This window comes from Microbulbifer maximicatervae (SeqCode) (genome assembly GCF_056232625.1).
Genome location: NZ_CP174324.1, coordinates 867574 through 925244 on the forward strand (window position 1 = coordinate 867574; position 57671 = coordinate 925244).

General features: G+C 45.7%; 54 protein-coding genes and 2 pseudogenes (1 of these 56 running past the window's edge). 43 read left to right on the plus strand and 13 right to left on the minus strand.

Features of this window, described 5'->3' with window-relative positions; genetic code table 11:
* The 9 genes in view from sctC to sctL are tightly spaced (at most 45 nt apart) and all read left to right on the plus strand, a layout consistent with a single transcriptional unit that may run on beyond the window.
* A protein-coding gene (gene sctC, locus ACJJI6_RS03795) for a type III secretion system outer membrane ring subunit SctC (protein WP_475712525.1) crosses the window boundary here: on the plus strand, positions 1 to 583 show its 3' end. 1259 nt of this gene lie to the left of the window's left edge; the window shows 583 of its 1842 coding nt (coding positions 1260-1842); its start codon lies off the left edge, out of view; the stop codon is at positions 581 to 583.
* Between the two features lie 19 nt (positions 584 to 602).
* Positions 603 to 2033 (plus strand): type III secretion system inner membrane ring subunit SctD, encoded by a 1431-nt coding sequence (gene sctD / locus ACJJI6_RS03800; RefSeq protein WP_475712526.1) that lies wholly within the window; start codon positions 603 to 605, stop codon positions 2031 to 2033.
* 16 nt (positions 2034 to 2049) lie between these two features.
* Positions 2050 to 2262, plus strand: coding sequence for an EscE/YscE/SsaE family type III secretion system needle protein co-chaperone (locus ACJJI6_RS03805; protein ID WP_475713436.1), 213 nt, complete (start codon positions 2050 to 2052; stop codon positions 2260 to 2262).
* A gap of 45 nt (positions 2263 to 2307) precedes the next feature.
* Positions 2308 to 2556, plus strand: coding sequence for an EscF/YscF/HrpA family type III secretion system needle major subunit (locus tag ACJJI6_RS03810; protein ID WP_444917387.1), 249 nt, complete (start codon positions 2308 to 2310; stop codon positions 2554 to 2556).
* Between the two features lie 8 nt (positions 2557 to 2564).
* Positions 2565 to 2930 carry a hypothetical protein gene (locus ACJJI6_RS03815; RefSeq protein WP_444917386.1) on the plus strand — a complete coding sequence of 122 codons (366 nt, stop codon included), beginning with the start codon at positions 2565 to 2567 and terminating at the stop codon, positions 2928 to 2930.
* 10 nt (positions 2931 to 2940) lie between these two features.
* Entirely contained in the window at positions 2941 to 3264 is a 324-nt protein-coding gene (sctI, locus tag ACJJI6_RS03820) for a type III secretion system inner rod subunit SctI (RefSeq protein ID WP_444941504.1), read from the plus strand.
* The gene (gene sctJ / locus ACJJI6_RS03825) at positions 3264 to 3866 is read left to right on the plus strand and encodes a type III secretion system inner membrane ring lipoprotein SctJ (protein ID WP_444917384.1); all 603 of its coding nucleotides are present in this window, start codon (positions 3264 to 3266) and stop codon (positions 3864 to 3866) included. The genes sctI and sctJ overlap by 1 nt, the downstream gene beginning before the upstream one ends.
* Positions 3866 to 4600, plus strand: a complete 735-nt coding sequence (locus tag ACJJI6_RS03830; RefSeq protein WP_475712527.1) for a hypothetical protein — start codon at positions 3866 to 3868, stop codon at positions 4598 to 4600. The genes sctJ and ACJJI6_RS03830 overlap by 1 nt, the downstream gene beginning before the upstream one ends.
* Positions 4579 to 5199 (plus strand): type III secretion system stator protein SctL, encoded by a 621-nt coding sequence (gene sctL, locus ACJJI6_RS03835; RefSeq protein ID WP_475712528.1) that lies wholly within the window; start codon positions 4579 to 4581, stop codon positions 5197 to 5199. The genes ACJJI6_RS03830 and sctL overlap by 22 nt, the downstream gene beginning before the upstream one ends.
* 360 nt (positions 5200 to 5559) lie before the next feature.
* On the opposite strand, the gene ACJJI6_RS03840 is transcribed toward sctL, so the two are convergent.
* Genes ACJJI6_RS03840 through ACJJI6_RS03850 form a run of 3 tightly spaced genes read right to left on the minus strand, consistent with a single transcriptional unit; the run spans position 5560 to position 8779 of the window.
* On the minus strand, positions 5560 to 6390 hold the full coding sequence (locus tag ACJJI6_RS03840) for a sulfurtransferase (RefSeq protein WP_475712529.1): 831 nt from the start codon (positions 6388 to 6390) through the stop codon (positions 5560 to 5562).
* A 59-nt stretch (positions 6391 to 6449) separates the two neighbouring features.
* Positions 6450 to 8102, minus strand: a complete 1653-nt coding sequence (locus ACJJI6_RS03845; protein WP_475712530.1) for an alpha/beta fold hydrolase — start codon at positions 8100 to 8102, stop codon at positions 6450 to 6452.
* A gap of 59 nt (positions 8103 to 8161) precedes the next feature.
* Entirely contained in the window at positions 8162 to 8779 is a 618-nt protein-coding gene (locus ACJJI6_RS03850) for a trimeric intracellular cation channel family protein (RefSeq protein ID WP_413662328.1), read from the minus strand.
* A 215-nt stretch (positions 8780 to 8994) separates the two neighbouring features.
* On the opposite strand from ACJJI6_RS03850, the gene ACJJI6_RS03855 reads away from it, so the two are divergent.
* Entirely contained in the window at positions 8995 to 9894 is a 900-nt protein-coding gene (locus ACJJI6_RS03855; protein WP_282932535.1) for an EamA family transporter, read from the plus strand.
* 412 nt (positions 9895 to 10306) lie between these two features.
* Here the strand turns inward: ACJJI6_RS03855 and ACJJI6_RS03860 are convergent, their stop codons facing one another.
* Positions 10307 to 11491, minus strand: coding sequence for an acyl-CoA dehydrogenase (locus tag ACJJI6_RS03860; protein ID WP_282932536.1), 1185 nt, complete (start codon positions 11489 to 11491; stop codon positions 10307 to 10309).
* A 320-nt stretch (positions 11492 to 11811) separates the two neighbouring features.
* Here ACJJI6_RS03860 and ACJJI6_RS03865 point away from each other — a divergent pair, with 320 nt between their 5' ends.
* The 4 genes from ACJJI6_RS03865 (at position 11812) to ACJJI6_RS03880 (ending at position 21604) form a co-directional block, all read left to right on the plus strand.
* On the plus strand, positions 11812 to 13248 hold the full coding sequence (locus tag ACJJI6_RS03865; RefSeq protein ID WP_475712531.1) for an efflux transporter outer membrane subunit: 1437 nt from the start codon (positions 11812 to 11814) through the stop codon (positions 13246 to 13248).
* Positions 13248 to 14486 (plus strand): efflux RND transporter periplasmic adaptor subunit, encoded by a 1239-nt coding sequence (locus tag ACJJI6_RS03870; RefSeq protein WP_475712532.1) that lies wholly within the window; start codon positions 13248 to 13250, stop codon positions 14484 to 14486. The genes ACJJI6_RS03865 and ACJJI6_RS03870 overlap by 1 nt, the downstream gene beginning before the upstream one ends.
* Complete coding sequence (locus ACJJI6_RS03875) at positions 14479 to 17637, plus strand: efflux RND transporter permease subunit (RefSeq protein ID WP_475712533.1); 3159 nt, start codon at positions 14479 to 14481, stop codon at positions 17635 to 17637. The genes ACJJI6_RS03870 and ACJJI6_RS03875 overlap by 8 nt, the downstream gene beginning before the upstream one ends.
* Positions 17638 to 18052: 415 nt before the next feature.
* The gene (locus ACJJI6_RS03880) at positions 18053 to 21604 is read left to right on the plus strand and encodes an amino acid adenylation domain-containing protein (protein ID WP_475712534.1); all 3552 of its coding nucleotides are present in this window, start codon (positions 18053 to 18055) and stop codon (positions 21602 to 21604) included.
* A 108-nt stretch (positions 21605 to 21712) separates the two neighbouring features.
* Here ACJJI6_RS03880 and ACJJI6_RS03885 read toward each other — a convergent pair whose 3' ends face one another.
* On the minus strand, positions 21713 to 22945 hold the full coding sequence (locus ACJJI6_RS03885; protein ID WP_444933446.1) for an MFS transporter: 1233 nt from the start codon (positions 22943 to 22945) through the stop codon (positions 21713 to 21715).
* Positions 22946 to 23778: 833 nt separating this feature from the next.
* On the opposite strand from ACJJI6_RS03885, the gene ACJJI6_RS03890 reads away from it, so the two are divergent.
* The 10 genes from ACJJI6_RS03890 (at position 23779) to ACJJI6_RS03935 (ending at position 29519) form a co-directional block, all read left to right on the plus strand.
* The gene (locus ACJJI6_RS03890; RefSeq protein ID WP_475712535.1) at positions 23779 to 24291 is read left to right on the plus strand and encodes a hypothetical protein; all 513 of its coding nucleotides are present in this window, start codon (positions 23779 to 23781) and stop codon (positions 24289 to 24291) included.
* 29 nt (positions 24292 to 24320) lie between these two features.
* Positions 24321 to 24908 (plus strand): hypothetical protein, encoded by a 588-nt coding sequence (locus ACJJI6_RS03895; protein ID WP_475712536.1) that lies wholly within the window; start codon positions 24321 to 24323, stop codon positions 24906 to 24908.
* 155 nt (positions 24909 to 25063) lie between these two features.
* The gene (locus ACJJI6_RS03900) at positions 25064 to 25426 is read left to right on the plus strand and encodes a hypothetical protein (RefSeq protein ID WP_475712537.1); all 363 of its coding nucleotides are present in this window, start codon (positions 25064 to 25066) and stop codon (positions 25424 to 25426) included.
* A 17-nt stretch (positions 25427 to 25443) separates the two neighbouring features.
* Positions 25444 to 25788 carry a hypothetical protein gene (locus ACJJI6_RS03905; RefSeq protein WP_475712538.1) on the plus strand — a complete coding sequence of 115 codons (345 nt, stop codon included), beginning with the start codon at positions 25444 to 25446 and terminating at the stop codon, positions 25786 to 25788.
* Positions 25789 to 25882: 94 nt separating this feature from the next.
* Complete coding sequence (locus tag ACJJI6_RS03910) at positions 25883 to 26296, plus strand: immunity protein RhsI2 family protein (RefSeq protein ID WP_475712539.1); 414 nt, start codon at positions 25883 to 25885, stop codon at positions 26294 to 26296.
* Positions 26297 to 26444: 148 nt separating this feature from the next.
* Complete coding sequence (locus ACJJI6_RS03915) at positions 26445 to 26852, plus strand: hypothetical protein (protein ID WP_445356285.1); 408 nt, start codon at positions 26445 to 26447, stop codon at positions 26850 to 26852.
* A 120-nt stretch (positions 26853 to 26972) separates the two neighbouring features.
* Positions 26973 to 27398 (plus strand): hypothetical protein, encoded by a 426-nt coding sequence (locus ACJJI6_RS03920; RefSeq protein ID WP_444923456.1) that lies wholly within the window; start codon positions 26973 to 26975, stop codon positions 27396 to 27398.
* 93 nt (positions 27399 to 27491) lie between these two features.
* Positions 27492 to 27791 (plus strand): hypothetical protein, encoded by a 300-nt coding sequence (locus ACJJI6_RS03925; RefSeq protein ID WP_444926028.1) that lies wholly within the window; start codon positions 27492 to 27494, stop codon positions 27789 to 27791.
* Positions 27792 to 28761: 970 nt separating this feature from the next.
* Positions 28762 to 29055: a hypothetical protein gene (locus ACJJI6_RS03930; RefSeq protein WP_444917897.1), complete on the plus strand. Its 294-nt coding sequence runs from the start codon at positions 28762 to 28764 to the stop codon at positions 29053 to 29055.
* A gap of 176 nt (positions 29056 to 29231) precedes the next feature.
* Entirely contained in the window at positions 29232 to 29519 is a 288-nt protein-coding gene (locus tag ACJJI6_RS03935) for a hypothetical protein (protein ID WP_444911324.1), read from the plus strand.
* Between the two features lie 54 nt (positions 29520 to 29573).
* Here ACJJI6_RS03935 and ACJJI6_RS03940 read toward each other — a convergent pair.
* Positions 29574 to 30514: pseudogene (locus ACJJI6_RS03940) on the minus strand (IS110 family RNA-guided transposase).
* Positions 30515 to 31451: 937 nt separating this feature from the next.
* On the opposite strand from ACJJI6_RS03940, the gene ACJJI6_RS03945 reads away from it, so the two are divergent.
* The 9 genes and pseudogenes from ACJJI6_RS03945 (at position 31452) to ACJJI6_RS03985 (ending at position 39371) form a co-directional block, all read left to right on the plus strand.
* Positions 31452 to 31961, plus strand: coding sequence for a hypothetical protein (locus tag ACJJI6_RS03945; protein ID WP_475712540.1), 510 nt, complete (start codon positions 31452 to 31454; stop codon positions 31959 to 31961).
* Between the two features lie 92 nt (positions 31962 to 32053).
* Positions 32054 to 32737: a tetratricopeptide repeat protein gene (locus tag ACJJI6_RS03950; protein ID WP_445356288.1), complete on the plus strand. Its 684-nt coding sequence runs from the start codon at positions 32054 to 32056 to the stop codon at positions 32735 to 32737.
* A gap of 566 nt (positions 32738 to 33303) precedes the next feature.
* A complete protein-coding gene (gene ltrA, locus ACJJI6_RS03955) occupies positions 33304 to 34596 on the plus strand; it encodes a group II intron reverse transcriptase/maturase (RefSeq protein ID WP_445356309.1) in 1293 nt (430 codons plus the stop codon).
* Positions 34597 to 34634: 38 nt separating this feature from the next.
* Positions 34635 to 34985: a hypothetical protein gene (locus ACJJI6_RS03960; protein WP_445356289.1), complete on the plus strand. Its 351-nt coding sequence runs from the start codon at positions 34635 to 34637 to the stop codon at positions 34983 to 34985.
* A gap of 271 nt (positions 34986 to 35256) precedes the next feature.
* On the plus strand, positions 35257 to 35811 hold the full coding sequence (locus tag ACJJI6_RS03965) for a hypothetical protein (RefSeq protein ID WP_444897050.1): 555 nt from the start codon (positions 35257 to 35259) through the stop codon (positions 35809 to 35811).
* Positions 35812 to 35966: 155 nt separating this feature from the next.
* Positions 35967 to 37483: pseudogene (locus ACJJI6_RS03970) on the plus strand (IS1182 family transposase).
* Positions 37484 to 37638: 155 nt separating this feature from the next.
* Positions 37639 to 38016 carry a DUF7674 family protein gene (locus ACJJI6_RS03975; RefSeq protein WP_445356290.1) on the plus strand — a complete coding sequence of 126 codons (378 nt, stop codon included), beginning with the start codon at positions 37639 to 37641 and terminating at the stop codon, positions 38014 to 38016.
* Positions 37982 to 38347 (plus strand): hypothetical protein, encoded by a 366-nt coding sequence (locus ACJJI6_RS03980; RefSeq protein WP_445356291.1) that lies wholly within the window; start codon positions 37982 to 37984, stop codon positions 38345 to 38347. The genes ACJJI6_RS03975 and ACJJI6_RS03980 overlap by 35 nt, the downstream gene beginning before the upstream one ends.
* 352 nt (positions 38348 to 38699) lie before the next feature.
* Positions 38700 to 39371 carry an IS4 family transposase gene (locus ACJJI6_RS03985; protein WP_445356292.1) on the plus strand — a complete coding sequence of 224 codons (672 nt, stop codon included), beginning with the start codon at positions 38700 to 38702 and terminating at the stop codon, positions 39369 to 39371.
* A gap of 519 nt (positions 39372 to 39890) precedes the next feature.
* Here the strand turns inward: ACJJI6_RS03985 and ACJJI6_RS03990 are convergent.
* The 4 genes from ACJJI6_RS03990 to ACJJI6_RS04005 form a co-directional block, all read right to left on the minus strand.
* A complete protein-coding gene (locus tag ACJJI6_RS03990) occupies positions 39891 to 42134 on the minus strand; it encodes a xanthine dehydrogenase family protein molybdopterin-binding subunit (protein ID WP_475712541.1) in 2244 nt (747 codons plus the stop codon).
* Between the two features lie 2 nt (positions 42135 to 42136).
* On the minus strand, positions 42137 to 42595 hold the full coding sequence (locus tag ACJJI6_RS03995) for a (2Fe-2S)-binding protein (protein WP_475712542.1): 459 nt from the start codon (positions 42593 to 42595) through the stop codon (positions 42137 to 42139).
* A 158-nt stretch (positions 42596 to 42753) separates the two neighbouring features.
* Complete coding sequence (locus tag ACJJI6_RS04000) at positions 42754 to 43440, minus strand: nucleotidyltransferase family protein (protein ID WP_475712543.1); 687 nt, start codon at positions 43438 to 43440, stop codon at positions 42754 to 42756.
* Entirely contained in the window at positions 43437 to 44468 is a 1032-nt protein-coding gene (locus ACJJI6_RS04005) for an XdhC family protein (RefSeq protein ID WP_475712544.1), read from the minus strand. Before ACJJI6_RS04005 ends, ACJJI6_RS04000 begins: the two co-directional genes overlap by 4 nt.
* An 800-nt stretch (positions 44469 to 45268) precedes the next feature.
* Here ACJJI6_RS04005 and ACJJI6_RS04010 point away from each other — a divergent pair.
* Positions 45269 to 45706, plus strand: coding sequence for a hypothetical protein (locus tag ACJJI6_RS04010; RefSeq protein WP_475712545.1), 438 nt, complete (start codon positions 45269 to 45271; stop codon positions 45704 to 45706).
* A 509-nt stretch (positions 45707 to 46215) separates the two neighbouring features.
* Here ACJJI6_RS04010 and ACJJI6_RS04015 read toward each other — a convergent pair.
* A complete protein-coding gene (locus ACJJI6_RS04015; protein WP_475712546.1) occupies positions 46216 to 47268 on the minus strand; it encodes a DMT family transporter in 1053 nt (350 codons plus the stop codon).
* A 724-nt stretch (positions 47269 to 47992) separates the two neighbouring features.
* On the minus strand, positions 47993 to 48490 hold the full coding sequence (locus ACJJI6_RS04020; protein WP_475712547.1) for a DoxX family protein: 498 nt from the start codon (positions 48488 to 48490) through the stop codon (positions 47993 to 47995).
* A 1028-nt stretch (positions 48491 to 49518) separates the two neighbouring features.
* Between ACJJI6_RS04020 and ACJJI6_RS04025 the strand changes: the two genes are divergently transcribed.
* Entirely contained in the window at positions 49519 to 49794 is a 276-nt protein-coding gene (locus ACJJI6_RS04025) for a hypothetical protein (protein ID WP_475712548.1), read from the plus strand.
* A 563-nt stretch (positions 49795 to 50357) separates the two neighbouring features.
* A complete protein-coding gene (locus ACJJI6_RS04030) occupies positions 50358 to 50528 on the plus strand; it encodes an NADAR domain-containing protein (protein WP_475712549.1) in 171 nt (56 codons plus the stop codon).
* A 201-nt stretch (positions 50529 to 50729) separates the two neighbouring features.
* Here ACJJI6_RS04030 and ACJJI6_RS04035 read toward each other — a convergent pair whose 3' ends face one another.
* Positions 50730 to 51557, minus strand: coding sequence for a DUF2306 domain-containing protein (locus ACJJI6_RS04035; RefSeq protein ID WP_475712550.1), 828 nt, complete (start codon positions 51555 to 51557; stop codon positions 50730 to 50732).
* 188 nt (positions 51558 to 51745) lie between these two features.
* Between ACJJI6_RS04035 and ACJJI6_RS04040 the strand changes: the two genes are divergently transcribed.
* The 7 genes from ACJJI6_RS04040 (at position 51746) to ACJJI6_RS04070 (ending at position 57250) form a co-directional block, all read left to right on the plus strand.
* A complete protein-coding gene (locus tag ACJJI6_RS04040; protein ID WP_475712551.1) occupies positions 51746 to 53017 on the plus strand; it encodes a sensor histidine kinase in 1272 nt (423 codons plus the stop codon).
* Positions 53017 to 53691: a response regulator gene (locus ACJJI6_RS04045; RefSeq protein ID WP_444897063.1), complete on the plus strand. Its 675-nt coding sequence runs from the start codon at positions 53017 to 53019 to the stop codon at positions 53689 to 53691. The genes ACJJI6_RS04040 and ACJJI6_RS04045 overlap by 1 nt, the downstream gene beginning before the upstream one ends.
* On the plus strand, positions 53678 to 54127 hold the full coding sequence (locus ACJJI6_RS04050; protein WP_475712552.1) for a hypothetical protein: 450 nt from the start codon (positions 53678 to 53680) through the stop codon (positions 54125 to 54127). The genes ACJJI6_RS04045 and ACJJI6_RS04050 overlap by 14 nt, the downstream gene beginning before the upstream one ends.
* Positions 54128 to 54522: 395 nt before the next feature.
* Positions 54523 to 54834 (plus strand): hypothetical protein, encoded by a 312-nt coding sequence (locus tag ACJJI6_RS04055; RefSeq protein WP_475712553.1) that lies wholly within the window; start codon positions 54523 to 54525, stop codon positions 54832 to 54834.
* Between the two features lie 887 nt (positions 54835 to 55721).
* Positions 55722 to 56321: a dihydrofolate reductase family protein gene (locus tag ACJJI6_RS04060; RefSeq protein WP_444912895.1), complete on the plus strand. Its 600-nt coding sequence runs from the start codon at positions 55722 to 55724 to the stop codon at positions 56319 to 56321.
* Between the two features lie 100 nt (positions 56322 to 56421).
* On the plus strand, positions 56422 to 56847 hold the full coding sequence (locus ACJJI6_RS04065) for an N-acetyltransferase (protein WP_444933029.1): 426 nt from the start codon (positions 56422 to 56424) through the stop codon (positions 56845 to 56847).
* Between the two features lie 76 nt (positions 56848 to 56923).
* The gene (locus ACJJI6_RS04070; protein WP_475712554.1) at positions 56924 to 57250 is read left to right on the plus strand and encodes a hypothetical protein; all 327 of its coding nucleotides are present in this window, start codon (positions 56924 to 56926) and stop codon (positions 57248 to 57250) included.
* The last annotated feature ends 421 nt before the right edge of the window (positions 57251 to 57671 follow it).

Below are 57671 nucleotides of genomic sequence, written 5' to 3' on the forward strand. Positions count from 1 at the left end.
AAAAGTTGTTCCTCGTATTGTTGATGATTCGTCTGATTTGGGAGAGGTCTCGGTCATCAATCTTGATGTTCAGATTGAGGATGCAAATCGCCTGAATGATGGTGGGGTTGATTCTATCCCATCGATTAGGAATACCTTAATCAACACTCGTTCATCTGTCCCGAATGGTGGTTCCCTACTTATTGGTGGATATTATCGTGAAGCAACCACTAGTAATGTGGAGGGAGTACCAATGTTAGGGCGAATCCCAATTTTTGGAAGTTTCTTTCGGCGTGATGATGATAGCCAATCTCAACTGGTTAGACTGTTTATGTTAAGCCCAAGAATCTTGTCAGAATCACTATTTGAATCTCAGTTATCACATAGCGATAGCCATCTTAAAAACCAGTATATTCCAGGTAAATTCTCCGATGTTTCTAATTATAATCCGAACATTCATGAACTGGAATCGGTGGGGTTTTGTGAGCCTGCTCACAAGGCGAGACAGCGGCGTAATAATTTGATGGCTGCAAATATATCGACACGTATTCTGCCATGTAATGAAGATGCGGTTGATGCTTATCGTGTGGTAACTTCAAATTAATCGTCAATGGTATAATCCAATGAAACGATGGAAGCTTAAAGTATTAAATAGCGAACATTATGGTGCCGAAGTACCGCTTCATAGCAATATGGTGTTAGGCAGTGACGAAGAGCTGGCGGATTTGGTGCTTAGCTCTACTATAGTTTCCGCGCAGTACATAACCTTTGATTCGGATGAAGATGGTGTAAAAGTTGAACTTCTCGAGGAGGATATTTCACTTGAATCAGATGGTGAAATTATCTCTTCCGATGACTACTTGCCTACTCAAAAAGCTATTACTGCAGGTAGATTGTGCTTTGCATTGCGTTTAGAAACTGAAGAGTGGGTTGAAGAGCTGCAATGTTCCAGTCCTTCTATCTCTGTAAATCCAAAAGGGCAACCGGAACTCATTGATAGGGATGCGAAGGATACAAGCACAGATTCTAAAAGTAGATTAACCTCCATTGCAGCTATGCCTGCTACAAAATGGGTTGTAGTGGCTGTTGGAGTAGGAATAACATCTTTTTATAGTTACTTTATGTATAAAGCAAAGGATAGTATTCCTGCGGAGCCGGCTGTAGAGGAGGTGGTGAGTCATGGAGAACCCGAAAAGGTAAGCTCGCAGGTAGATTCAGAGAGGTTAGGGAATAGTAAGTTATCTGAACTTCTTTCGCAGGCGAAGTATCAAGATCTTAATGTGAGCGCCGATGAGAAATCTGAAAATATTTTGGTGTCTGGTTATGTCCAAGATGATATTTCTTTACATATTTTAAAGCAGCAGATTGAAGCAATCTCTACTGCTATTTCTATTAATGTTTATAGTGTAGAAAAGATGGAGCAGTCTGCGCGGTTAATTTTAGCAAACCTGGGGCTGGTGCCAGAGAAGATTGAGCGTGGTAGTAAGCCAGGTCATTTAGTAGCTGTTACGGATGGAGATTTTTCGAGGACTTGGGATAAGGCCGAAAAGGTATTGCTCTCTGATATTCCTGGGTTACTGATTTGGGAAGTATCTTCCAGTAAAGAGGTGAGTCCGCTTAAAAGGCTGACATCAATGATTGCAGAGTATAGTTTTTCTACGCAATTGTCTTTCAAGGAGAGGAAAGATAGGATTGAAATCATTGGGAGTCTTGCTTCACCGGAAAAGCGTCAATTAAATGAAATTATGTCTGAATTTAGGGAAAGGATTGGTGATACACCGCGCTTGATACACATTACTCCCAGAGTTCATAAAGTCCCTAAAACGCTTTCGGACTTCGGAATTGCGGCTGTTCGATCTGGGGGTACCCCCTATGTCACATTTAAAAACGGTAATCGTTATTTGGTTGGCGCTAGGTTGCCAAATGGTGTCAATTTGCAGACGCTCTCTGACGGTGAAATTACTTTAATACGCGGCCTTCAATCGTATACTTTACGTTATGAAGATTTGAAGCCGAGCAATGAGAGCCCTAAATTTAGCTTTTTAGTGAATTAGTTGAGCCTTTACGATGATGGACTCGAATTTACTCCCTTTCGTTAAAACATCGAAGAATAGCGTTCTAAATTATTTGGATGAACAGTATTTAAATTGTAAGAACGAGTTACGGTTGCCACAGGCACCATCTACTTTCCAGGCCCTTACCAAACGCATGGAGGCGCTGGAGAGCGCACAAGCGATTGTCAGGAAATTAGGGATAGATAAATTATCACAACAGGCCCTCTAAAAAGTTTAGAGGGCTCTTAAATTATACATAAACGAGGACGTATAAATGGCTTATACATCAATTGATAGTAGTTTCTCTATCGAATCAGCTTCGGCAGTGCTATCTCCTGCTGCCAGTGAAGTCAGTACGGAAATGAATGAGCAGTCTGCCATATTGGCTGCTAACCCTGATGATCCCGCGGCATTGGCCAATTTCAATGCGTCTGTAGCGAAGTGGTCGGTTGTTATGAATGTTGTATCAACAATCAACAAAGTGGTTAAAGATGCATCTATGTCGATCGTTCAAAAAATGTAAAGATAGTTATGGACTTAAATAAGGCGCTAGCAGAAATTGCAATTAGTGGTCTTGCAGAAGGCATGATAGACGAAGCAGAAAGCATAATCTCTATGCTTGAGGCTGAGTCTATCAGCAACGTCTCGAAAATAACATTGCGGGCGTTGTTGCTGGTTTATAGTGATAAACCCGAATCAGCAATTGAAGTACTTGAGCCTTGGTGCAATCAGAATATGGACCAGCTTGATACGCCACACGCATATTTGGCATTGGCTTTGTGGCGATCGGGCAGAATTAATGCTTCTAAGGAGTTGTGTTGTAAATTAATGGCATCCTCGATTGATTGCACAATAAAAAATATGGTGAAAGAAGTCTACTCTCAGACATTAGTTTAGAGGTTATATTATGGAAACAATATCAGGTGTACAGCCGGTTGCTTTTGATTCTCCGCTTTCAGGTCAGAGCGGGTTTCTCACTGGAGAAGACCAGTTTTCTGCTTCGGAGGCCACTCTGGGGGATAAATTTTTCCAGATTATTTCGGACACCAAGGAGGAGATTGGAGCAAAAACGACAGAAATTGAATCAGCACTAAGTGTTGATGAAATAGCGCCTGTAGACCTGCTTAGGTTACAGTTCGAAATCGCAGAGATCACCATTCAGCAAGAATTGATTAGTAAGGGGATCTCAAAAAGTACGCAAAATGTTGATACTTTACTCAAGGCGCAGTAATGTTTAATGCCCGATTTTTATTAGTTCTTTTTATTGTTGTTTTGACTGGATGTAAAGTAGAGCTATATACCGGCCTGGAAGAGCAGGAGGGTAATGAGATGCTCGCTCTGTTATTATCTGAGGGGGTGTCTGCTGGAAAAGAGCCGGGTAAGGGTGGAAGCATAACATTAGTGGTTGAAGAGTCTCAGCTTACAAGTGCAATTGAAATCTTGTCTAGACATTCTTATCCAAGAAAGAAATATGCAACATTAAATGAAATTTTCCCTCAGGGTGGATTGATACAATCGCCAATGGCAGATAGTGCTCGTTACACTTTTGCTATGTCACAAGATATCGCGTCTACTTTATCAAATATTGACGGAGTGTTAACAGCTAAGGTTCACTTGGTGCTGCCAGCAGAAGAAAGCAAGAAAGCGGCGAAGAGTGTTTCTAAGACGACTGTTGTTAAAGCGTCTGTATTCATAAAATATGATAGTAGAGCACCAATGAAATCCTATATTCCTCAGATAAAGGCGATGGTTTCAAATTCGGTGGACCAACTTGACTATGAAAATGTAGCAGTAGTTATTTTCCCTGGAATTTCTAATTACGCCGATAACTGATGAATAAGGTAATTAGAGATGAATGCAAGAGAAACTTGAGTGATCCGATCTTTTTGTGCTGGCTCAGGATGACACATTACCCTGCTAAATGGATTCACAAAAGTTATTTAGAGGGTTGTTTTGATGGGATCCCGGTTGAATTGCTTAATATGCCTTCTTCACAGAAGCTTATTAGGCGTCGACTCGAACTGGAGGGCTTGGATTGGTTTTTCTTTAGTGTTTCTCCTGCTAAACTCCTTTTTGCTCCTCCGCTGATCCAAAAGCGTATTATGTTAATGATAGGCTACTTGTGTCTTGATGTAAAAATGGATCGCGTTATACAAAAATCATGCAGGCAAGATTTATTTGCAGTGCTGCCACAGGTTACTTTGAAGAATATTGAGGGGCTTGGCCCCTTTCTGCTTAGCTCTCGCCCCTTCATTTTCGATGAAATACAAAAGAAAGCCGCTGAGTTTAAATTGGAAGCGTTTAGCTCTAAAGTTTTGATTGAGGTCGGGGAGCTTGTATTTTTTGAAACCCTGTCATATCTGGTTCGGCAGGCAAAAAGCAACCTCATAACAAAAGATATGCTGGATTTATGGAAAACTTACTATGAATTTCAGTATCCGGAATGTAAAGATAGCGGCTTGCCTCAAAAGTTGATAGTTGAAGCGGTCAACGATAGCCGAACATATGTTTTAATACGTAAGCTGGTAAAATATATGGAGCCAGAATGGGAAATTTTGTTGAGATAGTTCCTCAAGCTGTTGCCTTGTCTCCCGAGAGTAAGGTGGTGAAGTTAAATGAGTATAATACTTATCTTCAAGCGCAAGATATTCTCGCTCTTGCCGAGGCAGATGCAGCCGAAATTGTTGCCGGCTCTAAGGCATCAATTAAAGAAGGTTACGATCAGGGCTATGCGGATGGTGTTCAAGCGGGTTTGAGCGATCAAAGTGAAGCTCTGTTGACGACGCTCCAGCTCTGCCAGCAGTTCTTGAAAGGGCAGCAGCAAGAGGTGGTTAGCCTTGTTAAGGTAGTATTGCAGAAGTTAATTGGTGAAATTGAAACCGATACTCAGCTTTTGAAGCAGATAGAAAGAGCTGTGTCAATCCATTATAATGTTGATAGCGCCAAATTGTTTGTATCACCATGTCAGTATAGGCCGGCAAGTGAAAAAATTGCTGAGCTTTTAGCGGATTATCCTACCTTGAAAAATTTTGAGGTAGTTTCTGATGATAAAGTGGCTCCAGGTAGCTGCATTCTCGAAACCCCAATCGGTATTTTAAATTTATCCTTAGAGGCACAACTTTCTGCAATAGAGCGTTCGATCGGCGCTCATGTGGAGGGTGGGTAAAGTGGGCAGGGAAGGTTTGCTTTGTCAGTGGTTGTTTATATTTGTTGAGTTTGATTAATGTTCAGGCTAAAAATGGGGTGTTGTATGAGTGTAAATATCGATTACACTCAGCAAGTACATATGGCAATTTTGTCTTGATCTGAAAATTAATTTTTAGAATACTCCTGTCAAGTTTGGCCTGTGGTAGTTGTGTCTAATTAGGTGTTACCTAAGTGCATTTTATGGGTAATATTTAAATTCGAAGCTTATGTCTTTTTTAACCTCCTTACCTCATAGTCATATGGTTTGTGCAAACACACTATATCTACTTAAATGAATCCCTTGACAGTTGTGTGTGCTAAGGATTTCTGATTTTTTCTTTTACTGATGTGCACACCAATCACTCCAGCTCCCAGGATAAAGTAGTGAGTCGTGGCGACCAGCTAAATATTGAGCATAGAAATTAACGCAGGCAGTAACTCCGGAGCCGCAGTAGTTGAGAAGTGGTTTACCATCTGCCAAGTTGCCAAACTGTGATTTAAGTTCGGCAATGGATTTCACTTTGCCATTGTTTTTGTCTGTTATGTTTTGCCAGGGCTGATTGATGGCTGTGGGTATATGTCCGGTAATCGGGTCGATAGGCTCTTCAATTCCTTCAAAGCGCTGCCTGTCCCGGGCGTCTACTAACTGCCAGGGTGCTTTACCCAGGTTTTGTTTGATGTTCTCGTAATGAACCAAAAGATTTTCTTTTGGTTGTGCGCTGAAGTTTCCTTGCTTGGATAGAGTGGGCTCGCTTGTGTCCAATGCCTCCCCTGCATCGAGCCAGGCTTTTAGACCGCCATTCAGAATGCTGATTTTCTTGTGGCCAAAGAAGAAAAACAGGAACCAAGCACGAGCAGCGAAACCCAGGCGGTTGTCGTCGTAGACGATTACCTGTGTGTCACTATCGACTCCCAGATTGCGAGCGTAGTCCTGGAACTGTGCAGCACTCGGCATTGGGTGGCGGCCGCCGTAGCGTTGCACAGGGGCAGAGAGGTCACGGTGCAGGCAGGCGTAATGGGCATCGGGAATATGGCCAGCCCGATAGTCCCGCTCACCACTATCGTGATCCGCCAGGCTATAGCGGCAGTCCAATATTACGGGTTCGCCGGTCTTTTTGAGTCCTACCAAATCAGCAACTTCAATCAGGACAGGGTTGTTGTCGCTCTCCATCGGCCTCTCCTCAATCCTTGATACCGCTTTTGTCGTGTAACTTCAGCTGTTGTTTTTGGTTATTGGCCGCTTTCCGGAGCTGGGACTTCCGCTGCCTGGGGTTCGGCGGCCTGCTGTTCGGCTTCTTGCTGGGACTCAGACTCTTCTTCGGTGGAAATCTGGTCTGCCAGCTCCGCTTTGCGGCAAGTCATGGTAGTTTCGGTTTGATCTTCGGCAGGGTTGTCGAGAAAGCGCGCTACTGCCCGCTCTGCGCAGTTGCTTGCGGAAATAATATCGTGAGCCAGGTTGGGAAATAGCAGCCATTGGTGATTCGGTAGCTCTTTGCGTGCGATATCGACATCATCTGCAGCCAGTACCGGATCCAGGCCGCCGTGTAACACTATCACTGGAACTGGGGTGGAGATGGCTTTTGACTCAGTGAGAGGAGCAGAGGGGATTGCCCAGATGCGACACTGTAGCTGCAACAAATTTAAATCTGATCGCACGGCCCCGCCGAGAATGCCGGTGTCTGCTGCGTTGGCCCTGGCCTGATCAAAATCGACAAAGGGAGCCTCTTCATAACAGAAGTGGCTAACGCCGGCTGCATCCCCAAAGTAGGGGTCCAGTACGATCTCCATAAAGTGTGCGATGGCATCTTGGGCCGGCTGTAGCCCTTCATCGCCCTCATTTTCCAGGCCCTCGATCATCTTGGGCAGCTCACTGTAGAAGTTTTCGTTATACAGCGCCTGGAATAGAACTCTCAGCAAGCGCTGTCCAGTAAGCACAAAGGGATAGCTTTGCTTTGAGTAGCGGTGCTTGATCGGAATGGTGCGCGGCTCTTCGTCTAAGGTCTGGATCAGGTTTTCCAATCTGCGACGCAAATTGGGGTAGCGACTGTTACATTTCTCGTCTTCGATGCAATGCTTTAGGCCGCGTTCGTAGGCCGCCAGGGAGTCCTGAGGGAGCTGTTGCGTGTAGACAATATTGGGGAAGACCGCACTGTTAAGCACCAGGGTGCGCACTGATTCCGGGAAGTCGCGGGCCACTGTCAGGGCGTAGCGGGAGGAGTAGGACACCCCATAGAGGTCGAATTTATCGAGTTTGAGGGTTTTTCTCAGCTCTTCTACATCCCTGGCGATCACAGAACTGTTGTACTGGGCCAAGTCGGCACCTTTGCTCAGGCGACTGTAACAGCGCTCCATACTGAAGGAGAAAACACGGGCCTCTTCTTCCGGAGACAGGTTGCGCCGGAAAGCGGTATCGGCGTCTTCGATAAACTCGCTGCAAGTGAGGCGTGGCTGGGCCATACCGGTGCCCCTGGGATCTATAACAAAGAGATCCCGGCCATCTTCTACTGTCATGGCGGCATAGTTAAGCCACAGCCAATCACTGGCGTTCTCGGGCTCTAACCCCATGCTGGCTCCGGGACCACCGGCGCCGAGGTGGAGTAGGGGGATTTTCTTGGGGTCGGGGTTTGTGGCGCGGAAGCGCACTACCGGGAAGCGGATTTTGCGCTTTTCCGGGTGGGCATAATTCTCCGGCACCTCCATCATGAAACACTGGGTGAAAGGCCAGGTTTCATCGGTTTTGAACCAGCAGGGCTTTGCTACCAGGCGAGCGTATTGTTTTTGCTGGGATTGACCGGTTTGGGCAGAGTTTGTCGAGCGCTCACAGGCTCCAATCACCATGGAAATGAGAATAATGAGGAGTATGCGCAATCGGGCTTTTTGCACTTAGATTATTCCTGTGACTGCTATTAAGTAGTGGTTTATGGTTCCAGGCCTTTGAACGGTCAGTGCTTGCCGAAGCGTGCCACTGGCGCGGAGATATTCCAGCGCAATGCCGCGAGGCGAATCGCTAGGGTCACAAATACAGCAATAGCCACCACTAGCTCATGGGGTAGCCACCCTACATTGTCCAAGGCAACGAGTATGGCCGTACCGGTAAGGGCAGCGGTGGCATATATCTCTCGCCGGAGTAAAAGTGGAATGTCACCGGACAGCACATCCCGAATCACCCCGCCAAAAGTACCGGTCATTACGCCGAGCACGATTGCGATGGTCGCGGAATAGCCCAGTTCGAGTACTTTCTGGGTTCCGAGCACCACAAAAACGGCGAGTCCAATGGCATCTGCCACCATTAGCAGGCGCATAGGGACCTTTAGATAGCGTATCAGGTAAAAGCTCACCACACCGGTAATTGAGGCGATCCACAGGTAATAGGTGTGCTCAAGCCAGAATACAGGGACGTTGAGAATAATGTCCCGGGCGGTACCGCCACCAATAGAGGTGACGCAGGCGAGTACCACTGCACCAAATAAATCCATCTGTTTGTGGCCGGCGGCGAGTACGCCGCTGAAGGCAAAGACCGCGATACCGATCAATTCAAACCAGTGCAGCAGCTCATCCATATCATCGTTACATCCAGAGATTGGCGGGCAGGGGAGAATAGCACTTCTGTCTACGCAAAGGGAATTGAGCAGCGATCGACTGGTGAGAAGTGTGAGGCGCCGCAATAGATCGGTACCAGGGAGCTATTGAAACAATGACAAAGGGCTCATTAGGCGCAGAAGAGTAATGGAGGCTGCTACCCTTTGGTTACGTCCATTGTTCACTGGCTGTAGAGATGCCGTATAAAAGCATACTGTTGGCTTTGCTGGCAGTCTCAATTTTTGGACTGAATTACCCGATAACCAAGGTGGCGCTGGCCGACTTCCCGCCAATGTTATTGGCTTCAGTTCGCTTCACCCTCGTCGCTGTTCCTCTGGTTTTCTTTTGTCCATTCCCCAAGACCTCGATCCTCAATGTTGTTGCGCTCGGCTTCTTCTTAGAGTTTCTCTCTCTGGGGTTGATGTACTACGCCATGAAGGCCGATATTCAAGCGGGTGTAGCGTCACTGCTTATGCAGTCGCAGGTGCCATTCACCCTATTGCTATTCGCAATGCTGTTTGGCGATAAGATAAATATGCAGCAGTGCTTGGGTTTGGTAATAGCGGCTGTAGGGTTCTCTGTATTCTTCTACTATGCCGATAAAGGTGGGTCGACAACGATAGTGGGATTTATCCTTATTATGGGGGCGGGGCTGTCTTGGGCGATAGCGAATATCGTATTCCGCAGGATGCCAGGTGTTAACTTACTTCATTTAATGGTTTGGGCTTCATTGGTGCCGCCGGTACCTCTTTTGGTCTTGTCAATATTTTATGAGAGCCATACTCCCTGGGTTTTCTTTTTTCAGGCGCATACGGCCAGTTGGTTTTCAATTGTTTACCAAGTGTGCATGGTGACATTGGTTGGTTATATTTTATGGGGTGATTTAATTCGTCGCTATTCCTCTGCCTGCGTTTCACCATTTGGGTTGCTGGTTCCTATTGTGGGAATAATCGGCTCATCAATTATCCTTGGTGAATATCTTACATTTGTCGAGTGGGTAGCGACTTTTGTCGTGTTGCTGGGTATTGCTCTTTGTGTAGTAAAATTAAATGATCGAAATCCGGGGCAGGAGATTGTTGATGTGGAGGGAAGTTAGGGGAGGGGTAATAATTTTATTCAGTTTGTTGGGCTCTCTGTTTGGGCTTTCCGCGCTTCCCAAAACTTCCTTTTAATACCATTATTGAGAGTTTAATAATTGCTGAGGGCTGTCTTTACTTATTTCGCGGTTCGATGGTGCGTAAATGGTCACAGTGAGTTTTGGCCTGCTCTCAAATTATCTTTACTTTAAATCCAAACGTTTTTTTCGGTGTAGTACTTTGCTTAGAGTGGGTGATAATTTAATACTGCTCCACAGTCTATACGCCGCCTTTTTGCGTGACTATTCCGAACTTTAGTTTAATGGTTTTGTGCTACCAACCTGGGAGGCGAGGTAGAAGTAAGGAGATAAGAAGTGATGGGATAAGGGCGATGCCCACGGCAACTACCGTGAGCATCGAACTAGACGTGTTTTACACGAATGCTTGCAGGCCGGTCTGGGCGCGGCCGAGGATCAAGGCGTGTACGTCGTGGGTACCTTCGTAGGTATTTACAGCTTCCAGGTTCATCACGTGGCGAATTACGTGGAATTCGTCGGAGATGCCGTTGCCGCCGTGCATATCGCGAGCAATACGCGCGATATCCAGTGCCTTACCACAGTTGTTGCGCTTAACCAAGGAGATCATGGTGGGGTCGAACTGCTTGTTCTCATCCATGATACGACCAACGCGCAGGGAAGCTTGCAGGCCCAGGGTAATTTCGGTCTGCATGTCAGCCAGTTTCTTCTGGAACAGCTGGGTTTGAGCCAGAGGGCGGTTGAACTGGGTGCGGTCCAGGCCGTACTGGCGAGCGGCGTGCCAGCAGAACTCGCCGGCACCCATGGCGCCCCAGGAGATACCGTAGCGAGCGCGGTTCAGGCAGCCGAAGGGGCCGCGCAGTCCGCCAATTTCCGGGAATTTGTTTTCTTCCGGAACGAACACATTGTCCATCACGATCTCACCGGTAATGGAGGCGCGCAGTGAGAACTTGCCTTCGATCTTCGGTGCGGAGAGGCCTTCCATACCTTTGTCCAGCACGAAGCCGCGAATAATATCGTCGTCATCTTTCGCCCAAACAACGAAAACGTCGGCGATTGGGCTGTTGGTGATCCACATCTTGGAGCCGCTGATGCGGTAGCCGCCATCGACTTTCTTGGCGCGGGTTTTCATGCCGCCGGGATCGGAACCCGCATCGGGCTCGGTCAGGCCGAAACAGCCAACCCATTCGCCGGAAGCCAGCTTGGGCAGGTACTTCTGCTTCTGTTCTTCGCTGCCGTAAGCGTAAATCGGGTGCATAACCAGGCTGGACTGAACGCTCATGGCGGAGCGGTAGCCGGAGTCAACGCGTTCAACTTCGCGCGCCACCAGGCCGTAGGAAACGTAGTTGAGACCGGCACAGCCGTAGCCTTCGATGGTGGAACCGAGCAGGCCCAATTCACCCATCTCGTTCATGATTTCACGATCGAAGATTTCGTGGCGGTTACCCTCGAGAACTCTGGGCATCAGTTTGCTTTGGCAGTACTCACGTGCCGTGTCGCGCACCATGCGCTCTTCGTCGGTCAGCTGTTGGTCCAGCAGCAAAATATCGTCCCAATGGGCGAGTGGCTGATGTTTACTCATGGTTTGTCTCTTCTACTTCCGTTATTAATTCCACCGGAGCGTCCAAGGGGGCCGGCTGAAGAAGGCCGAGCACCTTTGTACAGAGGGGAGACTTTTTGGATAAGCTCCGCGTCAAACCCCGATGACTATTCAGTTTAGTGTGCCGCATCATACCGAAGTAGTCGGTTTTCGGCACTCCTGCGGGCAGCAATTTTTTGCCTGATTTTACGCATGCTTTGTAAACAAGAGTAAAACGCATTGCGAGCGATTTTGGGGGGCGGATAATGCACGCAATAAATCTCTATTTTTTACGATTAAACGTTTAATTTCGGTGATATTCCTTGTCCTTTTACCGTATTTTGGCAATTTGTGTTCCGCTGCTTGTCAGCTGTAGTTCGCAGCCAATTGAAACCATTCAACCCGATGAAAATTTGGGGTTACCAGAATCTTTTCGTGCATCGGGCACTGTCGCACCGAGTTTGCGCTGGTGGCGAGATTTGGAAGATCCGCAGTTGGACAATTTGGTACAGCTGGCACTGAAAGATAATCCGGATATTCAGGCTACCTATTGGCGATTGGAGCAGGCCGCAGCCACTGCGCGGGGAGCGCGATCGGGCCTTTGGCCAAGACTGACCGCCAGTATTGAAAATACTGAGCAGCGCTACTCTTCCGGCGAGTTCACCGATCCCTCTGCGGAGGGCAATAGTTGGAGTACCCGTATCGCCGCCAGCTATGAAGTGGACCTTTGGGGGCGGGTCCGTGCCGGTGCCAGTGCAGCAGAGGCGGCTTACCTGGCCCAGGAACAGAATTTACAGACGGCAGCCCTGACCCTGGCGAGCGAGGTGGCAGCTACCTGGTTGGAGTTGCGGGAGCAGTGGGGGCAGCGGGATTTGCTGCAACAACAGCTGGAGATCAATCGCAAAAGCCTGAAGGTTCTGGAACTGCGCTTTGGTCGCGGCGTCTCAGGTGCAGCCGATGTTTTGCAGCAACAGCAGTTGGTCCAGCAGTCACAGCAGGAACTGGATGAGGCGGAAGCGGATGCCGAAACTCTAAAAGTACAGTTAGCGGTGCTCTTGGGTATCAATGTCGAGGAACTTAGCAGCATTATTCACGAACAGGCCGGGTTGCCGGCATTACCAGCCCTGCCAGAGACCGGCGTGCCATCGCAATTGTTATTGCGCCGCCCGGATGTCGTTGAGGCGCAGCGAGACCTTTTACAGGGCTATCACTTAGCCGATGAGGCCTGGGCCGATCGACTGCCCGTATTTAGTTTGTCTGCAGTAGCCAGCAATGGCACCAGTTTAATTAGTGACGTGACTGAAAACTGGCTTTTGGCCATCGCAGCCTCTATTGAGGGGGTGATTTTTGATGGTGGCGCCCTGGCATCCGCCCAGGAGCAACAGGATGCCGCTCTGCAGGAGCGCTGGGCGCTCTACCGCAGTGCAGTTAATGAAGCCTTGTCTGAAGTAGAGCAGGCCTTGATTCGGGAGAGCCTGATCGAGCAGAGACTCAACCATCTACGTGAGCGTGAGCGTCTCGCAGACCTTTTGGTTCTGCGCCAAAGCCGCGCCTATGCGCGGGGGACCATCGACTTCCTCAATGTGTTGACCGCGACGAGTGAACAACAGAGTTTGGCGCGACAAATCTTGTCTGCCGAGCGCGAACTGATTGAAAACCGAGTAGTACTTTACCGCGCGCTTTCCGGCGGGATCCCCCAGGCGGATCTCCCAGCCCCCGAGCCAGTGGATTTGGAGTTGTACCTGGAGGGAAATAACTGATGTTGCAGAAACTCAATTGGCGCCTGCTGATCCCCATAATTTTGGTGGTGTTGGCATTCTTGGCCTTCAACTGGATGATGCGGGAAAAACCGTCGGTCAGTCGCGGTGAGCGCAAATCGCCACCGCCGACAGTCGATGTAGCCGTTGCTGAGCAGGGTCGTTTTCCTGTAACCCTGAGCGCGCTGGGTAAAGTGAGTGCCCGTGAGTTAGCGGAGTTGGAGCCCCAGGTACAGGGGCAGGTGCAATGGCTCGACTATGATCTGGGCCCCGGAGCCGTAATGCCAAAAGGGCAGGTGCTGTTGCGTATTGACCAGGAGCCCTACCAGTTGGCCCTGATGACTGCGCAGAGTGCCCTCGCCGAACGCCGTGCTGAATTGCAGCAGGAGCAAGGACAACAGCAAGTTGCTCAAGAGGAATACGAGCTTCTCGGCACAGCCCTGTCTGGAACGGATAAGGCTCTGGTGTTGCGCGAGCCTCAGAGAGCAGCAGCAGAGGCGGCAGTAAAATCCGCAGAGGCAAATGTGGCCTTGGCTAAACGCGATCTTCGGCTTACCGAGATTCGCGCCCCATTTGATGCCCTGGTAGTTGAGCGTGATGCCGACGTCGGTGATCGCGTCTCTCCGGGCGATACTCTCTACAGCCTTGCTAGTGCCGACCGCTTCCAGATAGCCGTTGAGGTTCCCGCGTCGCAACTGCACCGGCTCGGACGCGGTGATGTTGAAGTTCGAATTTACGGCAGCCAGTGGCCGCAGGGCGTCTACCGCCGCGGTGAGTTTGTCCGGGTTATCCCGGTACTAGAAGAGCAGGGTCGTCTCGCCAGTGTGTTGGTAGAGCTGGAAGACCCGCTTTCCGTACAGGATCCGTCCCAGCCGCAGCTGCTTCTCAACGACCTGGCGAAAGTAGAGATCGTTTCCCAAAGTGAGGATGAGCGCGTGCGTATTCCCCTCACTGCGCTGCAAGACGGCAACAATGTGTGGGTGGTTCGCGAGAACCGCACCACGGTTCTGCCGGTAGAAGTAGCCTACATGAGCGGCGACTTTGCAGTCCTGGAGCAGGGACTCAGCGGTGGAGAAGCCTTAGTGACGACCCGGTTGGTAACCGTTACTGAGCGTATGCCGGTGCGAATTGCCGGAGACAGTAATCGCCAGCAGCGTCCGCCGATAGATGCGGCTGCCTCTGCAGAACGGCCGCCAAGACGCGGCCCCGGTGGACCCAACGCTGGGGGCGCAGATGACTGAACAGAATAGATCCAGAGATAAAGTTGATACCCGCACGGGCGCCATCGCCTGGATGGCGCGCAACCACGTAACTGCCAATTTGTTGATGTTGGTCTTCTTGATTGGTGGTTTGATTTTTTCGACCATCGTTAAAAAGGAAGTCTTCCCGGAATTCAGCCTGGATACTGTGAGCGTGTCCATCTCCTATCCCGGTGCCAGCCCTGAGGAAGTCGAGCGCGGTGTACTGGTGGCTGCCGAGCAGGCGGTGCAGGGCTTGGTAGGTATCAAAGAGATGACCGCGAGGGCCAATGAGGGTAGTGCCTCTTTAACCTTGGAGCTGGAAGGCGATGCTGATGCTGCCTTGGTGTACCAGAATATTCAGCAGGCTATCGATTCTGTTACCACTTTCCCTACAGATATTGAGCAGCCCCAGGTCAGTCTGGCCGAGCGCAAACGGGATGTGCTGGATCTGGTATTACACGGCGATCTTACCGAGCACAACCTGCGTGCGTTGGCGATGCAGGTTTACGATAAGCTCGAAGCGCACAGTGGTATTACCCAGCTGGAAGCGCGAGGGATGCGGGACTTGCAAGTGGCGATCGAGATTCGCCGCGATGACCTGCGTCGCTATGGGCTTACCCTGCTGGAAGTGGCAAACATCGTAGAAAATGCAGCGGTAGATATTCCCAGCGGCAGTGTTAAGTCTGATGCGGGGGAGATATTGGTCCGGGTGACTGAGCGCCGCGATTGGGCTCGTGAGTTCGGCGATATTGTTATTGCCCAGGGCGCTGGTGGCGGTGCCGTTTATTTAAAGGATGTTGCCAATATCAGCGACGCGCTTGAGGAAGAAGCGCGCAATATGGTGTTTAACGGCGAGCCAGCTATCAGCATCAAGATCTACCGAGTGGGCGACCAGACACCAATGAGTGTCAGTGAGGCTGCCCATGAAGTCGTTGATGAGGTCAGGGCAAGCCTGCCCCCGGGGGTGACCCTGACAGTTCGCGATGACGACTCAGAAATTTTCAAAGCGCGTCTGACCCTGCTGCTGAAGAATGGTTTTATCGGGCTCTTATTAGTATTTGTTGTGCTCGGAGCCTTTCTGGAATTGCGGTTGGCTTTTTGGGTAACACTGGGCATTCCTACCAGCTTCCTGGGGGCATTGCTATTCCTGCCTGGGCTGGATATTTCCATCAGCATGGTAAGTATGTTTGCCTTTATTATCGCCCTTGGAATAGTGGTGGATGATGCAATTATTGCCGGTGAAAATATCCACGAGTGGCGACAAAAAGGCTACAGCAATCTGGAGGCTGCCGTTGCCGGTGCCCGCCAGGTATCGGTGCCGCTCACATTTGCGATTCTGACTAATATTGTCGCCTTCCTTCCATTGATGGCCTTACCCGGCTTTATGGGCAAGATCTTTGGTGTGATTCCCTTTGTGGTGGGCTCGGTATTTATTATTTCCTGGGTGGAAGCCCTGTTTATTTTGCCCGGTCACTTGGCCCACTCTCGTCGCGGCTATAAAAGTCGCCGGGCGCGCCGCTTTGCCGCGCGGCAGAAAATGCTGGCGCGGGGATTGGATCGTTTTGTACAGCAGCGCTTTAGGCCCTTCCTGGATATATGTATCAAGCACCGCTATACCACTATTGCCGTGGCGGTAGCGGCGCTGCTGGTGGTTGGCGGCTATGCGGCTAGCGGCCGTATGGGGTTCACCTTGATGCCTAGGGTGGAGCGTGACTCCGGTCGCTTTGCCGTCACCTTTCCTACCGGAACGGCCCAATCCCAGCTGGAAAAAGCGCGCTCGCAGATTATTACTGCTGCCGATAGGGTGCTCGAGCAATACGATAAAGAAAAGGTCTTCCTGGGGATTCGCGGTTTGATGGGCGATGACGCGATTATGGTGGACGCTTTCTTTGTTCCCGCAGATGAGCGTCCTTTTTCCACCGGTGAGTTTATTCGCGCCTGGCGCCAGGAAGTGGGGCCCATTGCCGGTGCCCTTAGCGCGACAACAGCTTCTGACCGTGGCGGTCCCGGTGCTGGCTCCTCGTTAACCGTGGAGCTTCGCCATACCGACACGGATACCTTGGAGCAAGCTGCGATACGTTTAGGGGATGAGTTGGAGAAATTCCCGAATGTCAGTGATATCGATCCCGGTATTTCCCTCGGTAAAACCCAGTTGGACCTTACGCTGACTGAAACGGCCAAAAGTTTGGGCATGTCTGCGGAGGATATTGGTCGGCAGTTGCGGGCAGCGTTGTACGGGGCTGAGGCCCTGCGCCAACAGCGCGGCCGGGATCAGGTGAAGGTCATGGTACGTTTGCCTGAGGATGAGCGGGCCAATATCAATGATGTGAATAGCATTATGATACGGGCCAGCAATGGACTTTGGATGCCCCTGCCAGATCTGGTAAAAATTGATAAAGGGCGCGCCTATGCCACGATTAATCGCCGGGCAGGCCGCAGGGTTACAACAATTACCGCCAATGTGGAGCCCAGTGACCAAGCGACGCTTGTGATTAATGAGTTGAATGAAAGTGTGGTCCCCCAATTGAAAGCGGAATTCCCCGGCCTAAGTGTTTCCTATGAGGGACGCCAAGCGGAGGAGCGAGAGGGATTGGCAAGCCTGGCGATGACCTTTGCCCTTGCGATGGCGGTGCTGTACTTGTTATTGGCAATTCCCTTAAAGAGTTACGTACAGCCGTTGATCGTAATGGTGGCGATACCCTTTGGTGTGATCGGTGCGTTACTTGGTCACTTGGGCATGGGGTATGGACTCAGTATGGTGAGTCTGCTGGGTATGGTGGCACTGGCGGGAGTTGTGATTAACGATACTCTGGTAATGATTGAGTACAGCAATCGTCTCCGAAATGATGGTGCTGATTTGGAAAGCGCTATTAAGGGAGCGGCAACACGGCGTTTTCGCCCGATCGTATTGACCACCATAACAACTTTCTGCGGCTTAATGCCGATGATCTTTGAAAGCTCGGTGCAAGCGCGCTTTATGATTCCAATGGCGATCTCGCTGGGCTATGGAATACTCGCTGCCACAGCGATCTCATTGTTATTGGTACCCTGTCTCTATTTAATGATGGGTAAAGATATTCCCCAGTTGTTTGCAAGATTGAAAAATATCATCGCTCGCTTTGGTCGTAGCGGTGTGATCGCACAGAAATAAATTCAATGGTAGCCGGTATCTTTTTACCGGCTTTTTCCCTCTGAGATTTAATTTTATAACTGATATTTAACTACCAGTTTCCAAATTACGTTTCTGTCTCCATGAATACCACCTTCATTTAATTTTCTTTGTGGCCAGGAACTGCGGTAGCTGAAATACTGCTCCAGTTTAATGTTATGAAATTATTTTCCGGCATACTTTCAATATGGTAAATAAATTTCAAGTAATTCAAATAACAGAAAATTTGGACCAAATTTGAAAGACAGAGAAGTGTATTGAAAGTTATTTTTTGGGTTTTAATAAGCATAAAAGGTTATGTTCAGTGTGTAGCTCAATAAATAAACATAATGCCCAGCCCTTAGATTTTGAAATGGAAGAAATGGGCGCTGTATCATCAGGAGATACAGTTTGCGATTTGATCGAAAGACAAAAGCGAAAGAACCCCGATCAGGTCGTTATTATCGATGGCAACACAGAAATAAATTTCGCTTGCCTGATGAAGCGAGCGGATGGGATTGCGGCTGAGTTGGTAAATCGTGGGGTTGAGCCCGGTTCCTTGGTTGGTGTCTGTATGAGTCGGTCCTGGGAGCTGGTCGCGGCCCTACTCGGCGTAATGCGCGCAGGTTGTGCCTATGTCCCATTAGATCCAACTTATCCGCTAGAGCGGGTGCGATATATGCTTGACCACTCCAGAGCTGCCGCAGCAATCGTCGATTGCGACGACAATGCAAACTTGTGCCTTGGCGTGAAAGAGCTGTTATGGATCGATGAGTTACGAGAGCAGGCACCGGAGTTGCTATCGGGACATACCAGACCACGGACGAGTGATTTAGCCTATGTAATCTACACATCCGGCTCTACTGGAAGCCCGAAAGGGGTTGCTATCGAACACCGAAGCCTTATCGCTCTCAGTAAGTCTATGAGTGAGCTGTTGAGCGATGGAGAGCTAGGAGGCGTTTTGGCTTCGACCTCAGTTTGCTTTGACCCCTCGGTGATGGAAATTATCGGGACTCTTTCACTGGGCGGCCGAATTATTTTGTCAAAAAATATTTTGGAGTTGCCAAAACTTCCCTTTCGAGAGCAAGTGCGAACTTGTATCACCGTTCCATCTGCGGTTCAGGCTTTACTTTCGATAGACAAGCTGCCTCAGGGAGTGCGTTGCCTAATTTTTGGGGGTGAAGTACTTAAGCAATCCCTGGTCGAGCAAATATATGCGGGGGCTGAACAACTGCGGATAGTTAATGTTTATGGCCCCACAGAGGACACGGTTTACTCAACTTATACAGAGGTTAGCCCCGATAGCGACCAAATTACGATTGGAAGGGCGGTTTCAAGTTCACGCGCATATATTTTGGATGAGAGATTACAGCCAGTTGCTCCCGGCGAGGAGGGGGAGTTGTATTTGTCTGGTGATAAGCTAGCTCGGGGCTATTTAAATGATGAGCACCTGACCGAGGAGCGTTTTATACAGCCTGCCTCCAACTCCCGAATTCCCGATCAGCGCTTGTATAAAACGGGAGACCTGTGCCGATGGACAGCAAATGGAGAAATAGAATACTTGGGGCGCGCCGATTGCCAGGTGAAGATTAGGGGCTATCGTATTGAACTTGAAGAAATAGAATCGGCAATTGAGTCTATACCAGGCGTTGATGCTGCCGCTACTACCGTTATTGATGGCGGGGCGGGGCAGAAGATCCTGGTGGCCTATATTGTTGCTAGCGAAAAGACAATTACCGAAGTAGCAGTAAAAGAGTTTCTTGAACAGCGCCTTCCAAAATATATGGTCCCTCAGTTTGTCAAGCATCTGCAAGAGTTACCCTTGCTACCCAATAATAAGCTGGATCGTAAACGATTAGCCCTCCTTGAAGCGGAGCTTGTCGTTCCAACTGAAAGCAGTTTGGCTGCAAGCGATGATATTAATCGAAGCAGCGGAATGGGCGAGCACTTCGCTGGTTTATCAGTAGATAGCGAGGCAATTTTTACTTCAATTATCCGCGGTGAGATGGCTTCCATCATGAACCACCCAGATCCGGAGGTTGTGCTCCCAGAGATAGCCTTCGACAAGCAGGGCCTGGATTCGCTGACAACATTAGAATTGGCCAGCCGGTTGAGTCATTGCATTGGACACCCCCTATCTGCGCAAACAATCTTCGATTATCCCACGCCGAAGCTTTTGGCTGGCTATATGCTTGATTTGACGGAAGGTAGGATCAGTAGTGAATCAGCTAATGAGGTTGCCAAATCTGAAATTGATGCGCTGGCTAACTTCCAGTCCCAGCTCCAGTTGAGCCATCCAACTTTTCAGGCCGCAAAGGCGTCATCCTGGTCTGCTTCTGACAAAAGTAAGTTGGTGCAGGCGGTGATAGCCATGGCAAACAATCAGAAGAGGAATCCTTACAGTAAAGTTTTACGTACAGGTAGTGGGACGCACGGTACTGTTACAGATGTTTATAACGATGATACCCAGGAAGCGATTATTTGGACGACCAATCTCTACCTTGGCTTGAATAGAGATAAAGAAGTTATCGAACAGGCTTCATCCGCTGTACAGCTTTTCGGAACAGGAATGGGCACTTCAGCGGCGGCATCGGGCCTGACGGACCTTCACCTCCAGTTTGAAACGGAGTTTGCTGATTTGGTAGGCAAGTCTGGAGCCTGCTTGTTTCCAACGGGTTATACGGCCAATGTCGGGGTGGTGGCAGGAATATTAGGTAAAGATGATGTTGTGGTTATAGACCAGCTTTGCCATGCCTCAATTGTTGATGGGGCCCGTCTCAGTGGTGCCAAAATCAGAACTTTCCAACACAATAATGCCTCTGATCTGGAGTCGGTATTGGAATCTGAAGCATCTCCCTACCGAACAACACTAGTGGTTCTCGAGGGCGTTTACAGTATGGGGGAAGGTGCTGCGCCAGTAGCTGAAATCGTGCGTGGAGCAAAGAAATACAACGCTTTGACCTTAGTTGATGAGGCACACTCATTCGGTTTTTATGGTGAGCGTGGTGCCGGTATTTGTGCGGCTCAAGGTATTACTGATCAAGTTGACTTTATTATGACAACACTCAGTAAGTCGCTCGGTAGCCTTGGGGGTGTGGTTGCTGCGAGTAAGGAGTATGTCGACTTGCTGAGGTCCTCAGCCAGGGCATATATCTTTCAGGCTTCTATCAGTCCTGCAGATATTGCTGCCGCATTGACTGCCTTGCGTCGGATTAAATCTGACGATGGACTGCGTGATCGATTGTGGGATACGACCCGCTATATGCGTCGGAAATTCGAGCAGGCCGGATACGATTTGGGAACAGGTGATGGGCCTATTATCACGCCCCATTTTAAGGATAAAGAAAAACTATACGGGATAGTCCAAGCGCTTTATCAGCGCGGTATTCAAACCTCGGCCGTCACTTACCCGATAGTTGAGAGTGGCCGCGGTCGCCTGAGGTTGATCTGCTCGGCAGCTCACACCAGGGAGGATGTTGATAGGACCGTGGAAGCTCTTATTGAGGCTGAAAAAGAGGTTGATGCCCAATCCCAGGAAACAAAAGAGGAGGCTATGGATTTGGGGCAAGCCCTTGCTGAAATTGGTGAGTGGGCAAATACCTTTTCTAACTTCCTACAGGAATATATCAATCGACTATCCAGCCCTGTGCCCAACTTGTGCTTGTCTGTGAGTGTTGCTGAACAGTTTGAGCCGGTGAGGATTTTAATTGATGGCGGCAAAGTAACCTTGAGTGATCTCTCGGTCAACGACGTTCCTTTTTGCTCAGTAACGCTAAGAAATCAGAGGTCTGTCACGGCCTTGCGGCTTCACGATGTTCAGTCGCTACTTGATGATATTTGTACAGGTAGCTGCACCTTAAGCGGTCAGGTTGAGCCATTTATATGGTGGATCGCCCGTATTCTAGATTTAAGTGTGGAGGTAAATAACCCTGTAGACTGTGGATTAGCTAGAGAGCGGGCGATTCATTAACTAATGAGGGGCGAGGTTTAAAGTTTTGGGCCTTTCAGCTTACCCTGATGGGCCCATGTCTGGTGCCACTGGCAGAGTAGGTCGGTTACTTATTTGCCTGATTTTTCACTATGCTACGCCAGGGAGTTTGCGCCAGCTCCAGCGGATTAAAACAAATACTAATATCGATGCAGCTGCTGTAATGTAAAACGGTAAGCGGATATCAACTTCCATTGCCATGCCCCCCGCGAGCGAAATCAAGCTTGCTACCAGCGTGAAGCCCGCAGTAGCTATTCCCATCACCCAACCCTGTTCCGTTTCATCGACACTATTGGCAAATATATTCAAGAGGGCGGGGTAAGCGAGCCCAAAGCAAAGGTACGCGAAGAACACACTGAGATAACATAGCCAAATATGGCTGCTGAATACGAAGACTAACGCGCTCGCGCCCATCACTAAGGCGGAAACTGTAACTACCAGGGGTTTAGTCCAGCGGGACAAAACAGGCTTGACCATAAAGAGGCTGGAAATTGCCACCGCAATACCCATAGTCAGCATGGCCATACTGGTTATTAGCAGGCCTGCCTGGAATCTACTGCTTAAATAGTTTGTGATAAATATATAAAAGCTGAGATGCACCAGCATGAAACAGAGATAGGCAGGGCAAAGTCGGACAACCCGAGGACGGTCCTTCAGATGTATAAACTGAGTAAATAGATCCAGAAAGCGAAGCCTAAGCTGCATCGGGGCTTGCCGGGTATCGTGATAAAAGGTCAGGATCAAAAACAAAGTAATAGCGACAAGTACCAGAGCAAAGTAAAAGGGTAGTTGGATACTGGCTATGCTCCCCAATAGCTCCCTGTCTGCCAGGACTCCTGCCATAATCGGTCCAGCTACAGCCCCAGCACTCATTCCGGCTACCAATAACCCTAGGTTCTTGGAGGCTTCCAGCTCACTTTGGCTGGCGTCAATCATTGCTGCTTGAGCAATAGGTTGGTTTCCCGCAGTAAAGCCGCTGATCACTCGTCCGAGAATAAGAAGCCAAAGGCTATTGCTTAGCAAAGAGAGGACAGTGATAGCGTATCCGGCCATGGCCCCCACCAAACACAGCACCATGGCAGTTTTGCGTCCAATATTGTCAGACAGTTTGGCGATATATACGGACCCAACAAACCACGCCAGAAAGAAGCTGCTGATCACAACTCCATAGTACAAGTGCCGAGTTGATTGTGGCGTATCAGTAGGTAGGAACTGGAATTTTGTCGACATAACCAATTCATTGATGATCGGGAACAGCAATCCCTGACCCATCAGATCTACAAAAACTACTGCCAAAAGGGCTAAACGGCACATGGCAGACATAACCACTTCCTCCCCCAGCTTCAGCTTTGCTGCCTAAAGCAAGATAGCAGGTGATGAATAGGTGACGGAGCCTGTCATTGAGCAGCGTAAGCCAGGTAAGAGCGATAGAGCTATTTGAGACTAAGCGCACGGTTAGTTACCCGGAAATAAAGGCGGTTAAGACAGTTGAGGCTTGCTCTATATATCAGAATTCAAGAGAAGCTTCTCCTATTTCTGGAAGTGACGATCTATCTCTTTGATTTTTATAGGGTTGATAATGTTATAAAGAGCAGAAAAAGCAGGTGGATATATAGCGCCTGCTTTATATCTACCTGTTGAGAATTATGTCAAAGCTCTTAACTTTTTGATATTATTGGGTTTTTGAGGTTATCTTGAAAGAAGTGAGTAGAATTATATAGAAGGGTGATATAAAGACGCTTCTTTTGAATTAACTGTTATTGGTCGCTCGCTCCAGTTTTGCGGGGGTTCAATAAAGAATAGCAGGTAATTATTAGGTTGCTGTATAAAAAAACAGTATTGGCGGGAAAGCCCATAGCCAACGGTTCGACCTTCATGTAAGCTTCGAAGCTTCAGCGACGCTCGCATAACGAAGTTAATGCGGACGGCGCAGCCGCTTCGAAGCAAGGCCGCGAACCTAGTGCTGCTAGTTTCTCTCTCCGAATCGTGGTAGACAATAAAAGAAAGATATTTGTAGTGGATTTGTACACAGTGCCACGAGCAACAAATAACAACCCGATTATGCGGAAACCTAAAAGTTGTCATTCCCTTTGCTTGCACAAAGGCACTGCCAACTTTCTTAACGGTTCCGCATATCTATTTTCGTTAGGTGCCTTATGAGGTTTATTGCAACACTTTTATTACTGGCATTCAGTGAAACTGTTTGGTCTGAGGAAAATAAAAATGAATACGATTTAACCCCATTATGTAATCAACTCTACAAGATTGCGACTTCAGCACTTATTCACAAAGAAAAAGGTATGACTAAAGAACAATTACTAGCGCCTCTTCCAGATCTCACAACTTTAATTGTGATGCCTTTTTCGAAACAAAAACACTTAGCCCAAAATATGCATCGGATAGCAGATGAAATTTATACATTTGAAGATTTGGAGGTGAGATCATACTCAGCTTTTACTGCTGAGTCTTGTCACAGACAACTTCAAGGGTTACATGTTCCTGGGAGCTTCGAAGTAGCTTACCCGAAACTATTGGAGTGTAATAAGCTGCCAACACCACAAGAAAGAATTGACTGTGGCATGGTTGTCTCAGGTTCAACTGTGAAACCTCAGAAATCAGCACCTAACAAGCAAATTCAACCGACGCCAAACGGCGGCGCGGCTGATTAGGGCGTTAGGCCACATAAGGAGATATTGAGGTGAAGAAGGTCATTTATATCTTGCTTTCTTTGTTTTATGGAAATGCTGAAGCAAGTAGCGAAGACATTGATATTTTACTCAAAAATGCAACAGAAAGAGAGGGGCTAAGGAAGGCGCAGGTAGAGAGAATTTTAGACACGTATGATCTGGAGAAATGGATTTTTACCAGCCGAGTTGTAATTGATGAAAACGCAATTCGCCCTTCAAGTCATCCCGTTTTAACTTTCAATGTTAAGCGCATCGGAAGTGATGAATCCTTTCTTGCTAGCTTTTTGCATGAGCAAATTCACTGGTTTGAAGAAAAAAACAAAACACAAGTAAATGCGGCCATTGAAGACTTGAAGAAAATATATCCAAATGTTCCTAAAAAGCGTCCAGACGGAGCAAGAGATGAGTACTCTACCTATTTGCACTTGATAGTATGCTACTTAGAGTATGATGGGTTGCGTCAAAATATAGGAGATAAAAGAGCAACAGAGATCATCTCTAAGAACTCCGAGTATTTTTACAAATGGATTTATAAAACTGTGCTAAATGACGGAGAGGCTATTCGCAAAGTAATCGAGGCGCATACACTTCGCATATAGACTGCCGGCCTAACTAGGCAATGCAGCCGACGTCTTACTTTATGCACTTTTTGCACAGTCGCTATACTCTCATTTTCGTGCAAAAAGCACACAAAGTAAGCCGCGCCTGATTGCGACGTTAGTGTGCAGCACAGAATGTTAATTATGGTTTTAAAATGAATAGATTAATAATAGCTTTTTGTATAGTCATGTTTACGGGTTGTGAAATCCAAAAAGAAGCAAACCAAAAATTTGGAGATCAACACTTTAAAACAGCGATTTCTTTAATCGAGCTTCATAATATACGTACTGGTTCGTATCCAGAAACATTAAGCGATATCCAGTTCATTGGAGACTGGGATCAAATTGCTTTGCAGTCGGTAAAGTATGGCAGAGTTAAAGGCGGTTATACTTTATCCGTTACTAATGGGTGGGTCGGAAAGCCTGAACTTCAGTACCCTCCAGAGTTTTGGGTGGGGCTTGGAATTAAGCACACTAACAAGTCAATTCAGTCGACCGCTAAAGCGTCGGCTGATTGAGGCGTTAGGTGCGCACAATGTCGGACGATGATAAATGGTATTCAATAAAAGTCGAAGCGATAGTTTCATTGTTGCCGGGCAGTGAATCTGGTCGCAAAAAAGGTATTACATCTGGCTACCGACCTAATCATAATTTCGGTGGGCCAGATAATAATGAAATGAGAATGGGCCAAATTACCGTAGATAATGATGAGTGGATAAGCCCGGGAGAATCAAAGGCAGTTGAGATTCATTTCATAATGCCGGAAGGTTATGTAATAGATCTTGTCCCAGGTCTTACATGGCGCATTCAGGAGGGTGGCCACTTGGTAGGTAATGGCAAAATTACAAAGGTAATCTCATCAGATGTGCCAGCTAATTAAACAATCACCTAACAAGGCGCAGCAATTCGCAGCCTTCGGCTGCCGGACGCTCGCAAGCTCGCGCCGTTGTGCTTTGCGTTAGGCAGAAGTAGCCATGAAGAAAATATTCTCACTAGAAATTGAGCATGTAGATGATCCTTCACGAGTTGAAAAGGCACAGAAACTGTCTCTCGATAGTAGTAAGCCTCACCTGGGACTGAAAGGTGTTTATGGTTTATATGGTTCTCCCGAATGGTGGGACAATATTTATACTGGCAAAGTACCTAGCAAGATTTATGAAGGGGTCATTGACGATATTCACTTTACAGGAATGCATAATGAGGCTGAAGGCTTCACACTAAAGCTGGATAACGGTGGTACTTATTCATACACCTGCGTAGTGAATCGAAGAAGAAACATGAAGCACTATCAAGTTGGCAGGAGAGCGAGAGTAACCACATTTATCGAAGTTCTAAAGAAAGGTACAGATCACGAATTTGTATGGCAAATAGAGGTGGAAAATACCTAACAAGGCAAAGCAGCATCAGTAGCTGCGCTCCTTGGACAGCCTTGCCGTTACTCGTTTTGTGCATGGCTTCGCCATTATTGCACAAAACAATCAACAACAAGTCTGCCGCTGTTTGCGGCGTTAGGCGTCCAAGAGAATCGAGTCCCTGATGGAAATTAGCGACATAAGAAAAAAGTTTGAAGAGTTCATTGGCACAGAAAGGTATGTGAGCTTTCTGTCCACTATTTGTTGCTCAAGCAAAGAAAATGATCGCCTTAAATTCAAACAAGAGATTGAATGGGAAAAATTTGCTAGCGAGTATGATCTAGGCCAAAAAACATACCCAGAAATATGGTCGCTGTTTCAATACTGCCATTTACATCAAGTTGAGTTTGAGCTAGATGATGTTGAAATCATTTATGGTACAAGAAAATCTCCTACAGAAGCGGAGCAGCGAACTGCTAATGAAAAATATCCTTATGCTAATGTTGTGGCTTATGGGCCTTGCTGGGTTGAAAGTGTAAAGACAAAAGAGGTTCTTTACTGCAGCAAGTGTAGAGAAAACTATGGTAGCTAAGATAGATTGTTCGCCTAACAAGGTGATGATGTTCGTTCCGCCCCTACGGGCCTCCACCGGACCTCGGTGCTTCGCACCTCCGGCCTCATATCACGGCGTTAGGCCCAAAAGGAACAAGCAATGAGAACTCTTATCATGACTGTATTACTGCTTGTAGCAACAAATGTCTTTGCAGACAAAACACTGCAATGTGAGCGGTACACCGTTAAAGAAGGCGAAGCTTTCAAACAAGACAGAACAATATTCACTTTTACCTTTTCGGCAGACAACCAATCAGTTATTTACAAGAAAATATCCGGCCCCGAATGGTTTATGCCGTCAGGCTCAGTTTTGCAGCCAATTTGGAATTCCGGGGACGGATTGCGCATTGTCGTTTCTTGGCTGAATGGTGATTACGAGAAAATAGATACTGTGTGGCATCCTGTGCATGTCTTAGACATAGACTTTAGTAAGCCAAGATACGAAATGGAAACGTACGGTGGCTTCGCTGATTTCAGTGAAGTCGTTTATTCTCCGTGGAAGCAAGAATGCATGCGAACAGACTGAACGCAACTTACAAATATGGCCTAACAAGTACAGCCAGCAGGACAACCCTATGCTTCGCTCCGGTTTGCCTCTGCTGTAGGCGTTAAGTGAAAAATGAATATCTGGGAACTATACAAAGAAGACCAAAAGTTGGCCGACTTAACACAAATAGACCTTGATCAGCCTTGGTTCATAGGTGTGTTGGTTCCAACTCCGCCTTTTGATGAATACCGTAATCTCTTTGAAAAAGCTCAGAAATTTATAGAAACCGAAGAATTCGATTCTGAAGAATCAGAAGATACCTTTGTTGCAATTGATAATTTAAAACTGCAATTGGTGCGTATGTCGGATAAACGTGTATTTAAAGACGTAATGCTATGTATATCTGGTGATGAGGTATGGTGGCGTATTTAGTAACTGTATGTGAGTCACTTAACAAACGCAGGCACAATCGCACACTTCGTGTGCTGGACCTCCGGTGCTTCGCACCTCCGGCCTGTGCTGCGGGGCGTTATGTGTAAGTAAGGGCAAAAGTAGAGTATGGAAGGTTTTCTATTCATTTTGATCATGCTGCTTCTACTTTGCGTAGCACTATCTCCTAGCCTAGTAATTTGGCTGTGTGCATATTTGTGGTTGCCTGATGCTTATAAGCTCCCGCCGTACAAAATGACAATCGCTTGTTTCATACTGGCTTTAATTACGGCATTTTTACTGAATGTAGAGCTCGAAGGTGGAGCTGGCTCTAGCGTAGTCGTTATTCTCGCATTTTCCGTTCTATGGTCAGCTATTTTGGTTCCCATTGGCGCTCTGGCCAAGTATCTTAAAGCGCGCTGTGCGTAGCGCCACACATAACAATCAGCGGCAGAGCGACAGCCAACGCTACGCACCTTTTGTGTACTCGCTGGCGCTCAAACATTAACACAAAATGCGCTCCGCGCTGGCTGCGCCTGCGCTGGGCGTTTATAGGGCTAGAAATTGAGCCAAATTCACAAAGACCAAAAATTAAGTGTATATCTGTGGAAATTCATGGTTTGTCTTTTTGTCTCAAGCTTGATTCCCATGGCATATGTACTTTGGGCAGTTTCACCAGGGTTAAAGGGAAATTGGTTTGGTGTTGCTGTGGTTTCAGCAGTTTGTTCAGCATTATTGACTGCGGCTTTACCGGTAAATAACGCTCGTTACTATGTCCCAAGTAGTGTTGTGGTGGGCGTGTTATTTTATGGGATAATTCAGGGTTACTTATTATACAATGGGGCCCCATAACTAGGCCAAGCAGGCTCGCCCAGCCCCTGTGGGGCTAGGCTGGACAGCCTACGCGGCGCGCTTCGCACGCAAACGCTCCGGCCGCCCCTGTTGGCAACGTTATGCATAGAGTATTTAGCGGATGAGTAATGAGGCTGAAAGGGTATACCTTGAAGAAATCAATAGATCCTTCAATATTTTTCGTAACGATGATAGATTTAAAGAATTTCTTTGTAAATTTAATGTGGAAGAGGGTATCTCGTCTTCCGATGTAACCAGTATCTACAATAATATGGTTAATATTTACAATAGATCTCAAGAAGGAGCGATAATTGATGGGCGAAAGCTCAAAAGAATATGGAACACTCTAGAGTATTTAACGCTAAAAAATATTCAGCTTGAAGAAAAGTTGTCAGTTCTAAAAAAAGACCACTAATGCACGAGATAGCTCCCGGCTTTTGCATGGGAAAATGCATAACAAACAGCGGCAGAGCGACGGCCAACGCTACGCACATTTTGTGTTACTCGCTGGCGCTCAAACATTAACACAAAATGCGCTCCGCGCTGGCTGCGCCTGCGCTGGGCGTTAGGCGATGAGGGTTAAATAAAACCATGAATCGAAGATTTTATAAATCGTATGCTGAGGGCATGGAAGGTGAGGAAGGTGCATTCCTTTGTGAAGTTGTAGACCAGCTAATCGTGAGGCAAATTTACGTTATCGATGGATGCCATTTTTGGGCGACACCTGACACCGAAAATAATGAGGTATACTTTTTTACTGATCAACCGGAGTTTCCTGAGGGAGATATACCTCGTCTTGAGAAAGAGTTTGATCTTGTAGAATTAACGGAAGAAGAGTTTCTGAAAGTGTGGGAAATTGCACAGAAAGAAAATTATTGAACCGAGTTATGGGAGCAGCCGCCTAACAAGTGACTATGGTTGCCCATCAAGTTATTAAGCCATACTTTCATCTCTGTAGGTGTTATTTTTCACCATCGTATTCAGGATCGTAATCTGCTTTCTCATGCTGGCAATTAGAGCGACCCTTTAAATTTGCCAGCATCGACTAATCGCTTATACATCGGCTTTAGTTTGGGATGATGCTGTATGGCTGGCCTGATGGAAACAAACAGAACCGTGCGTACACAATGCCTTCCGCCCCGAATATATCTCTTTCCCTGGAAGCTGACGCTAGCACGGTTAATTGGGGCGACACCTACAAGTGCAGCGATTTCTTTACGGTTCAATTCTCCGAGCTCAGGAAGTTCACTCATCAGCTTATAAGCCAATACATTTCCGACTCCTTTAGGGTTCAACAATAGGTCGCGCCTTTGCTGCCACTCAGACACACTGTTAACCAGTTTATCTAGTTGCTTGTCGATACCTTGTAGCTCTTTCTTGATGGTATTTAGAATGGTCCGTATAGGTTTGTGTACTGATTTTGGCATTCTCTGAAGCCGATTCTTTTGCATTGTGCTCATCTCTAAACACTGACTTCTTACCGCCAGTAAGTCACTGATCTCCCTAAGTTTTTCTGGTTTTAGCGTCGATAGCCTTGGCTTCATGGCCTCACCGAAATGTGCAATATCCATTGCATCTAGCTTGTCGGTTTTGGCGAGACGCCCTGCGGATTTAGCGAAGCTTCTTATCTGAGAAGGATTGCAAACAACAATAGGTAATCCTGCTTTGTCGGCGGCGCAAACAAACTCTAATTCGAGTCTTCCTGTAGACTCTATTAGTACTCTTTGGGGTTTAAGAGGTTGTAATTGTTTAATGGCATCCTTAATGCCATTTTTATCATTGGCAACACTAAAGAATTGGCCAGTAGGTCTCACATAAATATCGAGTTGTTTACTGCTGGTATCGATACCGACATTGATCTCTTGAGGTTCCATAAGATAAGCTATCTCCGCCTTGCTATTCGGGCTCGAGGCCCACATGACTATCCGAGTTATGCCTAGTGAGTGTCTGTCACGTTCCTACTTGTTAACGGTCTTTATAAACCGGCGCAGCAACGAACTGTGACAAACAAGGCCTTCGGTGGCCGCCGAAGGTGGGTCTCAATTTACCCGTTAACGAAAAGGATTTTCAACATCAGAATCAGGCAAGAACAACCATACAAGGCGTTGCAGACGGACAGTTTGTTCCACTGCTCAAATGTGTTGTCGCTACGCTATAATACATTTGCTCCGCTCCACAAACTGCTGCTGAACTTGGCGTTATGTGCTTCAACGAAGAGATATGAACTTTGAGTAAATGGCTTTACCTAATAGTTGTTTTTGTCATGGCCGGTTTGCTTTATCCAATAATCTATCTCCTGGGCCTAGAAAGGTTAGGGGGCGGAGCTTTACTGAAGGTCCCGGAGTTCATCTTGTATAGCGTGCTAATAGGATTCTTCTTGTATCCGTTCATGGAGGGTTATAGACGCTATAAGATGGGTAGTCACTCATTGGCTGTTATTTTTCTTATCTCCGGAATAATTTTACCAGTTATAAGTGGCGCTTTTTTAATAATTTTATTTGAATCTATGTTGAAGTCTGGAAGCCATGGATGACACAGCAGCACATAACCAGGCCAAGCAAGCTCGCCCAGCTATGAGCTGGGCTGGACGGCCTACGCTACGCTTCGGCCGCCCTTGTTGGCAACGTTATTGTGGCGGTCGGTTTTATTGATTTTTCGTGGTAACTGAAGGTTTCGTGCCACTAAATAGCATCTGGTATTGAGCAATTTTACTGATTGCTATTCAGGAAGTTTCGCTCCAAGAGTGTTCGCTCGGGTGTTGTAAAAAGAGGCAGTCCGCTGCAATTTCGCGGATTGCCAGTAAGATAGGAATTGGTTAGGGAAAGTGCGGTATTCTTCCCTCGTAAATATTGGGCAGCGGCCAGCCAAACTATGGCTGGCAAAGTGCTAGTAGTCGGTCCCGAGCGCGCCAGCCATAACCAGGCTAGGCAAGCTCGCCCACCCCCTTCGGGGCTGGGCTGGACAGCCTACGCGTTGCTTCGGCTGCCCTTGCTAGCGGCGTTAAATGTCATCATGGATATCAAGCAAAAAGTTAAAGAATTAATCAATGAAGGTTACGTAGAAGGCGAACTTGAGATTGATCCGCTTTGGTACATTATCTGGAAGCCTGAAGAAATTGATCAGTTCAATAAAGAGTATCAATTCTCAGAATATGCTCCAGAATTCACTGGCTTCGGGGACAGCGGAAGCAACGAAATATTGGCAGTAAATGCAAAAGGCGAAGTATTTACAATTCCATCCATCGGTATGGAATCACAGTATGCTGATAAGATCGCCGATAGCATTGACGACCTTAAGCAGTACATGAAGAAAAACATTTAACAAGCGCAGGTTGTCGGACTGGCTTTTCGCTGCGCTCCAAACCAGCCGCAACTGCGGGCGTTAGCTACTCCCACACCTAAAAGTACGAGTAAATGAAGAAGATAATTTCAGTAGTAGGATTAATCATTTCAATGAACACATATGCGGGTCTTGATGAAGGAATAGAGCTTTATCATGCAGGAAAATACAAAGAAGCATTTGTAATGTTTAATGCTGAATCTGAAAAAGGTGACCCTGCTGGTCAGCATTTAACTGCAAGCTTGTATTACCAAGGGTTAGGAGTCGAAAAAGACCTAGAGATTGCAGTAAAGCTCTTCAAGCAAGCTGCTGAAGGAGGGTATCTACCTTCTATTGCTAATTTGGGTCTTATGTATATGCAGGGTGACGGTGTAGAGCAAGATCCAAATTCATCATTTAGGTACACTGAAAAAGCAGCAGAACTTGGTGATTTGCAAAGTATTTTCAACCTTGGTCAATTTTATCGTAAAGGCTTTGGTGTAGAGCCGAACCAAGAAAAAGCGGCTCAATGGTATGGGAGTGCAGCTGAAAGTGGTGTTATTCAAGCACAGAACGAGTACGGGCTTATGTTTGCTCAAGGACATGGCGTTGAACTTGATTATGTTAAAGCTTATGCATGGATCAAAATGCCTGCCGAAGCTGGAGATGGTCAAGCGTTAAAAAACCTTGCCCAACTCAAAGAAATTTTAGGCTCTGATATCAGCAAAGCCGAAAAACTTGCTGAAGAGTACAAATTAAAATATGCAGCTAACAAGTAAATCCAGGTGACGCATACGGCGCACCTGATATAGGCGTGTGTGCCAGGCATGGCATTTAACTAGAGAGGTGAAAGCCCTCTTACCAGGTATTCGTGGAGCCGAAGGTTAGCGAAAGGGCAAGGTTAATATCGCGAGGTATTGGCTGGAGGAAGCCCAACGCAAATTCACGGGGTGATGAACAAGAACTGGATATGAGGTGTGACGCAGGTGGAGCCAGTGGGCACGTGACCATAAAGCTCTCCATCCACAATTGGCCTACGTTTTTATAAATCCAGCATCTACGTGAAGAAAGTTAAATGTCTTACCCTGGGAGGTCTATGGGTTGTTAATGGAGTAACTGAAAACTGAGAGATTGGTTTTGACCGATCCATAGAAGTCAGCAGAGGGCATAGTAGGTAGATTTCGTGCTACTGAAGGCCTGAACAATTCTGGACAGTATTATTAACGCAGAGCTTGATGACTGCATCTGACAAGTAACTTAGTTACCAGAGAAAAAAAATTTTTTTTCTGGGTGAACATCAAACTGGAAACTTAATCATACATTGTCCAATTTCCCATCTCTTTTAATGCAGCGAATTCTAGATAGGAATAATCTGTTTCGAGCATTACAACAAGTTTCTCGTAACCAGGGTGCGCCAGGTCTCGATGGTATGACGGTAAAACAACTGCCGGAACATCTTAAGCAGACTTGGATTGCTACCCGACAAAAGGTGCTTAGTAGTAGTTATCGTCCTCAACCGGTGAAACGCGTCTTTATACCAAAAGGCAATGGAGGCCTGCGTCCATTGGGTATACCAACGGTGCAAGATAGATTGATCCAGCAAGCTATCGCACAGATACTCAGTGAGCAATGGGAGCTGAAGTTTCATGCTCTTAGTTTTGGTTTTAGACCAAATCGATCGGCACACCAGGCGATTAGACAGGTCCAAAACTTTGTTCGGCAAGGAAAGCGCTGGACGATCGATATGGACTTGAAATCCTTCTTTGATGAAGTGAATCATGACAAGCTCATGCTAACACTGAAGCAAAGCGGAATACCGGCTGATGTGCTGGGGTTGATAAACCGATACCTAAAAGCGCCAACGGTAGTCGATGGCAAGGTAATAGCTACAACAAAAGGCGTCCCGCAAGGTGGGCCGTTATCTCCGCTTCTAGCGAACATTGTGCTTAATGAACTGGACTGGGAGCTGCACAAGCGGCAACTCAGTTTTGTACGATATGCCGATGATTTTCAAATTCTGGTGGGAAGTCGTCGGTCTGCAGAGCGGATAAAAGTAAGCCTTACGCACTTCATCAAATGTAAGCTGAAGCTCACAGTAAATACTGAGAAGAGTGCAGAGGATCACTTCTGGAAGCGGAGCTTTCTAGGATTTAGATTGCTGAAGAAGGATGCCCGGATAAAGGTATCAGAATCATCGATTAATAAATTGAAGGCAAAGATCAGAATGGTCACCCGCCGAACACGAGGCCGCAAGTTTACTCAGATCATAGAAGAGTTAAAGAAGTCCCTGCTTGGTTGGAAAGCGTACTTTGACATCAGTGAAGTACTGAGCCCTCTGAAAGATCTGGACAAGTGGATAAGGCGGAAGTTGCGATGTTATTTATGGAAGCAATGGGGACGTAGTGGTTACCGCAGATTAAGAAGGCTGGGTGTTGATCGCTTTTTAGCGTGGAACACGGCCAAATCAGCGCATGGACCATGGAGGCTAAGCAAAAGTCCTGCCCTTTACAGAGCATTGCCAAATAGATACTTTAGGAACTTGGGGCTGCCGGAATTGGCAGATAGGAAGGGGAATAGAATTGAACCGCCATGGTACGTGATCCGTATGCCTGGTGGTGTGGGAGGAGAGCCATCGTGAGGTGCCTCCCTATCCCGATTATGTTTTGAGAAAGAGTTATGGCTCCAAAATATAGAAGATTCGAGTATGGTATCTCTGGTGATGATCCCAGATTCAATATAGAAAACATGGACGAGAGCGTAGATGAATTTAAGGCTCAAAGAGCCAAATACAAATTGAACGGAGTCGAGTATGAAAATATAAGTTTAATCCCGGAAAAATATGCTCAAGAAGTAGGTGAATACCTAGAGCAATACCCTGAAGGAGATAAATATATTTTCGTGTTTCACAAAGATCCACTGAAATTAAGGAAAGCAAAATTAAGTAGAGTGCTCCCAATTTGGGTTTGGCTTACTTTATTGTGTGGTGTAATTGTGTTTAGTGAATGGTGGTCGGCCTTTGGAAGTTAAAATTAACAATTACAAGCAGGCTGCTACGGGCCCTTGGCCCTTCGCGGGACGGCCTACGCTACGCTCCAGCCGCCCCTGTTGTAGTCGTTCAGGCTGTTGAAAACTAATGTATATATTTGCCCTCTCGAATATGATAGAATATCAACCATAAATGATGATTCTACGTGATTTCTGGTTTATCTTTCACTGATAAGTAGGCTATTTTTTTACGTAGAAGCACAATACAAAAAGAGGGCTGCGTTTTTCTACACCCTCATTATAGGTGCCAGACATGAAATCAATACTTAAAATACCAATATTTTTTATTATTTTCTTATTATACGCTTGCACCACCAGGCCGTTCTCAGAGTCTGGTTACGCAGCAGCTTTTCCTTCCCATGAAGATCGTAATGAAACGGGTAGCGCGAAAATAACATTTAGTGCTGATATTAAATATGAGTCCTATGAAGGAGTTCCATTAAAAGGCTTTCCTTTGGTATGCAAAGAGGGGAGTACATATTCTGCTGTAGATGAATTAGGGGCAAGCAAAAGTATTTATGTAGAGCCAGGCCAGGAATTGGCCACAGGCTCTATTGTAAGTTGGTACAATAGTGGTTGGGCTAAGCGATGTTATGACTTCGTTTCGTTTGTCCCTGAAAAAGGTGAGGAATATATAGTTGTTAATGAGCGTATCGGAGGGAAGCGTAATATCTTTGTAGGCGTAGCTTTACAGCGCTGTGAAGTTTCTGTATACAAAATTACTAATGGAGAAAAAAATAAAATACATGCAAATAAAGTCGAAAAAGATATGTGTTCAGATGGCGACCCTCTTTCTGTCAAGTGGTAATGTATAACAATCAAAGGCAGCGAATAAACCGCTGCTTTTTGCCTTCAGACTGTAGAAAAACTCTTAAAAGGTAGCTTTTTTGTTAAAATGGAGGTCTTGATGCCGAGATTATCCATATGCCCAATTTCAAACGTTACGATTACAACTAAGATGCAATGGTCGTCATCAATTTCGAAGAACAACTACAACCTGAAACCTTTGAGTTTACACTTCATCATCTGATTGATGACCATATCGACCTCTCTGTCTTCCATAAAAAATATCAAGATGATTGCGGCGGGCGAACCGCTTATGATCCGGCTATCCTACTAAAAATCATATTGTTTGCTTACTCAAAAGGTATTACCTCGAGCCGTGAAATTCAATGACAATGTGAGAATAATATCCTCTTCAAAGCACTGTCATGCGATACCGTTCCACATTTTACTAGTATTGCGAGTTTCGTAAGCAGTTATCCTGATGCGATTGAGTCGGTGTTTGAGCAAGTGTTACTGGTCTGCGATCAGCAGGGGCTGCTTGGCAACGAACTTTTTGCAATAGATGGATGCAAGATGCCATCCAATGCCAGCAAAGAACATTCGGGAACTTTTAAAGAACTAGAACAGAAGCAGGAAAAAATTCGCAAGAAGATCAAATATTGCCTCAAAGAGCACAGGAGGCTTGATGGCAGGAAGCCTAAAGAAAAAGAGCGAAAACAAGCGGTAGCTAAAGCGGCTGATACTCTTCAGAAACACTTTGATAAAATTGATCAGTTCTTAAAGAATCAATCCCCAGGATGGGACAAGGTAAAAACCCTAAAGAAGTAAAAAGTAATATCACAGACAATGAGTCAGCCAAGATGACTACCAGCAAGGGAACCATCCAGGGCTATAACAGCGTTGCCGCAGTTGATAGGAAGCATCAGATAGTTGTTGAAGCACAGGCCTTTGGTGAGGGGCAAGAACATCATACATTGAAGCCTATTCTCGATGGCATCAATTGCCATTATCAGCAGTTAGGAATAGATGAAGATATCTTGGCCAAACAGGTCATCATTACTGCTGATACTGGGTTCTCCAACGACGCTAACTACAGCTACCTGCGAGAGAGCGGCATCAATGCCTACATACCTGACAATAAATTCCGTTCACGTGATAAAGCTTTTGCTAAGCAAAAAGCCAAGTATGGCAAGCGTAAACAAAAAGGTAGGGCTAATGTCCAGCAGACTTTCCCTGCTAGTGAATTTACATTCAATAAGAAAAATAAAACCTGTATCTGTCCGGCAGGAAAATCTATGCTTCTATTAAAGGAAGAGCATGTCAGTGAAGGTAAGAAAAAGCTATTGTTCGAAGGGCGCCTCACTGACTGCAGGGCATGCAGCCTTAAAAATCAATGTATGCGAAACCCAGGTTCTGCTGACTCTCGAAAAGGACACGGAAGGCAAGTATCTCTTACTTGGACAAATGGACGGACAGCTACCGACTGGATGAAAAAGCGGGTTGATAGTGCCGAAGGCAAGACCATTTATGGACATCGAATGTCTGTTGTCGAGCCAGTGTTTGGGGACATTGGTACCAATAAGCGATTGAATCGCTTCTCGCTACGAGGAAAAAGTAAGGTTCAGGGACAATGGCAGATATTCTGCTTGGTACATAACATTGAAAAATTGATGAGATATGGCAGTATCCACTGATTGAGTATAAATTAAGGGCATCAAGACGCCTAAATTTAATACAATGAAAGAAATTTAGTGGTATAGATAAATTTTAGCTGAAATTTTAATTGGAGGAGTCTGGGAAATGGCAGCTTCTCCTAAAAATGTTTTTCTACAGCCTCGTTAAGTGTCATATGAATCAGATCGACTTTATAAATGCACTCCTTAGTTCCTGTGACGATATAGAAGATGATTGGCAGGAACATCTAGATTTCTGGGAAGGAGATATACCAGGGTTTTATAATGATATTTCTGTTATTGTTCATTACATAATAAATAGGTATGTATCGAACCAGTATACGGATTTCGATAAACTATTTAGTGTTGTAGAGAAAGGTGTAATATCTAACGATGAGGAAACTTCGGAGTTGGCAACAATTGGTTTTCTTGAAGGGATACTGTTAGTGGGCTCTCACAGTGGCATAAAGCCGGTACAATTTGAGAAATGGCTTGGTAAAAAATCTAGAGAGTCGATTTATGAACTCAAAGAATTTTTCTCTAAAAACACTTAACAAGCGCATGAATTTCGTTCCAGCCCTACGGGCTTCCACCGGACAGGCAATGCTGCGCATCGCCTGCCGATTATGCGGCCGATTGAGAATGGCTAAGATAATTTTTTACTTAGGGATTTTGATCTTTGTTTACACACTGATAGCAATAGCTACAGGAATTCCTGAGTTAGTGGATTTCGTTCCGCTGAATTGGGTGCAATCTACACTGGAAAATGGCTATTACAAGGTTGTTCCCTCAGATAGCCCTAGTGTTAGCAAGTGGTACACGCTTGGTATTGCCGTCATACTAATTTTGGCTGGCTACTTTGCAGGCGGCCCTAGAAAGAAATAATTTTATTCACAGTGCGAGGTCACGTATAACCAGGCCAGGCAAGATCGCCCAGCCGGAGGCTGGGCTGGACAGCCTACGCTTCGCTTCGGCTGCCCTTGCTGGCAACGTTATGAGCCATCGGTTAGATAATGAAATTCAATCTTATTCCAGCACTCATTTTTGGTTTATTTATTGCGGTACTTAGCCTATATGTTGCTTGGCAGCATAATCCGCAATGTGAGTTTCATTGTGAGGGTACAATTTATTGGGGGGCGTGGCTGCAAATAGGTTTGTCTTGGTTTATTGTCGGCTCGCTTTCGGTATACGGTATTATCTGGTTAATTCGAATTTTTTATAGATTGGTTGGGACTATATGACCAAACAGAAGTCCATCGGGAAATACTCAGTAGGTATCCCCAAAAGGAATGGAGAGCCGGAAAGGGAAGCTAAGGTCAGTGTATCCATTGCAGAAGTAAGATTACAGGGAAAAGGAAAATCAAAACGACCTCTTTCTATTTACGCAGTTTTTGCTAAGGAATTAAGCCCACCAGAAGGCAAAAAAGGTATTGAATGGATGCTGCTGACCGATCTTGCAGTTGAGGACTTTAAGCAAGCGAGGATCATTATTGAGTGGTATCGAAGTCGATGGGAAATTGAAACCTATTTTAGAGTGGTGAAAGGCGGATGCCAGATAGAAAGTAATCGCTTTAGAACCGAGCAGCGAATGCTGAACTGTATTGCAATCTATATGATTATTGGGTGGCGTCTACACTCCATGAAAACACGAGCACGAACGCTTCCTGATACGTCGTGTACGAAATTCTACTCTGAAAAAGAGTGGCGTATGATATGGATAATGCAAGCTAAAACCTCCCCACCCAATGAAGCTCCAAGTATGAGAGATATAACTCGTATGTTGGCAGGACTTGGAGGCTTTCTGGGACGGAATGGCGATGGTGAGCCCGGAGTTAAAACTGTTTGGCGGGGGTACACAAAGCTTCTCCATTATATGGAGGCAGCGGAGGCTTTAAATGGACTTAAATGATGTGTATGAAACACAGGCCGGGCGTTAAGCACCATAGCTGGGGGCATCCCGCATGTTCTCCGGAATCAGTTGATATAGCCACAAGCTTCTCTAAAATTTATTCGGTTAGAACAAAAAGTAATTTAGTTTCCAGTAAGAGCAGTATTCAACACTATCCCAATAATGATAATGGCAAGCCGAACGAGGTTTTTGTAGATATGTCTTTATTTGATGTTGCCTTACAAGGTAAAGGCTATGGCCCAAAATTATGAGACTTCTGTGTGAGGAAGTCGGAAAAGTGAAAATTTTTAACCCTGTATCCCGTTGCTACGTAGCAATCCATGCTTTTATTAAGAAACTTTTGAGCGATTTGATTTTTAAGTTGTAGGTCGAGACAAGTTTGATGAGTCAATAATGGAATTGCATTATGTTCAGTCAATTCTGTGGGTCTTTGTCTACGCTGTTTTCTTTTATATATCCCCCTTCACGAAGAACGAGTAGGGGGATATAAAGCTCTACCTTTGCGATTGTACTCATAATTTAAACATTAAGTTTTTTGTTTACTGGCAGATCGCGAACTCTGGTTCCTGTTGCTGCAAATATTGCGTTGGTCAATGCAGGGGCTACTGGTGGCACACCAGGCTCACCAACGCCTGCTGGAGCAGAACTGGCACTCACTACCGTTACCGAAATATCAGGACACTGCCCCATACGAAGTACAGGGTAATCATGGAAGTTGGACTGCTTAACCTTTCCATCTTCAAAGGCTATCTCTCCCATCATCGCCAAGCTTAAGCCAAAAATCACCGCGCCTTCGGTTTGTGAGACAACTCTATCAGGGTTAACAACAAGTCCAGCATCAATGGCTGCAATTGCTTGCAGTACCTTAAGGTTTGTGTTTTCCACCTCCACCAGTATCGCTATAGCTACATAGCTATTAAAGCTTCGATGAACGGCAAAGCCCCAGCCTTGATTTGACTGGTTAGGTGCAAATTCAGCCATATTCCTTTCAACAATATCAATCACCTGGTGGTAGCGACCAACATCGACTGGGTGACGTGATAGATCCTCTCCGTAGTTTCCGTATTTGAACTGTTGACCGGAAAAGTCGATATGCCTAGGTTGGCCCAACATTTCTTTCCACATCTTTGGGCATGATACTTTGGCATTGTGTGCCAGTTCATCCACGAAACTACCAATACCAAAGGCGTGCTGAATATTACTCACTGAGCGCATCCAGCCGATACGGGTATGCGCCAATGCTTTAACCGCTTCACAACGATGACTTGGCACAGTAAATGGAATGTCGACAAAGCCAAGGTCCAGTTCTCCAGCTGAGGGGTACTCCACGTTCTCGGCAAAGGTAGTGCTAATAGATGGAAAGGCGGTACGTTGTAGTATTGCCGTTGGCATTTGATCGCTATCAAGTTTTGCTTGATAAAATTGGGCACTAATTGCGTGCATGTAGCCGTTTTGGATATCGTCCTCGCGGCTCCAGCTAACTTTAACCGGCCGTCCAAGCTTTTTAGACAATAGTGCCGCTTCCACACTAAAGTCAGGCTTTGACTTCCTTCCAAAGCCGCCCCCTAATAGCGTGACGTTAACTTTCACTTGTTCGTCATTGAGCCCGAGGTTTGCTGCTACATTTTGCTGCGTACTTTGCGGTGTTTGTGTTGATGCCCAGATTTCACAGCCATTTGGTGTAACTGAAGCTACAGCAGCAGGAGCTTCCATCGGTGCGTGGGCCAAATAGGGCACTGTGTATATGGCTTGCTGGGTAGAGTCCTCCGGCCAATCGGTGTTTTCAACTCCTTGTTGGCGAACTAATTTACCAGGCTCCTTGACCCCCTGAATTAACGACTCCATGAAACTTGTGCTGCTGTGGCTATCATTCTTACTGGCAGTCCAAGTTATTTCTAATGCTTTACGCCCTTGCAAGGCACTCCAGGTGTTAGTAGCAATAACTGCTACACCACCTAAAACTTGAAACTTAGGTGGTCCTTCGGGCACAGGTAATTGAATCACATCCACAACCCCGGGAACTTTGCGAGCCAGGGTATCATCTAAACTTTCTACATCACTACCTAGAACCGGGGGCCTGCTTATACTGGCATACAGCATGTCATCTATTTGAATGTCGTAGCCATATCTAGCTCTTCCGGATAGTATATTATCCATGTCGACAATCTTGTGAGATTTGCCGATATGTTTAAAGTCCTTGTTTTCCTTCAGTTTCACGTGGTTCAATTCTGGTATGGGCAGTTTCGCAGCAGCAACTGCTAGCTCTCCATAACTAAAGCTTCTGCCCGACTTTACGTGCACGACTTTATGATTCCTGGCTTCCACTTCTCCGACAGGCACTTGCCATGAGTCTGCTGCAGCTTGTTCCAGCATGGTCCGAGCTATTGCCCCCATTTGTCGCATTTTGTCATAATGCTTACGAATACTGCGTGACCCATCGGTATTCTGGCTTCCATAGCGCTTATCGGCTAACCCTTGAATCACAACGACATGTTGCCAATCAGCCTCAAGCTCATCAGCGAGTATCTGAGGTATCCCGGTTCTAATACCTTGGCCCATCTCTGAACGATGACAGGTAAGATAGACTTTATTGTCTTCGCCAACAGCAACAAACAGGTTTAACCTCGGCTCCTTTCCTTGTGCTATGGCCATCGGACTCCAGCTTATCCCACTTGCACCTAAAGCTAAGCCCCCGCCAGTTGCTCCAAATAGTTTAAGTACATCCCGGCGGCTGAAATTTTTTACAGCTGTAAAGCTACTCATTATTAAGTTCTCTTTTTAGCGGTGTCTTGAATAGCAGCTCGAATTCGTGTGTAGGTACCACAACGGCAAATATTTCCAGCCATGGTAGAGTTAATCTCTTCATCACTTGGTGATGGGTTTTGGGTCAATAGCGCGGCAGCAGTCATAAGCTGGCCAGACTGACAATAGCCACATTGTGGAACGTTATTGTCGCTCCATGCTTGCTTCAATTCAGCAAATTGCAGCCCCTCGATGGTAGTTACTTTCTTGCCGTTGGCTTGCGAAACCGTCGTTAAACATGCTCGCGTAGGCGCTCCGTCCAAGTGGATTGTACAAGCTCCACACAATCCAGCACCGCAACCATATTTAGTGCCTGTTAATCCAAGCAAATCTCTGATTGCCCACAAAAGTGGCATCTCTGGTGCAACATCTAGTGCGTAACTTTCGTCGTTGATGGTTAAGGTTAACTTCTTATCTGACATTACCCGCTCCTTGATAATCCCGCTAGTAATTGCGTATCGGTGGCGAAATCGCTTCTTTTCGTTAACTGGCTCTGACTTGGAAATCTGAGTATCGCAGAGCTAGTTTTACGGAAGTGCTTATGTAAATTGATACTCTCACTAAAAACTGAAAATAAGCCCTAACTGAGATTTTCCACAATCATTTGTTGCCATTTTTCTATGTCAGCTCTACGATCTATATCTATGGCGACACCCTCGATCTCAACTATTGATAAAGCATCAAGATTAGATTTCTTTTTCAGTAAGTGTTTTGCGCCCGTATCGCCTGTGAGAGATGCGATATCAGTAAAATCTGAGGAGTTAAATACTGCAGGTACGCCAAAACTATTTTGATATTGGGCGCAGCAAGTTTGCCCATATGACTGCCACACAGTGATTAATTGTTGATAATCATCCAAAGTTACGCCTATGTGATCAGCCAAGGCAATTAGCAAACCATCTACCTTAAGGGCCTCGGCTTCGATAACTGCTTCTTTAATAGAGCTTGCAATACCACTTTGCCAGTTAGGGTTAAATCGCCGGTTCACATCGGAAGACAACAAATTAGCCAGCTTCTCTTGATGCGCTCCCAGAACTACCAATAACTCTACTTTTAGCCCGGTTGATATTTTTGTGTTTAGGCTGGTTAGTTTATCAAGCGTTTGCAACAGCAGAGGCTGACTCTTAATCTTCCCATTTGAGTCAATCACATCTACTGTTGCTTGTAATTTTATACCATTAAATCTACGACTTTCTCCGGCAGCGAGCAATGCTACCAGTATCCGTTTTGAAGGTTGTCTAGCTGTCTCTCGGATAAATTTATTCACGTTGCGACCTTGTCTAGAGGTAACAATCTAGCTTGATGCAATACTCCGTGACATTGAGCCAGGATGCTCAAAGCAATGGACTCAGGTAGCTCACCACCTAATGCTAAACCTGCCGGTGCGGAAAAGACACCATAGAAATCACTTACTTTTATCCCCGCTCTATCAAGAACTTTATCACGTCTATGTGGAGGGCCGAGCAGCGCAACATAGTGTAGCTCCGTCAGGCTTACGGCTTGTAACGCCTTCGCATCCAAGTCCAAGTTGTGGTGCATCACAATCGCCGCATCAAACTGACTCAGCAGCGATGTGGTCAGCTGTGAATAGGGTTTCTTTAGAATACTTGCACGAGGGAAATCGTAATGACGGGCAAAACTTGCGCGTTCATCAATCACCGTAATGTGCCAGCCTATTTCTTGAGCAATTTTGACAACTGGCTGAGCATCTAACCCGCCACCAAAAACAGCAATATGAAAGCGGGGTAGGCAGGGAATAATTAATCTCGGATGCAGAGCATTTGCTTTTCCATTTTGCAGTGATAGGGTAGCTTTGGTAGTGCTATCAATCTGGTAGCCCATTGCTTCTGGGGCAATAACTCTCGCAACAAGATCTCTTGAATTGGTATTTTGAATAGGTAACTCCAGTTCGTAGAAAGCGGAGTTTCCCGAGTTCAAATATTCTAAAAGGCAATGCAACTGAAGATATTGGTTTCTATACGTGAGGGGAAATAAAATTAGTTCTACAATGCCACCACAGCCTAATTGATAGCTAGCATCTGACTCATCACTGGCATCGTAAATCACTTTAATCGAAGTATCATACTGAATAGCGCGTTGAGCGTATCGTTTTAAATCGGCCTCTAAGCAACCACCACTGACTAGGCCAATACTCTTACCTAGTGGGTGAAACAACATCATCGCTCCCGCCTTGCGATAAGCAGAGCCCTGAACTTTGGTGATTACGGCAAGTACCCAATCATCCTCAGGCGATGCCTGCCATTCACTTAATAGGGCTTCAATATGGTGCGACATAACTCAGTACTCGAATACATGAAAAATGACCTGCAAACCTATTTGGAACTTAGTAAGCTGTAAAACACCACAATTTAGCGATACTCCAAGAATGTGAATAAAATGCAAGTTCGTTCCCAGAAAATGCGGCAGTTGTGCTGTTAAGCGCGATAGCTGGAAATTGATGTGTGCTTTCGTCTAATAATGGGCAGCTTCTATAAGGGTAGAATCTGAGGCGAGGCAGTGGAGTTTTGTCCTAAATGGCTCCTATTCGATTATTTTCTATTTTAACTGCCTCTGAAACAGTGGTGCCAGCTCACTAGCTTGTTCCGAGTCGAATCAGTAGCCTATTTCCTAGTGATACTTTGGGTAAGGAAAGGCTTAGTGCGTAGAGGTTCTTGTAATTGATCTTTGGTAGAAGAGTAGAGCAAGGCAAAAGGGTAATAGATGTAGAATGGAAAATTAGATATTAAGCTGCTAGTGCTGGGAAGGCATTGGTTAAGTCAATATTTATAAGGTTAACTAAACGTTAGTATTGCAATGCCAGGAAAATTCGAGATCCGTATGAAATTCTATCGATAGCCAGTCTTGTTTAAGCGATAAGTAGTGTTTAATTCAAAGGTTGTAACAGATAAGGTTAGAATGCGGTGAATTTTAAGTCCGTTAATCTGTGTTTTTGTGATGTGCCATATAAAGATAAATTGATAAGGATGATTATGAATGCCAAGTCGATTCTCAATTTCCTCATCGCAGGTATAATATTATTTGATGTTTAAATTTGTGCTAAAAATAGCGGTATTTGAAAGTGTAGAGTATTAAAGGTGTTGAATTGTCTATTTCGCCGTATCGTGAAGTTTTTTGGTTTTGGTTTTGGTTTTGGTTTTGGTTATGTAGTTGACGGGGGAGTATTTGTGAAATTTACACAAAGTTTATTGGTTAAGTATTGCCTTGTTTTATTGTTCCTTTTCTACAGTGCGGTAACTCTGGCACAGAACAATATAATAGATTATTTGGACATTTTGATTCTTGATGGAAAAGTTGTCGATGGTTCAGGTAATCCATGGATAAAGCAAGATGTAGGAGTGGTCGATGACAAGATAGTCTTTGTAGGGAACGCTGATAGTCTTAGGAGCAAGGCTAAATTAACCATTAATGCTGAGGGGTTATATGTTACTCCTGGGTTTATTGACATGCATAGCCATGCAGATCTCAATGACCCGCAGGATAAAAAATGTTACCCCAGATCTTTCAGGGCGTGACCTCGGTAATTGTTGGTATAGATGGAATTGGAAAGTATGATGTTCTAGAGTAATATAAAATCGCTATGGTTCCCTGAGAATTAGTTTATTAGGAAAACACATTGCTACTCGCCTATGAATAGATAGTTGGCTAAAGTTGACCCGAGAGTGAGCCTTGCTTGTATTAATTCGGATTTTGATTGGCAGTATGTTTTCTGCAACAGAGGTAACTGGAAGGTCAGATTTGAATTGATAAATGTAAGTATTTACCTGCTTAAATTATAGCTGTGGCTTTTTGCCATTTAGTCAGGATTGGCTAATTCAGAAATCCAACCTCAGGTAAGTTAGCTTCCGAGTAAGAGAAATTTTTCACCAATGTCTTTTAGCTATACCTCCATGCGAACAGAGATTTCTCTCAATATAGGCGATAGTTTTGAGCTTTGAATTTTCGCAAAGTCCACTACCTAGCCTTGCAAAGCCTATATCGTCACCTAAGTCTCCACTATAGTATCTGTTTCATCTACTAAGCTCTATATCCCTTTAAAAGAGCATGGTTTTTCATACTTCATTTCGACGGCTTTTTGCTCGCGATATTGGCCGAGTAATGAGATACCTATTCCGGACATAATAATGATACCCCCAATGATTTGAGCGAAGTTGGGAACCTCTTGCAGGATAAGAAAGGCGAAGAAAGTACCGGCTACGGGGGTAATGGCTGTCGCGATAGAGATATCAGCAGAGCTAGCTCCACCTTGGAGTCCTTTAAACCAGGTGATCTGCCCAAAGACAATAATGATTGCTCCGTATACAAGCATCCACACCCAGAGGAAAGGAGAGAAAAGGTCGTCAAAGTGGTGGGGGCCAAATACAGAGAGGACAATGACCGAAAAGAGTATCGCCCCTGCAAGCATGCGGAAAGTTGAAAAGACGCCAATAGGGACGCGATCAAGCAGTTTCCGACTGGCCTGAACGGCAATGACTCCTAAAAGTGTTGCTACAGCGGTTAAAATTTCTCCAGCTTTGGGGAGGTTTTCAAGAAATTGGTTCATGGCTGGATTTCCAAGATTGAGCATTTTCATACTCATTGGATCTTCCATCGGGGATTGGTGTAGGGCAAAAATTGCAATAACGCCAACCGTTACCACAAGTGCCCCCACTATTGCGAACCCCGTAGGCCTTTCCCTGAACATCAGATAAGCGAACAAAAGCCCCAAGGGAGCATCTAGAGTTGCAATTAAAACGACATTGGTCACTTCTGTGAGCATCAGAGCAATAAAGAAGAAAGCGGGGGCAAGAACTCCAGACATCAAAATAAGCACGAACATATAAAACCAGTCTTTGAATGGATATTGCTTTAAGATGCTGAGACGCCAATCTTTCCTATAGATTATTAAAAGAGTGATACCCGCCAAGAGATTTCCAGCGAACAAAAGGTTGCAAAAAGAGATTGGGTTGTTTCCATTAATAGGGTGACTGGCACCTAGCTCCCCAATTTTTGCAACGACTGAGTTGGAGGCAGCAAAAATAAGAATCGAAATCCATAGCCAAAATCGGGTACTTTTTATGGCGTGTTGATTTTCCATTTGATGTCCCCTGGGAACTACAACATGTTCCAGTAAATTTAAGTCGTTCCACACTCCCGCACTAAGTATCCCCTACAATTAAGTAGTGGTAAGTGGGGTAGTCTGATTTGGATTATTGTAGACCAATTCTAATAACTGATAGTGCTTGAAAGGAGAGTGTCTACCCACGTCAAAATACTGCAGCGAATGCCGCTCTGAGTATTGGGGCCATTCTTACTCATGTTTATTTAGAGATCAGGTTATACCGGAGTTTAGTGAGGAGAATATGATTGTGAAATTTTTAGTACTGGAGAAGGGTTCTTGATAAGTGCTGCTGGAGGTAGAGCTTACTACAGCAACGTGCTATATTTTAAATAAAATATAGATGGTTATGAATATGCTCCTTCTAAAGATGAGTGGTGTATTGTACTCCATGAATGGCTACAAATTAGAAAAAATTAGAGCCAAAGCTAATTATATATTCAGATCGAGACTCTCAATATGTGGCGCAAGGATATTGGATTCTAAGGTGTAAGAATTAATGTTTACAATACAAGGTTGGTTGAATGTTTGCCAGTTTCCCTAATTACCCTTCTAGTTGTTAGTCTTTTAGGTGCATTTTACGAGTGTTTAAAATTGCATGTTTTCGGGAGTTTGCAAGTTTTGATTCAGAGTAAAGGTAAGGATTGCGCTAGTACTGGTAGCAATTTAATATCCATCTTTCAGGCCTGCAAATCTATCTATTTTATTTAACTGTTCTGTTGAGGCCCAACTTATCGGCAATTAGATGATCTAAGCTAAATCGGCCGGGGCCAGTAGTTATTAACCATATAAATAAAATAATATACAAAACTTGGGGTAAATAAAGAAACCAGCTCATCCAATCCAGCGGTCCAATGCCTTTAGGGATGGCGTGTTCGATTTCAACTGTGGCAATAGCAACAATCATTACAATGGATAGGATAATGGCAACAAGTGTTGACAGTAGGCCCATCATTAAAAGTAATCCTCCGAAGAACTCTATAGAGGCTAAAACCAGCGCCATAAATTTATGGAAGGGCATTCCTATTTCGTTCATTAAATTAATAAGGTCTGCATGTTTCTCAGGATCGAATAGTTTGTTATACCCAGATACTGAAAAAAATAGACCCAGAGATACGCGTGCAACTAAAATGGGTACCCATTCCCAGCTGCGATTACCTATAAGTATTTTTTTAATTAAAGAAGAAGGTTGAGTAAACATATATGCCCTCTTGCATGATTGCGTCCCAATTATGAGTGCCCAGTTAAGAAGTTTTATGCACCTTAATTTTGGCTTTACACTGTATGGCTAATATTGAATCTAAAATATTTATAGAGCAGTAATCCAAAGACTCCTTAACTTTTCAGACGTAGGCGCAAATAGTGTTTCGGATTATACATAAACTAAATGTGAAATATGCAATGGCAATCTCTAGTGAGCAGTCTCGATTACGTGCCGTACTCGAATGAAGCGGATATAGGGCTATCTAAAACTACAGTAGAAACGTGATACTCCACTATCCCTCAAACATCTTAGCCCATTAGTGTGTAAGGGCAAGCCAAAAATACACTGACCTTTATATTGGCGCAATATAGTAAGTCTGTGAATAGTTTGATAGTTCTCCACAAAATCTGAACCAAGAGTATCCTTGCGCTATTTCTTGCCCCTCCCTGATAGGAGTCGCTTGAAAGATAACGATAATAATGGCGACGGAAAAACCGAGTAGTGCTCACAACAAGAAAGTGAGCTGTTCGTCATGAAAAAAATAAAACGTACGCCGATAGTTCTGACATAAATTTTCCAACTTTTAGAAATTTAGGTGGCTCAGAAATAGAGAGCCTTTAGAGTCAGATCATCTATATGTCATCTTAATTGATCTTAACTGCTTGTTTATTGATCAGGTTTGGTGCGCACAAGGACCCCTTATGGTTGGAGGGAGGGGGTTAAGGGATGTAGGAGTCAATTTTTACTAGATTACCTTCTGCTGCTACTGCATCTGATGGAACGGTTGTAGCAGTTATTTGCCTCATACTAGTTTGGTGTTTTAGGGTTTCATTTATGACAAATCTATGGGGCTTGGAAAAATCTCTCTGAATTATGTTCTAATCAAGATACAATATGCTGCTCTAAAGGTGGTTGGCATATGGAAGTTGGTTTTGTTTTTTGTATCTCACCAATACATAACCAGGCTATGCCACGATCAATCTACTGATATTTACGATTATGCATTGTGTAGAGGTCTGGAGGTTATGAGTAAAAAATTGATTTTTATAATGGCTATTTTTGTGGCTGTGTGCGGGACAGGGTGTGCTAGCCAGGAAGATCTGCTGGATGCTGAGCTTTGGTCTGGCGATCCATATATAAACATTTCTGGTAGCGGTGGGGCTAACGAAGATCTCGGGAAAACCCCTCGAGCTAAAATGCTGGAACAGCGAGAGATTGATACTCGGCGAAAGAGTAAATTGTCAAAAGATCAAGTCTTAGAGCATTTAATTTTGGGTGAAGATGGGAAGATCAATTTTTAACTTAATACCAGTAACACTCAAAGTTCGGAGCCTCCGGTAAGTCCATAACAAGATCATTGACGCCGTCTCGGGCACAAAATACGGGGCTCCACAGGACCGGTTACAATTTGCTCTGGTAGCGGTCGGTGGTGGCATAGCCTTTAGGGGCGTTGAGTGACGTTTGGCAAGTTCCAGTTGAACTTGCCCCCTGCTAAGCGGGCGGAAGTGATCAGTTTTAAAGCTAAGACTCTTATAGAGGGGTGACTTTTAAGCTAATTGCATAAGGCGAGAGTCACACAAAGAGAGACCTTAATGTCATATATTAACCAAATGATTATCCAGGGCAGCTGGTGATCGGACTATATCGTGCGGTAGTGCCAGCCAACCAGGATATAAATCTCGCCCTAGCCATTTACATGGCTTTTACTGAACTTGTATTATTTTTTACCTGTGGCTGGTTATGTTGAAGTCAGCACGATAATCATCGCCTACATCTCTTGCCATTCCCTGCTTCTCATTCCTTTTAAGTTTGTGGTAAATGCTAATCTAGCCAAATGCTCTCAAAATTCTGAGCTAAAGCAATTTTGCTTAATACTGAAAACAGAGTATTAGTCGAGGCTAGTCCAGTAGATAGAATATGGGGGATTGGTCTGGCCCAAGAGAATTCTGCGTCAGAAAATCCTAAAGATTTGAAAGGCCTTAATCTTTTAGGGTTCGCACTTATGGAAGTGAGAGCCAGGCTAACAGGCATCTAAAATAGCTTGTAGGTGTAGAATAGGGGAAGGTGGGTGCCGAGCTGTCAGTACGAGGTAACTCCTCGGATCACACAAATGCATAGTGCCAAAATTAATTTAGTACTCTAGTTTCTAATTCTTCGCTCAGAGCGGGATATCCAAGTCGTGAACCTCTAAAGCCAAATCACCATAAGAAGTTCACGATAACCAACCCAAGTAGCTTTAGATCCGTGGCAGCCACATTCCCATCGTAGCAGCAAAAAGACCAATGGCCATAAACACGGTCAGCGGTACTAATGTACTGACAAACGCAATCTGGGTACCCTGTGCGGCTCCACGCTTTTGACAGTGAAAATACCATTCCAGCATGGCCAGTGGGAGCAGGTATTGGCCGAAGCCCAGTGCATATAGGAAAGGCCCGGTAAAGGATTCCCAGTCAATCCCCCAGCCGCCGGTTAGCATTGCCCAGCCCATCAAGGCTACACGGAAAAACCACACTGCACTTGCTGCCATAAAAAGGCGCAAAGCCCAGCGGCGGTGCTCAGTAATGCGTCTGGCCATCACAGTCTGCACTGCCAGAAAGGCAAATAACAGAATCAGTATGCCGTCCATTGTAATGCTGATCTGCGACACCAGGTTGCCAAAGGTGTGCCGCGTCCAGGTCATGTAGAGCCCCGCAATACTGGCTATGACAGCGGTCAGCAGATAGCTGCGTCCCAGCCAGCGGTGGAAGTTAGGGGCATGGCGCCGCACCGAAGGGATTAGCTGAAGTGGACCACCGCCGATGACAATCGCGGCCAATAGCACGTGGCTCACCGAAGCCAGGTTGCCTAATATATCTCCCTCGCGGAAGCCTGCCGGCAGGTGGAGCCCTTTCAAGCCGTGCACTCCTGATTCGGCAATGGGTGGGTAGAAGACGGCCAGGATATAGGCAAAGAAGATCGCATGGCCGATAGCCGCGATGCAGAACCAGGTTTTTACCGACAGGTTAACTGCCCGCCGGGTATCGAATGGTCGCGGTAGTGTTTGGCTGAGTACAGCGTCGTTCATGGGGTTCTCCAGGCGATTGTGGTCCGTATTGGGTCTGAATGTGCTTGCCGGACATGTTCTGCTTTTTAAGACCTACGCACATCGGCCGCAGGCAGGAATCGAACTCCCCCAAAAGGTGGAGAGCTTGCCGTATCCATCTCCCCTGAAAGTCCCATGACAGCTGGTTGCCCCTGGTTTAGCATGCGGAAATGAAATCTTCGTCCCTAAGTACGCCTGCGCCGAATCCGCCCAATGCCAGCACGGAACTGCCCAAGCTCCCTATGTGGCGGCCCTTACGTGGGCCGTTTGAGCGATGGCCGCACCTGACCGACTTGTTTATTGCGTTGCTTATGTTTTTGCTGACGCTTTTGATGTGGTCGCGCAACGGCTCCCCCGAAGTGCTATCCATGCAGAGCCTGTGGGATGTTGCTGCTTTCCAGTGTGCATTCGTTGGTTCCTTCGCTCTGTTGTGGCGTCGTACCCACCCTTGGCAGGTACAGGCCGTTATTCTCGGCGCAACAATATTGCTGGAGCTGGGTTTGCCGGCAGATGGCATCGTGGCTATGGCGATTTCGCTGTATAGCCTCGGTCATTACGAGGCCAATACCCGGGCCAGCTTTTTTTGGGTTATCGCGACGCTGGTTTTTGTGGCGCTTGATCAGGGTATTCCGGTTCAGCCAACTGCAGCAGGCACAGTAACGGTGATGCTGGTATGGGCGCTGTGGTATATCGGCCGCCGGCTGCGCTTTCGCGGCGAATATCTGCGCTTGTTGGAAGAGAGGGCCAAGTATTTGGAGCGCGAGCGCAATGCCGAATCCGAGCGCGCGGTTGTGGCCGAGCGCACTCGAATCGCCCGTGAAATGCATGATGTGGTGGCGCACCAAGTGAGTCTTATGACTGTGCAGGCCGGTGCCGCCAGAGCTATCAGCCGCAATAACCCGCAAGCTGCTAATGAGGCTATGGCTTCTGTAGAGGCGGCTGGCCGTCAGGCCATGGCAGAAATGCGTCATTTACTCGGTGTACTGCGACCGACTAATAACGACACTGCGCTCACTCCGCAACCAGAACTCGGCGATTTGCCAGATCTGATTGAAAAGGTCCGACAGGTGTTAACCCAGGTTGACTATGAGGCCAACGGTGCACTGGAGAAAGTGCCAACCAGCGTCGCGCTCGCCGCCTATCGCATCGTTCAGGAATCCCTCACCAATGTCATCAAGCACGTCGGTGCCGCAGCGCGAGTGCAAGTGAGTGTACGCGCAGATCACGGCACTCTCACAATTCGAGTGCGCGATGATGGAAATACTCACGGCGAGCGGCCCATGAGGGAAATAGCTATTGATGGGCAGCCAGGCGGTGGGCACGGCATCGCGGGAATGCGCGAGCGCGCGGAACTGCTCGGTGGCTATCTGTATGCGGGTGTAGTCGATGGTGGCGGTTTTGAGGTATATGTACAACTACCTACAGGAATGGTGAAAACATAATGTTGCGAGTGATGGTAGTGGACGACCAGGCTTTGGTGCGACGCGGTTTTGCCCTGATTCTGGATAACCAGCCCGATATCGAGGTGGTCGCCGAGGCCGGTACCGGCGTCGAGGCGATTGAAGCCGCGCGAGTGTACCAGCCGGATATCATCCTAATGGATATCCGTATGCCGGAGATGGACGGGCTGGAATCCACAGCGCGCATCCTGGAAGCTAGTGATGCAACTTGCCGTGTCATTATTTTGACCACGTTCGATCCTGATGAATACGTGTTTCGTGCGCTGCGGGCTGGCGCCAGTGGCTTTGTGCTCAAGGATATTCCCCCAGAGGCGCTGGTACAGGCAGTGCGCACCGTAGCAGAGGGCGGTGCCATGCTTGCACCGGGCATCACCCAACGCTTGATAAGCCAGTTCGCACAGAAACTGGGAACTGGGCGCAACCTGGCAAAGCGGCTGGAGCGCCTGACCACCCGGGAGCGTGAAGTACTGGAAGCCATCGCCGCAGGCAAGAGTAATGCAGAGATTGCCGAGACCCTATTTATTGGCCCTGCTACCGTGAAAACCCACGTTTCCAGTTTGCTGTCAAAATTGGAGGTGCGCGATCGTGCGCAGGCAGTCGTATTCGCCTATGAATGTGGCCTAGCCACCGTGGGGGAGCGTGATGTTGGCTTCTAGATCAAAGCCCGCTTTGCAACGCAATGCACTTTATCGCCTTGCCGCCTGTGGCACTGTGGTTCTGGGGCTGTTCCTCTTCCTTGGAGCCCAGGGCCACTTTGTTGCCATCTGGCCTTTGGTAACCAGCGATGGGACTGGTTTAGCCCGTCGCTTGTTGTTGATGTTACCCGGTGTGATGCTCGCCGGCACGGCGGTGTTGAACCTCCTGCTCTGTAAGCCACTCTGGCAAGAACGTCGCCGTGCCCTCAACGTTACTCTCGCGGTAAATTTGCTTACTACGAGCTATTTGTTCTACCTAATGATACGTGGGGTTCCTAATCACCCTATTGGTATATTTCTCGCATTGGAGATGTCTTTTGTATTATTGCTCCTAGTAACAAGAACTGGACTGGTATGGCCTATGTCAGCAGAACCGCCGGTTGAGATGGACATTTAGTAGCACAAACGCTCGGCGAGTTTCGCTAACATTCAACACCATAAACCTCAAGGTGTTTTATTTAAAAACAACTCCATCGGTTAAATTGGTTTTGGTGGGGCATCACTTTGTTAGATCCATTTCAAATAGACTTGAAGTGAACCCTTCCGATAACTTCATGGCTTTTTTCTAGTGAGAATCCATAACATATTTTTAATAGAGCCTTCCTCAAAAGATACAGACTGAGTAAGGTAACAGAGCTATAGGACTTAGCTAATATCTTTCCTTGAGCATATTTAATTATTCAAGATGATTCCCTACACCTTTTTAAATTTTTTGATTGGTGAGATATTAAATTATGGGGAAGTATGATATATAAACAATACCCTTGAATTATAAGTTCCGCAGAGGAAATTATGAAAAACTTACTTGTTGTTATTATATTTTTAATATCGATTGATTCTTCTGCTTGCGTTGCAGTTGTCGATAGAGGCGAGGTAAAAGTTACAGGTACTTTAAGTAATGTTGAGTTTGGCGGCAATAAAGTCCTAATTCTTACTCCAGAGGTCACCACGGCTGTACTAGGATATGGTCATATAGAAAGTTATCCTGTGATATCTTCATCAGACTTGTCAGAGTATGTTGGAAAGCGCTCCGACTTTCATGGTGAACTCAAGGATGAAGAGGGTACGGTTGTATTTGTATACAGGCGCCACTTTCAATATTAAGAGCGGTGGGTGGATAATTTGCGGAGGCATACTAAGGACGTAAGCCTCGTAGGCTTCAACTATTTCAAGTCTCCAAGTTTTTCTCGCTGGATTGGTATGGGATAGCCGTAAATCTATAGCTCTACTTACGCATCTACTTTTTTACATCGCCATTAATTCTACAATTATCAGATTGCCGTTCTATAGTAAAAAATATAGTAAGGGAACTTAAGTTGTCGGTGAGTTTGCTGGATATCAAATTTGTCACATGTTTGTAATTTAATAGTACAAAACAAACAATTGAGTTCTAATTGTTAATTGGGGCACTTTGTGAACAAAGATGTTTGAATTTCTAGGGGTGATATTTGGAGTTTGGTTTGTTAGTGGGGCAATACTAACCCTCACGTTTTATTCTTACTTAGGGAATATAGACAAGAGAACTCAATCCGAAGCTGTGAAAGAAATATATTTATGTATTAAATATAGATCGGCTAAGCATGGCATTACTCCGGAAACACTTGCGCGTGTTCGGCCGGTTTACTGGATTTATTAAATATCAGGTTGGGTGCTGTTGTTTTTGTTTATAGCTATGATTATCGGAGTATTAATTGTTGCTATTACATAGAAGCGGCTATGGCCGAGAAGTATACGATTAATCCATGTTGCCATCCAATAGATATTTTTTCATTATGCTGTATAAGGTATGCTATCAATGCGTTACTACTTGTACTTGAGGTTCATATCGCTATTGAACTCATGTATGGTAAATGTTTGCCGTGTTTCTTTTTCAAGTTGTAAGTGGTCTTTATAATCCAGCGCTATACTCGCTTCCGGCGTAATCGCGTCTATATAGCTGAGCTTGGCGTTACTCGGCACAAATTATTCGGCTCTTTCGCGAGAATCAACCAATGAGAAACTTAGCCATATTAGTATTTCAAACACTTGACGGAGTAATGCAAGCACCGAGTTTGCCTGAGGAAGATTTTTCAGGTGGCTTTAGTCATGGAGGCTGGGCCAAGGATTATTGGGATGAAGTCATGGAGCAAGTCGGAAGGGAGGCCATGGCGGAACCTTATGATCTGCTATTAGGACGTAATACGTACAATTTATTTGCCACAAGTTTTTCAAATGCCAAACCTGGAAATCCAGCTGCAGACAAACTTAATCAAGCAAAAAAGTATGTCGTAACATCAGGTAGTGATGATCTCACATGGAATAATTCATTCAAGCTAAAGGGGGCAGATGCGGTCGTCGAGATAACCAAAATTAAGAAAATGAATGGGCCTTTACTACAAGTTCATGGAAGTTGGCAGTTGGTGCAGTCACTTCTAAAGCATAACTTGGTAGATGAGCTTAGGCTTTGGACGTTTCCAGTAGTTGTTGGAGAAGGAAAGCGACTGTTCGAAAGTGGTGAAATTTCATCAAAATACAAACTCATCAATTTTGCGAAGTGCCCCTCAGGGGCTTTTATGCATTTTTATAAATCACTAGATGGCAGGGCTATTTAAAGAGCGTTGTTAAATAGAAAACTCACTCATGCGACTATCCTTACTGAGATTGTTGTTGAAATAAAAGCAATATTATCGAATTTGCTGAGAATTTATCAAAATGATTAGGTTATATAACCGTAACGATCTGCCTACTATATTGGATATTTGGTTGCAAGCTTCTATTCAAGCTCATGATTTCATACCTTCAGATTTCTGGGAGGCACAGTTAAGTGATATGAGAGATGTTTACATTCCTACATCGGAGACATATGTTTATGAGATGGAAAGTAAAGCAGTAGGCTTTTACTCACTTAGTGGCGATACGCTTGCAGCTATATTTGTTTCTCCCTCTCTACAGGGAAGAGGAGTAGGCAAACAACTCCTTAACCATGCAAAGTCAAAAAGAGATAGGCTGATACTTTCTGTTTACAAAGAGAACGTTTCTAGCTATCAGTTTTACTTGTCTCAAGAATTTAAAGTAGTAAAAGAACAAAGAGATGAGCATACTGGTCACCCAGAATACTTAATGAGTACAAAAATATAAAAAGGAGTTCAAGTCGGCTTAGCTTCTGTCGTCTAGCGCGACGTTATGCATAAGGCGAGAATAAGATATCTAAAATATGAAACCTGAAGAGAAGAATTGTATAGAGAAAAGAGTCAGGAATAGGATCATAGAGGTTCTAGAACTTTTCTCAGATGAATTTAGATTTGATGTTGCAGTCGGTAACCTTGAATTCTGGGATGATTGGTTTGATGCTAATTCAATAACTCAATTTGATAAAGAGGTATTTGTGAGAGAAGAAATTGAATATTTATTAGTTGTAAATAAATTCTGGGAGAGAGTTCAGTCAGATTCGAAACAGTCCTCTCAAGAGTGGTGTGATCTGCTATTTGAGTCAAAGCATGCTTTAAATATATTCCTCAAGCGTGGTAAATCCCATGAGTAATCCTTAAAATTTATTGCTGCTTACGTCAGCCATAAAGCCTTATTGATGTAAAATTAATAATGCATTAAATATATACTAGCTTTATTCTCTTTGGAAATTTTATCTGATAACTATTCTGCGCGTTGTTGGATGCCGCTCCATAACAAGGCAGCTTTACTTAAAAAGATATTTCTAAAATATAGTTTGTTGTTGATGGAAGTTAAATTATTTTTATAGGTAGCGCTGAAAATATTAGAGAAGAAGTAATCGCAGATACTAATAGGGCTTAGCTATAAATTGCCATGTCTCCAACCCCCACGTACAGTACGTATACAGTAAGCCGTTATCATTAACTGCGTTATAAAGAAATTACCCGTGAAACTTTATGAATAGGAACATGTTATTAGCTATCCTTAATGTGTGACTTAGTAAGTGATTCTTG

Coding starts and splice junctions, on each gene's coding strand:
- ltrA (WP_445356309.1), top strand. CDS start 33,304: ATGCAGCGAATTCTAGATAGGAATAATCTGTTTCGAGCATTACAACAA.
- ACJJI6_RS03860 (WP_282932536.1), bottom strand. CDS start 11,491: ATGAGTAAACATCAGCCACTCGCCCATTGGGACGATATTTTGCTGCTG.
- ACJJI6_RS03980 (WP_445356291.1), top strand. CDS start 37,982: ATGAACTCAAAGAATTTTTCTCTAAAAACACTTAACAAGCGCATGAAT.
- ACJJI6_RS04070 (WP_475712554.1), top strand. CDS start 56,924: ATGAAACCTGAAGAGAAGAATTGTATAGAGAAAAGAGTCAGGAATAGG.
- ACJJI6_RS03850 (WP_413662328.1), bottom strand. CDS start 8,779: ATGGATGAGCTGCTGCACTGGTTTGAATTGATCGGTATCGCGGTCTTT.
- ACJJI6_RS03990 (WP_475712541.1), bottom strand. CDS start 42,134: ATGAGTAGCTTTACAGCTGTAAAAAATTTCAGCCGCCGGGATGTACTT.
- ACJJI6_RS03910 (WP_475712539.1), top strand. CDS start 25,883: ATGAAGAAAATATTCTCACTAGAAATTGAGCATGTAGATGATCCTTCA.
- ACJJI6_RS03935 (WP_444911324.1), top strand. CDS start 29,232: ATGAATCGAAGATTTTATAAATCGTATGCTGAGGGCATGGAAGGTGAG.
- ACJJI6_RS03840 (WP_475712529.1), bottom strand. CDS start 6,390: ATGGAGAGCGACAACAACCCTGTCCTGATTGAAGTTGCTGATTTGGTA.
- ACJJI6_RS04025 (WP_475712548.1), top strand. CDS start 49,519: ATGAGTAAAAAATTGATTTTTATAATGGCTATTTTTGTGGCTGTGTGC.
- ACJJI6_RS03995 (WP_475712542.1), bottom strand. CDS start 42,595: ATGTCAGATAAGAAGTTAACCTTAACCATCAACGACGAAAGTTACGCA.
- ACJJI6_RS04060 (WP_444912895.1), top strand. CDS start 55,722: ATGAGAAACTTAGCCATATTAGTATTTCAAACACTTGACGGAGTAATG.
- ACJJI6_RS03915 (WP_445356285.1), top strand. CDS start 26,445: ATGGAAATTAGCGACATAAGAAAAAAGTTTGAAGAGTTCATTGGCACA.
- ACJJI6_RS03875 (WP_475712533.1), top strand. CDS start 14,479: ATGACTGAACAGAATAGATCCAGAGATAAAGTTGATACCCGCACGGGC.
- ACJJI6_RS04055 (WP_475712553.1), top strand. CDS start 54,523: ATGAAAAACTTACTTGTTGTTATTATATTTTTAATATCGATTGATTCT.
- ACJJI6_RS03975 (WP_445356290.1), top strand. CDS start 37,639: ATGAATCAGATCGACTTTATAAATGCACTCCTTAGTTCCTGTGACGAT.
- ACJJI6_RS03905 (WP_475712538.1), top strand. CDS start 25,444: ATGTCGGACGATGATAAATGGTATTCAATAAAAGTCGAAGCGATAGTT.
- ACJJI6_RS03890 (WP_475712535.1), top strand. CDS start 23,779: ATGAGGTTTATTGCAACACTTTTATTACTGGCATTCAGTGAAACTGTT.
- ACJJI6_RS03985 (WP_445356292.1), top strand. CDS start 38,700: ATGACCAAACAGAAGTCCATCGGGAAATACTCAGTAGGTATCCCCAAA.
- ACJJI6_RS04035 (WP_475712550.1), bottom strand. CDS start 51,557: ATGAACGACGCTGTACTCAGCCAAACACTACCGCGACCATTCGATACC.
- ACJJI6_RS04015 (WP_475712546.1), bottom strand. CDS start 47,268: ATGGAAAATCAACACGCCATAAAAAGTACCCGATTTTGGCTATGGATT.
- ACJJI6_RS04005 (WP_475712544.1), bottom strand. CDS start 44,468: ATGTCGCACCATATTGAAGCCCTATTAAGTGAATGGCAGGCATCGCCT.
- ACJJI6_RS03810 (WP_444917387.1), top strand. CDS start 2,308: ATGGCTTATACATCAATTGATAGTAGTTTCTCTATCGAATCAGCTTCG.
- ACJJI6_RS04050 (WP_475712552.1), top strand. CDS start 53,678: ATGTTGGCTTCTAGATCAAAGCCCGCTTTGCAACGCAATGCACTTTAT.
- ACJJI6_RS04040 (WP_475712551.1), top strand. CDS start 51,746: ATGAAATCTTCGTCCCTAAGTACGCCTGCGCCGAATCCGCCCAATGCC.
- ACJJI6_RS03965 (WP_444897050.1), top strand. CDS start 35,257: ATGAAATCAATACTTAAAATACCAATATTTTTTATTATTTTCTTATTA.
- ACJJI6_RS03960 (WP_445356289.1), top strand. CDS start 34,635: ATGGCTCCAAAATATAGAAGATTCGAGTATGGTATCTCTGGTGATGAT.
- ACJJI6_RS03885 (WP_444933446.1), bottom strand. CDS start 22,945: ATGTCTGCCATGTGCCGTTTAGCCCTTTTGGCAGTAGTTTTTGTAGAT.
- ACJJI6_RS03950 (WP_445356288.1), top strand. CDS start 32,054: ATGAAGAAGATAATTTCAGTAGTAGGATTAATCATTTCAATGAACACA.
- ACJJI6_RS03925 (WP_444926028.1), top strand. CDS start 27,492: ATGAATATCTGGGAACTATACAAAGAAGACCAAAAGTTGGCCGACTTA.
- ACJJI6_RS03930 (WP_444917897.1), top strand. CDS start 28,762: ATGAGTAATGAGGCTGAAAGGGTATACCTTGAAGAAATCAATAGATCC.
- ACJJI6_RS03870 (WP_475712532.1), top strand. CDS start 13,248: ATGTTGCAGAAACTCAATTGGCGCCTGCTGATCCCCATAATTTTGGTG.
- ACJJI6_RS03815 (WP_444917386.1), top strand. CDS start 2,565: ATGGACTTAAATAAGGCGCTAGCAGAAATTGCAATTAGTGGTCTTGCA.
- sctL (WP_475712528.1), top strand. CDS start 4,579: ATGGGAAATTTTGTTGAGATAGTTCCTCAAGCTGTTGCCTTGTCTCCC.
- sctD (WP_475712526.1), top strand. CDS start 603: ATGAAACGATGGAAGCTTAAAGTATTAAATAGCGAACATTATGGTGCC.
- ACJJI6_RS03920 (WP_444923456.1), top strand. CDS start 26,973: ATGAGAACTCTTATCATGACTGTATTACTGCTTGTAGCAACAAATGTC.
- ACJJI6_RS04045 (WP_444897063.1), top strand. CDS start 53,017: ATGTTGCGAGTGATGGTAGTGGACGACCAGGCTTTGGTGCGACGCGGT.
- sctI (WP_444941504.1), top strand. CDS start 2,941: ATGGAAACAATATCAGGTGTACAGCCGGTTGCTTTTGATTCTCCGCTT.
- ACJJI6_RS04065 (WP_444933029.1), top strand. CDS start 56,422: ATGATTAGGTTATATAACCGTAACGATCTGCCTACTATATTGGATATT.
- sctJ (WP_444917384.1), top strand. CDS start 3,264: ATGTTTAATGCCCGATTTTTATTAGTTCTTTTTATTGTTGTTTTGACT.
- ACJJI6_RS03900 (WP_475712537.1), top strand. CDS start 25,064: ATGAATAGATTAATAATAGCTTTTTGTATAGTCATGTTTACGGGTTGT.
- ACJJI6_RS03830 (WP_475712527.1), top strand. CDS start 3,866: ATGAATAAGGTAATTAGAGATGAATGCAAGAGAAACTTGAGTGATCCG.
- ACJJI6_RS04020 (WP_475712547.1), bottom strand. CDS start 48,490: ATGTTTACTCAACCTTCTTCTTTAATTAAAAAAATACTTATAGGTAAT.
- ACJJI6_RS03805 (WP_475713436.1), top strand. CDS start 2,050: ATGGACTCGAATTTACTCCCTTTCGTTAAAACATCGAAGAATAGCGTT.
- ACJJI6_RS03855 (WP_282932535.1), top strand. CDS start 8,995: ATGCCGTATAAAAGCATACTGTTGGCTTTGCTGGCAGTCTCAATTTTT.